The organism is Shimia fortis (genome assembly GCF_040225985.1).
Lineage (GTDB): Bacteria > Pseudomonadota > Alphaproteobacteria > Rhodobacterales > Rhodobacteraceae > Shimia.
Genome location: NZ_JBBPEU010000009.1, coordinates 1 through 54,277, shown reverse-complemented (window position 1 = coordinate 54,277; position 54,277 = coordinate 1). Strand labels below are relative to the sequence as shown.

The 54,277-nt window shown below is 60.6% G+C and carries 60 protein-coding genes, 1 tRNA gene and 1 pseudogene (1 of these 62 cut by a window edge); 42 read left to right on the top strand and 20 right to left on the bottom strand.

Going from position 1 to position 54,277, the window contains the following annotated elements:
* Together WNE31_RS13825 and hemF are read left to right on the top strand one after the other, a co-directional pair.
* Positions 1–677, top strand: partial view of an SDR family NAD(P)-dependent oxidoreductase gene (locus WNE31_RS13825; protein ID WP_349980442.1) — the 3' portion only. The gene continues 124 nt to the left of window position 1, outside the view; 677 of the gene's 801 nt are visible here — the last part of the coding sequence; its start codon lies beyond the left edge, outside the window; the stop codon is at positions 675–677.
* Between the two features lie 193 nt (positions 678–870).
* On the top strand, positions 871–1,764 hold the full coding sequence (hemF, locus tag WNE31_RS13820) for an oxygen-dependent coproporphyrinogen oxidase (protein ID WP_349980441.1): 894 nt from the start codon (positions 871–873) through the stop codon (positions 1,762–1,764).
* A gap of 69 nt (positions 1,765–1,833) precedes the next feature.
* On the opposite strand, the gene WNE31_RS13815 is transcribed toward hemF, so the two are convergent.
* Both WNE31_RS13815 and hemC read right to left on the bottom strand, forming a co-directional pair.
* Entirely contained in the window at positions 1,834–2,397 is a 564-nt protein-coding gene (locus WNE31_RS13815) for a hypothetical protein (RefSeq protein ID WP_349980439.1), read from the bottom strand.
* A 165-nt stretch (positions 2,398–2,562) separates the two neighbouring features.
* Positions 2,563–3,522, bottom strand: a complete 960-nt coding sequence (gene hemC, locus WNE31_RS13810; RefSeq protein WP_349980437.1) for a hydroxymethylbilane synthase — start codon at positions 3,520–3,522, stop codon at positions 2,563–2,565.
* Between the two features lie 199 nt (positions 3,523–3,721).
* Here hemC and hemE point away from each other — a divergent pair, with 199 nt between their 5' ends.
* The 19 genes from hemE (at position 3,722) to WNE31_RS13715 (ending at position 14,497) form a co-directional block, all read left to right on the top strand.
* The gene (gene hemE / locus WNE31_RS13805) at positions 3,722–4,756 is read left to right on the top strand and encodes a uroporphyrinogen decarboxylase (RefSeq protein WP_349980435.1); all 1,035 of its coding nucleotides are present in this window, start codon (positions 3,722–3,724) and stop codon (positions 4,754–4,756) included.
* Between the two features lie 289 nt (positions 4,757–5,045).
* A complete protein-coding gene (rpmC, locus tag WNE31_RS13800) occupies positions 5,046–5,243 on the top strand; it encodes a 50S ribosomal protein L29 (protein ID WP_349980433.1) in 198 nt (65 codons plus the stop codon).
* A gap of 14 nt (positions 5,244–5,257) precedes the next feature.
* Positions 5,258–5,488: a 30S ribosomal protein S17 gene (rpsQ, locus tag WNE31_RS13795; RefSeq protein WP_349980431.1), complete on the top strand. Its 231-nt coding sequence runs from the start codon at positions 5,258–5,260 to the stop codon at positions 5,486–5,488.
* A gap of 98 nt (positions 5,489–5,586) precedes the next feature.
* On the top strand, positions 5,587–5,955 hold the full coding sequence (rplN, locus tag WNE31_RS13790; protein WP_005621870.1) for a 50S ribosomal protein L14: 369 nt from the start codon (positions 5,587–5,589) through the stop codon (positions 5,953–5,955).
* A gap of 1 nt (position 5,956) precedes the next feature.
* Positions 5,957–6,268: a 50S ribosomal protein L24 gene (gene rplX / locus WNE31_RS13785; RefSeq protein WP_349980427.1), complete on the top strand. Its 312-nt coding sequence runs from the start codon at positions 5,957–5,959 to the stop codon at positions 6,266–6,268.
* Complete coding sequence (gene rplE, locus WNE31_RS13780) at positions 6,261–6,821, top strand: 50S ribosomal protein L5 (protein ID WP_349980425.1); 561 nt, start codon at positions 6,261–6,263, stop codon at positions 6,819–6,821. Before rplX ends, rplE begins: the two co-directional genes overlap by 8 nt.
* A gap of 17 nt (positions 6,822–6,838) precedes the next feature.
* Positions 6,839–7,144, top strand: coding sequence for a 30S ribosomal protein S14 (gene rpsN / locus WNE31_RS13775; protein WP_058289476.1), 306 nt, complete (start codon positions 6,839–6,841; stop codon positions 7,142–7,144).
* Between the two features lie 12 nt (positions 7,145–7,156).
* Positions 7,157–7,546, top strand: coding sequence for a 30S ribosomal protein S8 (gene rpsH / locus WNE31_RS13770; RefSeq protein ID WP_349980422.1), 390 nt, complete (start codon positions 7,157–7,159; stop codon positions 7,544–7,546).
* A gap of 10 nt (positions 7,547–7,556) precedes the next feature.
* Positions 7,557–8,090, top strand: a complete 534-nt coding sequence (gene rplF / locus WNE31_RS13765; RefSeq protein ID WP_349980420.1) for a 50S ribosomal protein L6 — start codon at positions 7,557–7,559, stop codon at positions 8,088–8,090.
* 11 nt (positions 8,091–8,101) lie between these two features.
* Positions 8,102–8,464 (top strand): 50S ribosomal protein L18, encoded by a 363-nt coding sequence (rplR, locus tag WNE31_RS13760; RefSeq protein ID WP_349980419.1) that lies wholly within the window; start codon positions 8,102–8,104, stop codon positions 8,462–8,464.
* A gap of 175 nt (positions 8,465–8,639) precedes the next feature.
* Positions 8,640–9,206, top strand: coding sequence for a 30S ribosomal protein S5 (gene rpsE / locus WNE31_RS13755; protein ID WP_349980417.1), 567 nt, complete (start codon positions 8,640–8,642; stop codon positions 9,204–9,206).
* Between the two features lie 12 nt (positions 9,207–9,218).
* Entirely contained in the window at positions 9,219–9,407 is a 189-nt protein-coding gene (gene rpmD / locus WNE31_RS13750; RefSeq protein WP_349980416.1) for a 50S ribosomal protein L30, read from the top strand.
* Between the two features lie 799 nt (positions 9,408–10,206).
* The gene (locus WNE31_RS13745) at positions 10,207–10,356 is read left to right on the top strand and encodes a hypothetical protein (protein WP_349980415.1); all 150 of its coding nucleotides are present in this window, start codon (positions 10,207–10,209) and stop codon (positions 10,354–10,356) included.
* A gap of 244 nt (positions 10,357–10,600) precedes the next feature.
* Entirely contained in the window at positions 10,601–10,816 is a 216-nt protein-coding gene (locus WNE31_RS13740; protein WP_349980413.1) for a DUF1127 domain-containing protein, read from the top strand.
* Positions 10,817–11,038: 222 nt separating this feature from the next.
* Positions 11,039–11,500: a 50S ribosomal protein L15 gene (gene rplO / locus WNE31_RS13735; protein WP_349980412.1), complete on the top strand. Its 462-nt coding sequence runs from the start codon at positions 11,039–11,041 to the stop codon at positions 11,498–11,500.
* Between the two features lie 118 nt (positions 11,501–11,618).
* Positions 11,619–12,983: a preprotein translocase subunit SecY gene (gene secY, locus WNE31_RS13730; RefSeq protein WP_349980410.1), complete on the top strand. Its 1,365-nt coding sequence runs from the start codon at positions 11,619–11,621 to the stop codon at positions 12,981–12,983.
* Complete coding sequence (locus WNE31_RS13725; RefSeq protein ID WP_349980409.1) at positions 12,980–13,555, top strand: adenylate kinase; 576 nt, start codon at positions 12,980–12,982, stop codon at positions 13,553–13,555. Before secY ends, WNE31_RS13725 begins: the two co-directional genes overlap by 4 nt.
* Positions 13,556–13,565: 10 nt before the next feature.
* Positions 13,566–13,934 (top strand): hypothetical protein, encoded by a 369-nt coding sequence (locus WNE31_RS13720; protein ID WP_349980408.1) that lies wholly within the window; start codon positions 13,566–13,568, stop codon positions 13,932–13,934.
* Between the two features lie 191 nt (positions 13,935–14,125).
* A complete protein-coding gene (locus tag WNE31_RS13715; protein WP_349980407.1) occupies positions 14,126–14,497 on the top strand; it encodes a hypothetical protein in 372 nt (123 codons plus the stop codon).
* A gap of 69 nt (positions 14,498–14,566) precedes the next feature.
* On the opposite strand, the gene WNE31_RS13710 is transcribed toward WNE31_RS13715, so the two are convergent.
* Positions 14,567–16,213 carry a BCCT family transporter gene (locus WNE31_RS13710; RefSeq protein ID WP_349980405.1) on the bottom strand — a complete coding sequence of 549 codons (1,647 nt, stop codon included), beginning with the start codon at positions 16,211–16,213 and terminating at the stop codon, positions 14,567–14,569.
* Between the two features lie 54 nt (positions 16,214–16,267).
* Positions 16,268–16,681: a universal stress protein gene (locus tag WNE31_RS13705; protein ID WP_349980404.1), complete on the bottom strand. Its 414-nt coding sequence runs from the start codon at positions 16,679–16,681 to the stop codon at positions 16,268–16,270.
* Positions 16,682–17,212: 531 nt separating this feature from the next.
* Between WNE31_RS13705 and rpsM the strand changes: the two genes are divergently transcribed.
* The 14 genes from rpsM to WNE31_RS13635 all read left to right on the top strand — a co-directional run bounded on the left by rpsM (position 17,213) and on the right by WNE31_RS13635 (position 30,089).
* Positions 17,213–17,581, top strand: a complete 369-nt coding sequence (gene rpsM, locus WNE31_RS13700) for a 30S ribosomal protein S13 (protein WP_349980403.1) — start codon at positions 17,213–17,215, stop codon at positions 17,579–17,581.
* Positions 17,582–17,596: 15 nt separating this feature from the next.
* Positions 17,597–17,989, top strand: coding sequence for a 30S ribosomal protein S11 (rpsK, locus tag WNE31_RS13695; RefSeq protein ID WP_349980401.1), 393 nt, complete (start codon positions 17,597–17,599; stop codon positions 17,987–17,989).
* A gap of 116 nt (positions 17,990–18,105) precedes the next feature.
* Positions 18,106–19,122, top strand: coding sequence for a DNA-directed RNA polymerase subunit alpha (locus tag WNE31_RS13690; protein ID WP_349980400.1), 1,017 nt, complete (start codon positions 18,106–18,108; stop codon positions 19,120–19,122).
* Between the two features lie 134 nt (positions 19,123–19,256).
* Positions 19,257–19,682, top strand: a complete 426-nt coding sequence (gene rplQ / locus WNE31_RS13685; RefSeq protein WP_349980398.1) for a 50S ribosomal protein L17 — start codon at positions 19,257–19,259, stop codon at positions 19,680–19,682.
* Positions 19,683–19,831: 149 nt separating this feature from the next.
* Positions 19,832–21,214: a trypsin-like peptidase domain-containing protein gene (locus WNE31_RS13680; RefSeq protein WP_349980396.1), complete on the top strand. Its 1,383-nt coding sequence runs from the start codon at positions 19,832–19,834 to the stop codon at positions 21,212–21,214.
* 2 nt (positions 21,215–21,216) lie between these two features.
* Entirely contained in the window at positions 21,217–22,527 is a 1,311-nt protein-coding gene (locus WNE31_RS13675; RefSeq protein WP_349980395.1) for a replication-associated recombination protein A, read from the top strand.
* Between the two features lie 124 nt (positions 22,528–22,651).
* A complete protein-coding gene (gene crcB, locus WNE31_RS13670; RefSeq protein ID WP_349980393.1) occupies positions 22,652–23,029 on the top strand; it encodes a fluoride efflux transporter CrcB in 378 nt (125 codons plus the stop codon).
* The gene (locus WNE31_RS13665) at positions 23,026–24,069 is read left to right on the top strand and encodes an RluA family pseudouridine synthase (protein WP_349980391.1); all 1,044 of its coding nucleotides are present in this window, start codon (positions 23,026–23,028) and stop codon (positions 24,067–24,069) included. Before crcB ends, WNE31_RS13665 begins: the two co-directional genes overlap by 4 nt.
* Positions 24,066–24,746, top strand: a complete 681-nt coding sequence (locus WNE31_RS13660) for an HAD-IA family hydrolase (RefSeq protein WP_349980389.1) — start codon at positions 24,066–24,068, stop codon at positions 24,744–24,746. Before WNE31_RS13665 ends, WNE31_RS13660 begins: the two co-directional genes overlap by 4 nt.
* Positions 24,743–25,453, top strand: coding sequence for an ATP12 family chaperone protein (locus tag WNE31_RS13655; protein ID WP_349980387.1), 711 nt, complete (start codon positions 24,743–24,745; stop codon positions 25,451–25,453). Before WNE31_RS13660 ends, WNE31_RS13655 begins: the two co-directional genes overlap by 4 nt.
* A gap of 201 nt (positions 25,454–25,654) precedes the next feature.
* On the top strand, positions 25,655–26,671 hold the full coding sequence (locus tag WNE31_RS13650) for an amino acid ABC transporter substrate-binding protein (protein WP_349980385.1): 1,017 nt from the start codon (positions 25,655–25,657) through the stop codon (positions 26,669–26,671).
* A gap of 123 nt (positions 26,672–26,794) precedes the next feature.
* Positions 26,795–28,009, top strand: a complete 1,215-nt coding sequence (locus WNE31_RS13645; RefSeq protein ID WP_349980383.1) for an amino acid ABC transporter permease — start codon at positions 26,795–26,797, stop codon at positions 28,007–28,009.
* A 3-nt stretch (positions 28,010–28,012) separates the two neighbouring features.
* On the top strand, positions 28,013–29,311 hold the full coding sequence (locus WNE31_RS13640; RefSeq protein ID WP_349980381.1) for an amino acid ABC transporter permease: 1,299 nt from the start codon (positions 28,013–28,015) through the stop codon (positions 29,309–29,311).
* 13 nt (positions 29,312–29,324) lie between these two features.
* The gene (locus WNE31_RS13635) at positions 29,325–30,089 is read left to right on the top strand and encodes an amino acid ABC transporter ATP-binding protein (protein ID WP_349980379.1); all 765 of its coding nucleotides are present in this window, start codon (positions 29,325–29,327) and stop codon (positions 30,087–30,089) included.
* 64 nt (positions 30,090–30,153) lie between these two features.
* Here WNE31_RS13635 and WNE31_RS13630 read toward each other — a convergent pair whose 3' ends face one another.
* The 4 genes from WNE31_RS13630 to argB all read right to left on the bottom strand — a co-directional run bounded on the left by WNE31_RS13630 (position 30,154) and on the right by argB (position 33,106).
* The gene (locus WNE31_RS13630) at positions 30,154–30,645 is read right to left on the bottom strand and encodes a SixA phosphatase family protein (RefSeq protein ID WP_349980378.1); all 492 of its coding nucleotides are present in this window, start codon (positions 30,643–30,645) and stop codon (positions 30,154–30,156) included.
* The gene (locus WNE31_RS13625) at positions 30,635–31,294 is read right to left on the bottom strand and encodes a ferredoxin (protein WP_349980377.1); all 660 of its coding nucleotides are present in this window, start codon (positions 31,292–31,294) and stop codon (positions 30,635–30,637) included. Before WNE31_RS13625 ends, WNE31_RS13630 begins: the two co-directional genes overlap by 11 nt.
* Positions 31,291–32,085 (bottom strand): sterol desaturase family protein, encoded by a 795-nt coding sequence (locus WNE31_RS13620; RefSeq protein ID WP_349980376.1) that lies wholly within the window; start codon positions 32,083–32,085, stop codon positions 31,291–31,293. The genes WNE31_RS13625 and WNE31_RS13620 overlap by 4 nt, the downstream gene beginning before the upstream one ends.
* 154 nt (positions 32,086–32,239) lie before the next feature.
* Positions 32,240–33,106 (bottom strand): acetylglutamate kinase, encoded by an 867-nt coding sequence (gene argB / locus WNE31_RS13615; protein WP_349980375.1) that lies wholly within the window; start codon positions 33,104–33,106, stop codon positions 32,240–32,242.
* Between the two features lie 113 nt (positions 33,107–33,219).
* On the opposite strand from argB, the gene WNE31_RS13610 reads away from it, so the two are divergent.
* Positions 33,220–33,951 (top strand): SDR family NAD(P)-dependent oxidoreductase, encoded by a 732-nt coding sequence (locus WNE31_RS13610; RefSeq protein ID WP_349980374.1) that lies wholly within the window; start codon positions 33,220–33,222, stop codon positions 33,949–33,951.
* 24 nt (positions 33,952–33,975) lie between these two features.
* Here WNE31_RS13610 and yihA read toward each other — a convergent pair whose 3' ends face one another.
* The 5 genes from yihA to ttcA all read right to left on the bottom strand — a co-directional run bounded on the left by yihA (position 33,976) and on the right by ttcA (position 39,809).
* Positions 33,976–34,629, bottom strand: coding sequence for a ribosome biogenesis GTP-binding protein YihA/YsxC (yihA, locus tag WNE31_RS13605; RefSeq protein WP_349980373.1), 654 nt, complete (start codon positions 34,627–34,629; stop codon positions 33,976–33,978).
* Entirely contained in the window at positions 34,629–35,375 is a 747-nt protein-coding gene (locus WNE31_RS13600; protein ID WP_349980372.1) for an MOSC domain-containing protein, read from the bottom strand. Before WNE31_RS13600 ends, yihA begins: the two co-directional genes overlap by 1 nt.
* Complete coding sequence (yidC, locus tag WNE31_RS13595; protein ID WP_349980371.1) at positions 35,375–37,186, bottom strand: membrane protein insertase YidC; 1,812 nt, start codon at positions 37,184–37,186, stop codon at positions 35,375–35,377. The genes WNE31_RS13600 and yidC overlap by 1 nt, the downstream gene beginning before the upstream one ends.
* Before the next feature lie 151 nt (positions 37,187–37,337).
* Entirely contained in the window at positions 37,338–38,876 is a 1,539-nt protein-coding gene (locus tag WNE31_RS13590; protein WP_349980370.1) for a putative bifunctional diguanylate cyclase/phosphodiesterase, read from the bottom strand.
* Between the two features lie 63 nt (positions 38,877–38,939).
* A complete protein-coding gene (gene ttcA, locus WNE31_RS13585) occupies positions 38,940–39,809 on the bottom strand; it encodes a tRNA 2-thiocytidine(32) synthetase TtcA (protein WP_349980369.1) in 870 nt (289 codons plus the stop codon).
* Positions 39,810–39,926: 117 nt separating this feature from the next.
* Between ttcA and WNE31_RS13580 the strand changes: the two genes are divergently transcribed.
* Positions 39,927–40,454: a DUF3833 domain-containing protein gene (locus WNE31_RS13580; RefSeq protein ID WP_349980368.1), complete on the top strand. Its 528-nt coding sequence runs from the start codon at positions 39,927–39,929 to the stop codon at positions 40,452–40,454.
* Between the two features lie 57 nt (positions 40,455–40,511).
* Here WNE31_RS13580 and WNE31_RS13575 read toward each other — a convergent pair whose 3' ends face one another.
* The 6 genes from WNE31_RS13575 to rpmH all read right to left on the bottom strand — a co-directional run bounded on the left by WNE31_RS13575 (position 40,512) and on the right by rpmH (position 43,387).
* On the bottom strand, positions 40,512–41,018 hold the full coding sequence (locus WNE31_RS13575; protein ID WP_349980367.1) for a hypothetical protein: 507 nt from the start codon (positions 41,016–41,018) through the stop codon (positions 40,512–40,514).
* A gap of 53 nt (positions 41,019–41,071) precedes the next feature.
* Positions 41,072–41,374 (bottom strand): membrane protein insertion efficiency factor YidD, encoded by a 303-nt coding sequence (yidD, locus tag WNE31_RS13570; RefSeq protein ID WP_349980599.1) that lies wholly within the window; start codon positions 41,372–41,374, stop codon positions 41,072–41,074.
* Between the two features lie 86 nt (positions 41,375–41,460).
* Positions 41,461–42,120, bottom strand: a complete 660-nt coding sequence (locus WNE31_RS13565) for a hypothetical protein (RefSeq protein ID WP_349980366.1) — start codon at positions 42,118–42,120, stop codon at positions 41,461–41,463.
* Positions 42,121–42,321: 201 nt separating this feature from the next.
* Complete coding sequence (locus tag WNE31_RS13560) at positions 42,322–42,729, bottom strand: GFA family protein (protein WP_349980365.1); 408 nt, start codon at positions 42,727–42,729, stop codon at positions 42,322–42,324.
* A gap of 74 nt (positions 42,730–42,803) precedes the next feature.
* Positions 42,804–43,226, bottom strand: a complete 423-nt coding sequence (rnpA, locus tag WNE31_RS13555; RefSeq protein ID WP_349980364.1) for a ribonuclease P protein component — start codon at positions 43,224–43,226, stop codon at positions 42,804–42,806.
* Between the two features lie 26 nt (positions 43,227–43,252).
* The gene (gene rpmH, locus WNE31_RS13550) at positions 43,253–43,387 is read right to left on the bottom strand and encodes a 50S ribosomal protein L34 (protein WP_005980833.1); all 135 of its coding nucleotides are present in this window, start codon (positions 43,385–43,387) and stop codon (positions 43,253–43,255) included.
* Positions 43,388–43,675: 288 nt separating this feature from the next.
* Between rpmH and WNE31_RS13545 the strand changes: the two genes are divergently transcribed.
* The 4 genes from WNE31_RS13545 to WNE31_RS13530 all read left to right on the top strand — a co-directional run bounded on the left by WNE31_RS13545 (position 43,676) and on the right by WNE31_RS13530 (position 47,401).
* A complete protein-coding gene (locus tag WNE31_RS13545; RefSeq protein WP_349980363.1) occupies positions 43,676–44,407 on the top strand; it encodes a TVP38/TMEM64 family protein in 732 nt (243 codons plus the stop codon).
* Complete coding sequence (locus tag WNE31_RS13540) at positions 44,407–45,825, top strand: dihydrolipoyl dehydrogenase family protein (RefSeq protein ID WP_349980362.1); 1,419 nt, start codon at positions 44,407–44,409, stop codon at positions 45,823–45,825. The genes WNE31_RS13545 and WNE31_RS13540 overlap by 1 nt, the downstream gene beginning before the upstream one ends.
* Positions 45,826–45,842: 17 nt before the next feature.
* Positions 45,843–47,225 carry a sensor histidine kinase gene (locus WNE31_RS13535; protein WP_349980361.1) on the top strand — a complete coding sequence of 461 codons (1,383 nt, stop codon included), beginning with the start codon at positions 45,843–45,845 and terminating at the stop codon, positions 47,223–47,225.
* 99 nt (positions 47,226–47,324) lie between these two features.
* Positions 47,325–47,401: transfer RNA gene (locus WNE31_RS13530), tRNA-Arg, on the top strand.
* An 893-nt stretch (positions 47,402–48,294) separates the two neighbouring features.
* Here WNE31_RS13530 and WNE31_RS13525 read toward each other — a convergent pair.
* Positions 48,295–49,553: pseudogene (locus WNE31_RS13525) on the bottom strand (IS3 family transposase).
* A 510-nt stretch (positions 49,554–50,063) separates the two neighbouring features.
* Here WNE31_RS13525 and WNE31_RS13520 point away from each other — a divergent pair.
* The coding region (locus WNE31_RS13520; RefSeq protein ID WP_349980360.1) for a peptidoglycan DD-metalloendopeptidase family protein at positions 50,064–54,277 on the top strand (4,214 nt) is incomplete at its 3' end.

The following is a 54,277-nucleotide window of genomic DNA, read 5'->3' as shown; positions in this document are numbered from 1 at the left end:
ACCGTCTCGCCGACGAGTTGGGCGCGCAGGGGGAAGACGGCAATATCCGCTATTTCGCGGGCGACCTGCGCGAAAAGCTGACCATCCAGAACCTGCTGTCGGCCACAATCGACGCCTTTGACACGGTGGATATCCTTGTCAATGCCTGCCGGCAGATCGTGCCCACCGATCCGCTGGATTCGGATGATGACTCGGTCGAACTGCTGTTGCAGCAGAACATGCTGACCGCGCTGCGCCTGTCACAATGCGTGGCCAAGCGCATGATCAAACAGGCCGCGGATCGCAGCGAGGGACCGGTCGGGTCGATCGTGAACCTGTCCTCGATCGCCGCCAACCGCGCCCATCCCGAGTTGATGGCCTATTCCGTCTCGAACGCCGCGATGGAACAGATGACCCGCAGCATGGCCGTGGCGCTGGCGCCGCACCGGATCCGGGTCAATGCCGTGGCCTTCGGCTCGGTCATGTCGGCCAGCCTTCAGGAAACGCTGAAAGAGCATCGCGATTTCCGCAATGACATCGAACACCACACGCCGCTGGGCCGGATTGCCTCGGCAACCGAACTGGGCGACGCGGTGCAGTACCTTGCCTCGGAAGCGTCGAGCTTTGTGACCGGACAGGTCATCACCGTGGATGGCGGGCGCACCCTGTTGGATGCGGTCGAAGCGCCCGCGCATTAGGGCGGCGGGCTTCTCCAACCCGGTAGATCGTTGGGGGCCAGCCCCCAAACCCGATTTAAGATTGGGGGCCAGCCCCCAAACCCCCGAGGTATTTCACCCAAGAAAAAGACAGGTGCGGCTGCGGCCATAGCGCGCTGGCGCATCGGACCTGCGCCTGCTAGCAAAACGGGAACAGGTATCAGGGAGGCGATCCATGAGCGATCAGATGGAGAATGAGAAGGCGCGGGCATCCGCATGGTTCCGTGAGTTGCGCGATCAGATCGTGGCCGCGTTCGAGGGGCTCGAGGACAGCCACGCCACCGGACCCTTTGCCGACCAGGCGCCGGGCCGGTTCGAAGTGACCGAAACTAAGCGGGCCAGCGCCGACGGGTCGGACGCGGGGGGCGGGCTCATGTCGGTGATGCGCGGCGGGCGCGTGTTCGAGAAGATCGGCGTGAATGTCTCGACCGTGTACGGCGAATTGGGCGAGCGTGCGCAGGCGGCGATGGCGGCGCGCAAGGGGCTGCCCGGCATGAAGGACGATCCGCGCTTCTGGGCCAGTGGCATCAGCCTTGTCGCCCATATGCAAAACCCCCATTGCCCGGCGGTGCATATGAACACACGCATGTTCTGGACCCCGCATGGCTGGTGGTTCGGGGGCGGGTCGGATCTGAACCCCTGCCTGGAATATGACGAGGACACCGCGCATTTCCACGACGTGCAGAAGGCGCATTGTGACCGGCACGATCCCGGGCATTATCCCCGATTCAAGGCCTGGGCGGACGAGTATTTCTATGTGCCCCACCGCAACCGCGCCCGTGGCGTCGGCGGTATTTTCCTTGATGATTACAACACCGGCGACTGGGAGGCGGATTTCGCCTTCATCCAGGATGTCGGGCGCGCCTTCCTGCCGGCCTTTGTGCCGCTGACCGAAAAACGGCGGGTGCAGGATTTCGGCACGGCCGAGAAGGATGCGCAGCTCGTGCATCGCGGGCTATATGCGGAATACAACCTTGTCTATGACCGTGGCACCAAGTTCGGGCTGGAAACCGGCCATGATGCCAACGCGGTGTTGATGAGTCTGCCGCCATTGGCCAAGTGGGTCTGACACAGGGCTGACACGGCAAAACGGCGGGGGATTGTCCCGCCGTTTGTCATTTGGAAAGGGTGCGCGCCGTTACGACTGTGCGATGCGGATGTTGCGGCAGAGTTGGCGGTGCATCATCTCGATCTCGGCATAGGGGCCGCGCAGGGCGGTGATCTCGTCGCTGGTGCCCGCCAGTTTCACCCGCAGCCGCGAAGGGGTGCCCGGGGTCTCGGCCTTTTTCACGTACAGACTCTTGATGTGGCGCAGCGGGATGCGACGGCTTGACCGCAGGTTGCCGCGCCGGTCCAGTTTGGAGATGCACAGGTCCTGGCGCATCGGATCGAACATGACCTCGCTGCGGTGGCCACGCATGGCAAAGGAATAAACCGCCAGACCAATACAGGAAAAGGCAACCGAAAGCAGGGCTTTGGTCACGGTGGGGTTTCCGGCAAAGCTCGCGTTGGGGACAAGGTGCTGGATAAAGGCACCAAGAATGATCACGATCCCGACAAACCGCACGATGGCCTCGTTTCGGGTTGTGTGGCGGAAATGACCGTCCACCTCGCGGGCGGCAAAACCGTTTTCACCGGCGGTTGCGGCCAGTGTCTGGTATCCGGCGACATCCATCACGTTTCGTCCAACAGGTGCGTTCATGGCTGAGTTCCCCTTTCTGAAGAGCCTGCGCAAAACCCATTAGCACCGCAAAAGGTGGCAGAAATGGGGTGCCGGATGGGCTCATTTTGGGGAAAGAAGGGTTAATTGCCGCTTAATGTACCGATCCCCGCCGCGATTGTTTCACGGCGGGAAACGTAATTCGCGTCAGCCGCGCCAGTCGAAAAAGCCGGGGCCAGCCTTGGCCAGAAGGCTTTCTGCCATCTCTCGGCCCAGCTCTGCGCCCCTGGCAATCGGGGCGGTGCGGTCTTCGCTCAGGGATTCCGACCCGTCTGGCCGCAGGACTTCGCCCCGCAGGCGCAGCATATCGCCGTCCAGCTCGGCCAGCGCCGCAATCGGCGTTTCGCACGACCCGTCCAGCGCAGCCAGAAAGGCGCGTTCCGCCGCCAGCCGCTGACCGGTGGGGGTGTCATGGATCGCGGCCAGCAACCCGGCTGTGTTGTCGTCATCGGCGCGCCGTTCGATGCCGATCGCGCCTTGCGCCACGGCGGGCAGCATCTCTTCAGGGGCAATGGCCGAGGCAGCCACCTCTTTCATGCCCAGACGGCTCAGGCCCGCCATGGCCAGAAACGTGCAATCGGCCACGCCGTCGCCCAGCTTTTTCAGGCGGGTCTGCACGTTGCCACGGAATTCCACGACCGTCAGGTCGGGGCGATAGTTCAGAAGTTGCGCGCGCCGGCGCAGTGACGAGGTGCCCACCACCGCACCCGCAGGCAAGTCTGCCAGCGATTTCGCGTGGGGCGACACAAAGGCATCGCGCGTGTCCTCGCGCGGCAGGTAGGTGTCCAGCAACAGCCCCTCGGGCTGGTCCACCGGCATGTCCTTCATCGAATGCACCGCGATGTCGATCCTGCCCGACAGCAGGTCTTCCTCGATCTCCTTGGTGAACAGCCCCTTGCCGCCCAGATCCTTGAGCGGCTTGTCCTTGGCAATCAGGGCTGCATCGTCGCCGGTGGTCTTGATGATGACGATCTCGAACGCGTCTTCCGGCAGATCGAACGCAGCCATCAGGCGGCGGCGGGTCTCATATGCCTGGGCCAGAGCCAGCGGCGATCCACGGGTGCCGATCTTGAGGGGCGAAGCGGGGGAGGGCAGGGTCAAAGTCATAACGGTTCTCTAATCGCGACAGGGTGTCCTGACAAGCCATCGCCGCTTGACATCGCGACGCGGGTGCCGGACCAAGCAGGGCAAGCGGCCTCGCGAGGTGGGGCCAGTTGAATTCCGGCGCGACAAGGTCCGATTTGTCCCGGTCTGGCATTGACCCATGTCAACGCTGGGCAAAATGGCCAGAGCTATGAGGTGCGACATGACTGAGAAGAAGAAAATCCTGCGGGCACTGGCCGGCGAAACCCTTGAAACGCCCCCGATCTGGATGATGCGCCAGGCGGGTCGCTACCTGCCCGAGTATAAAGCCACCCGCGCCGAGGCCGGAGATTTCCTGTCGCTGTGCTATAACAGCGAACTCGCCGCCGAAGTGACCCTGCAACCGATCCGCCGCTATGGCTTTGACGCCGCGATCCTGTTTGCCGACATCCTGCTGCTGCCGCAGGCGCTGGGCGCCGATCTGTGGTTTGTCACCGGTGAAGGCCCGCGTCTGTCGACGATCGAAACTCAGGCCGACTTCGAGAAACTGACCGGTGTCGAAGGCATCCACGAGACGCTGAACCCGATTTACGAGACCGTCCGCATCCTGCGCCGCGAACTGCCCTCGGAAACCACGCTGATCGGTTTTGCGGGCGCTCCGTGGACTGTCGCCACCTATATGATCGCCGGTCGCGGCACGCCCGACCAAGGCCCCGCGCACAAGCTCAAAGATGAAAACCCCGCGCTGTTCGATCAGGTGATTGATCTGATCACCGAAGGTACTATTGATTATCTCTCGAAACAGATCGAAGCCGGTGCCGAGGTCGTGAAACTGTTCGACAGTTGGGCTGGTTCGCTGAAAGGCGCCGATTTCGACAAATACGCGCTGGAGCCCGCGAAAAAGATCATCGCCGCGCTCAAGGCCAAACACCCCGACACACCCATCATTGCCTTCCCCCGTGGGGCTGGTGAACGTTACGAAGGCTTTGCCAACGCCACCGGCGCCGATTGCGTCGCGCTGGACGATGGTGTCACGCCGGAATGGGCCGCCGCGCACGTCCAGAAAGACGGCTGTGTTCAGGGCAACCTCAAATCCTCGCATATGGTCACCGGCGGCGAGGAACTGGTCACGGAAACCCGCAGGATCGTCGAGGCCTTCGGCAAAGGCCCCCACATCTTCAACCTCGGCCACGGCATCACCCCCGACGCCGACCCCGAGAACGTCCAGTTGATGATCGACACGGTACGGGGAAAGTAAGCCCCGTTCAGAACTCAGAACAAAGTCAGCCCCCTCCCATGGGGAGGGTCGGGGCTGGCCGGCCTTGCCGGCTATTTTGTGACGATTATGGCTGTACCCCATTGGTCATGAATTAAAGGGCTGACAGCCCCAAACTTTCCCTTGCCATCCCCCCATACCAACCGTATAAGCCGCCATCTCGCGGATTCCCGTTCAGGGGATTCGTGTGTTTGTCATTTGTCCATCAGGCAAAAAGGTAACCCCTCACATAACCCAGGGGGCCTTCTGATGTATGAGAAAGGAAAAGGCGATGAACGCCAACGAACTGCGTGATAAGACGCCGGACCAGCTGCGTGAAGAGCTGGCCAATCTTAAGAAAGAATCGTTCAACCTGCGTTTCCAACAGGCCACCGGCCAGCTGGAAAACCCGGCTCGCATCCGTCAGGCACGTCGTGCCGCCGCGCGTGTGAAGACCATCCTGAACGAAAAAGCCAAAGCAGCCGAGTAAGAGGAGCCGAATAGATGCCCAAACGTATCCTGCAAGGCACCGTGACCTCGGACGCCAACGCCCAAACCATCACCGTGTCGGTCGAACGTCGCTTTACCCACCCGGTTCTGAAGAAGACCATTCGTAAGTCCAAGAAATACCGGGCTCACGATGAGAACAACACCTACAAGGTAGGTGATTCTGTTCGTATCATCGAATGCGCACCGCGTTCGAAAACGAAACGCTGGGAAGTTCTGGAAGCCTAAGAGTCTCGCAAGAGACTCCTGGCGACTAAACTTGACAGTTAGTCGAAACCCTGGGGACCACAGCACGCATCGCTGCCCCATAGGTCGGGAGAAACCACATGATCCAGATGCAAACAAACCTGGATGTTGCTGACAACAGCGGCGCGCGCCGTGTGCAGTGCATCAAGGTTCTGGGTGGCTCCAAGCGTAAATACGCATCCGTAGGCGACATCATCGTTGTCTCGGTCAAGGAAGCCATTCCGCGTGGTCGCGTTAAAAAGGGTGACGTCCGCAAGGCCGTCGTCGTACGCACCGCTAAAGAAGTCCGTCGTGAAGATGGCACCGCGATCCGTTTCGATCGCAACGCAGCCGTTATCCTGAACAACAACAACGAGCCGGTCGGTACCCGTATCTTTGGCCCGGTTGTTCGTGAGCTGCGCGCCAAGAACTTCATGAAAATCATCTCGCTCGCCCCGGAGGTGCTGTAAGATGGCTGCTAAACTGAAAAAAGGCGACAAGGTCGTCGTTCTGGCTGGCAAGGACAAAGGCAAAGAGGGCACCATTTCCTCTGTTGACCCCAAAGCCGGCAAAGCCGTCGTGGAAGGTGTGAACATCGCCATCCGCCACACCCGCCAGTCGCAAACCTCGCAAGGTGGCCGCATCCCTCAGGCGATGCCGATCCAGCTTTCGAACCTGGCACTGCTTGACGCAAACGGCAAACCGACCCGCGTTGGCTTCCGCATGGAAGGCGACAAGAAGGTCCGCTTCGCCAAAACCACTGGGGACGTGATCGATGCTTGATGATGCAAACTACACCCCGCGTCTGAAGACCCTCTACAAGGACACCATCCGTGGCGCCCTGAAAGAGGAATTCGGCTACAAGAACGACATGCAGATCCCGCGTCTGGAAAAAATCGTTCTGAACATCGGCTGTGGCCGTGCCGCCGTCAAAGACAGCAAGAAAGCCAAGTCCGCTCAGGCCGACCTGACCCTGATCGCGGGTCAGAAAGCCATGACCACCACGGCGAAAAACTCGATCGCAGGCTTCCGCGTACGCGAAGGCATGCCGATGGGCGCCAAGGTGACCCTGCGCGGTGACCGCATGTACGAATTCCTGGATCGTCTGATCACCATCGCGATGCCCCGCATCCGCGACTTCCGTGGTGTGAAGCCGTCTTTTGATGGCCGCGGCAACTTTGCCACCGGCCTGAAGGAACACATCGTATTCCCCGAAATCGACTTCGACAAAGTTGACGAGAACTGGGGCATGGACATCGTAATCACCACCACCGCCGACACCGACGCGGAAGCAAAGAGCCTGTTGAAAGCCTTCAACATGCCCTTCAACGCGTAAGAGCGGGAGAGGATATCATGGCTAAAAAATCTATGATCGAACGCGAGAAAAAGCGCGAGCGTCTGGTGGCGAAATACGCAGCCAAGCGCGCCGAGCTGAAAGAAATCGCGAATGACGAAAGCCGCCCGATGGAAGAGCGTTTCAAAGCGCGTCTGAAACTGGCGAAACTGCCGCGCAACTCGTCGGCAACCCGTCTGCACAATCGCTGCCAGCTGACCGGCCGTCCGCACGCTTACTATCGTAAGCTGAAGATCAGCCGTATCGCTCTGCGGGAACTGGGCTCGAATGGCCAGATCCCCGGCATGGTTAAATCGAGCTGGTAAGGAGAGAACGATATGAACGATCCTATCGGTGATATGCTGACCCGTATCCGCAACGGCCAGATGCGTGGCAAGTCGACCGTCTCGACCCCCGCTTCGAAACTGCGCGGCTGGGTTCTGGATGTGCTGGCTGACGAAGGCTACATCCGCGGCTACGAAAAGTCTGAAGAGAACGGCCACCCGGCGTTCGAAATCAGCCTGAAATACTACGAAGGCACTCCTGTCATTCGCGAAGTGAAGCGGGTTTCGAAACCTGGCCGTCGCGTTTACATGAGCGTCAATGACATTCCCACCGTCCGTCAGGGCCTCGGCGTGTCGATTGTCTCCACCTCGAAAGGTGTGATGTCGGATGCAAGCGCACGTGCCAACAATGTTGGCGGCGAAGTGCTCTGCACGGTCTTCTAAGGAGAACGCAATGTCTCGTATTGGTAAAAAACCGGTCGAGCTGCCCAGCGGCGTAACGGCCTCTGTCTCCGGCCAGACCATCGAAATCAAAGGTCCGAAAGACACCCAGTCCTTCACCGCAACTGACGATGTCACGCTTGCAGTCGAAGACAACACTGTGACCGTGACTCCGCGTGGCAAGTCCAAGCGCGCACGTCAGCAGTGGGGCATGTCGCGCACCATCGTTGCCAACATGGTGACCGGTGTGACTTCGGGCTTCAAAAAAGAACTCGAGATCAACGGCGTTGGGTATCGTGCGCAGATGCAGGGCAATGTCCTGAAACTGTCGCTCGGCCTGTCGCACGACGTGAACTTCGAAGTGCCGGCCGGCGTGACCGTGACCGCACCGAAGCCCACCGAGATCATCATCGAGGGCACCGACGCACAACTCGTCGGCCAGGTTGCGGCCAACATCCGCGAATGGCGCAAGCCCGAGCCCTATAAGGGCAAAGGCATCAAGTACAAAGACGAGTACATCTTCCGCAAGGAAGGCAAGAAGAAGTAAGGACCAGCAAAATGGCAAACAGCAAACGGGAACTGTTCCTCAAGCGCCGCCTGCGCGTCCGGAACAAACTTCGCAAGATCAATGGCGACCGCAAGATGCGTCTTTCGGTACACCGTTCGAACAAGAACATCAGCGCTCAGCTGATCGACGATCGCAACGGCGTGACGGTGGCTTCGGCTTCGTCGCTGGAAAAAGATCTTGGTGTGGTTGGCAAAAACAACATCGACGCAGCCACCAAAGTGGGTGCAGCGATCGCGGAACGTGCCACCAAAGCAGGCGTGACCGAAGCATACTTCGATCGCGGCGGCTTCCTCTTCCACGGCAAAGTGAAGGCTCTGGCCGACGCTGCGCGTGAAGGCGGCCTGAAAGTCTAAGGATGCGTGCAGCCCGAAAAGTGGGAACCGGTTTTCGGACGAAGCTGCGCGATCAATAGAAAAGAGGGGGACGTCCGCGTCCCCCCGATGATCCGGGTCGGGCGGTCCTGTGCCGCCCTTCACTTGGATTGGATTTAACGGCGCCTGTCGCGCCAGAAATACAAAGGAATGCCGAATGGCAGAACGTGAAAACCGCCGCGGCCGTGGCCGTCGCGAAGAAGAAGCACCGGAATTTGCCGACCGCCTGGTCGCGATCAACCGCGTCTCGAAAACCGTAAAAGGTGGTAAGCGCTTCGGCTTTGCCGCTCTGGTTGTCGTAGGTGACCAAAAAGGCCGCGTTGGCTTTGGTAAAGGTAAAGCGAAAGAGGTCCCCGAGGCCATCCGCAAAGCCACCGAGCAAGCCAAGCGTCAAATGATCCGCGTCCCCCTGAAAGAGGGCCGCACCCTGCACCACGACATCGAAGGCCGTCACGGCGCCGGCAAAGTGGTCATGCGCACCGCACCGGAAGGTACCGGGATCATCGCAGGTGGTCCGATGCGTGCCGTTTTCGAAATGCTGGGCGTCAAAGACGTTGTTTCGAAATCGATCGGTTCGCAGAACCCCTACAACATGATCCGCGCCACCATCGACGGTCTGCAGAAAGAAAGCAGCCCCCGTCAGGTTGCGGCACGTCGTGGCAAGAAAGTTGCCGACATCCTGAAAAAGGATGACGCACCGGCAGCCGAAGCCGCAGAAGCGTAAGGAGAGCGATCCATGGCTAAAACCATCGTTGTCAAACAGGTCGGTTCGCCGATCCGTCGCCCCGCAGAACAGCGCGCCACGCTGATCGGTCTGGGCCTCAACAAGATGCACAAGACCCGTGAACTGGAAGACACCCCGTCTGTTCGCGGCATGGTCAACAAGATCCCGCATCTGGTCGAGATCATCGAAGAGCGCGACTAAGCGTTTGGGTTCGGTGGGTTGCAAACCCACCCTACGGCAATAATAAAGAACGCCCCGCTGGAAACAGTGGGGCGTTTTTCTGTGTTCTTCCCAGAAGAATCGCTGCACCGTACCCGAGTTTAACCTCTGAGTTGCGACTCGCATTTGCAATTGTTAACATTCCGTTACTTCACAGCCAAATAACTGGAGTGGATTTATGTTCAAAATTCTTGCAAGTGCATTTTTGATTGTCTCAATTACCTCACCATACGCTCAAGCCAAAGCCATGATGTATAAAACGGGCGTGCAAACAGTTGATGTTGTTATGCATGGAGGAGGGTGCCGCAAAGACTCGCCTCCGGGGCAGTGCTGTTATGCAGGCTCGAAACCTTACCACTGCCATTAATTTTATAAGGTGTCTCACCGATCCCGGCTCAACACTTACCCTTGGGCCGGGGGCAAACCTCAGTGTTTCATAACCGACCGCCCCCGTTACCCCGCCTTAACCACATCCTCCTACCTTCTTTCCCGTCGCGACCGGTGCGGGCATATCCCGCGCCACCCAAGGAACAGGTGTCGGCGGAGAAACCCCGCCGATCATGCCGAGCCTCACCGGTGAAGCTATTCCGCATGTGGGCCCATCCCATGCCGCATGTCCGCATTGGCAGCGCTGCCACATTATCCCGCATATCCCCCTGACGGCCTCTGGCCCGTCGGGTCACAGCCATGCATGCCGCACAACGCGGCCATGCGTTTTCTTCGCTGGTGCAGCATGACCTGCCCGCCTATTGAGCGCGGCGAGGAAACATCATGACGCGGAATGACAGACATGGCCTTCGTGACCGACAAAACGACCGCAGCTCCGGTGCTGCTCAAACCGTTCATGGCGCTCAGCGCGGCGATCTCTGCCTTGTTGCAGGCCGAACCCGTGCCGCATTGGACGGACTATCTCAACGACCGCGACGCCTGAGCGCGGCCCCCATTTGATTTTGACGAAGCCCTGCACCTCGTGCGGGGCTTTTTGCTGTTGGGCCCTGGCACCGACCCGCAAGCCTGCTGTTCTCAGGCTGCTTAAAAGCCATGCCTTGCCGGCATAACAGAGATGCAAAAATGGGCAGTTGTTGAATGGGGCCGACATCCCTATCTCCCCGTCATCCCAATACAACGCGCAATTCGGCCGGAAAGGACATCGGCCCAGTCACAGGACACATGACATGTATTATGTAGCAACCAAAGACCACGCCGGTTTCGATATCGTCGGCCGTATCCTGCATTTCATCGAAGACGTGAAAGCCGCCTATGTGCAGCACCGCGACTGTGCCCGCACCTACCGAGAGCTGTCCCGCCTGACCCATGACGAGCTGGACGATATCGGCATCTGCCGCGCCGACATCCCCGAGATTGCGGCCCGAGGCGGTCTGAACCGCTGATCCGCTCCCGCCAGACCCGGCAAGAGAAAAGCCCTGCACAGCTGCGGGGCTTTTTCCTTTTGGGGCCCTCTGCCGGCACGGGCCTATCCCCGCTTGCATCGCAGCGCGCCCTCGTCTATACGCCCCCGGTGGCCTTTTCAGGTGCACAGAATCAACAATCAAGAAACGCCGCGTTTGGCCCGTTCACGCTTCATGGGTCAGTTCCGGCAAAGGAGAAGCGACATGAAACTTCATGAACTGCGCGACAACGAAGGCGCAACCAAGAAACGCACACGTGTAGGCCGTGGTCCGGGTTCGGGCAAAGGTAAAACCGGTGGCCGTGGTATCAAAGGTCAGAAATCGCGTTCGGGTGTTGCGATCAACGGGTATGAAGGCGGCCAGATGCCCCTCTACCAACGTCTGCCCAAGCGTGGCTTCAACAAGCCCAACGCCAAGAAATTTGCCGTTGTGAATCTGGGCCTGATCCAGAAATTCATCGACGAGAAAAAGCTCGACGCCTCGGCCGCGATCACCGAAGACGCGCTGGTTGCGTCCGGTCTGGTCCGCCGCAAGCTCGACGGCATCCGCGTTCTGGCCAAAGGCGACATCACTGCCAAGGTTGACCTCGACGTGACCGGCGCCTCGAAATCGGCTGTTGAAGCAGTCGAAAAAGCAGGCGGCTCGCTGAAAGTCAAATCCGCCTGAGGCGGCATTTAACAGGTTGTGAGCGGCGCGCGAGCCGCTTACATATCCCCTAGTTTTCCAAACGCCGCCAAACCGGAAAACGGTTCTGGCGGCGTTGTCATTCAACAGAGAGATCCAGATGGTATCTGCAGCAGAGCAAATGGCGGCCAACACAAGCTGGGCCGCGCTTGGTAAAGCCACCGATCTTCGCAACCGAATCCTGTTCACGCTGGGTCTTTTGATCGTCTACCGCATCGGCACTTTCATTCCGGTGCCGGGGATCGACGGCATCGCCTTGCGCGAATTCATGGAAGAGGCGGCGCAGGGTATCGGCGGCATCCTGACCATGTTCACCGGTGGTGCACTGGGGCGCATGGGCATCTTTGCTCTGGGCATCATGCCCTACATCTCGGCCTCGATCATCGTCCAGCTGCTCACTTCGATGGTGCCGGCGCTGGAACAGCTCAAGAAAGAGGGCGAACAGGGCCGCAAGAAGATCAACCAGTACACCCGTTACGGCACCGTCGCCCTGGCCACGCTGCAGGCTTATGGTCTGGCCGTGTCACTTGAGGCGGGCGAACTGGTCACCGATCCGGGCATGTTCTTCCGCATTTCCTGCATGATCACCCTTGTCGGGGGCACCATGTTCCTGATGTGGCTTGGTGAACAGATTACCGCTCGCGGCATCGGCAACGGGATCTCGCTGATCATCTTCGTTGGCATCATCGCCGAAGTCCCCGCCGCCCTGGCCCAGTTCTTTGCCTCGGGCCGTTCGGGCGCCGTCAGCCCTGCCGTGATCATCGGTGTGATCGTCATGGTGGTCGCCACCATTGCCTTCGTGGTGTTCATGGAACGCGCGCTGCGCAAGGTGCACATCCAGTACCCGCGTCGCCAGGTTGGCATGAAGGTCTATGATGGCGGCTCGTCGCACCTGCCGGTCAAGGTCAACCCCGCCGGTGTGATCCCCGCGATCTTTGCGTCGTCGCTCTTGTTGCTGCCGACCACGATTTCGACCTTCTCGGGTCAGCAGACCGGCCCGATCATGTCGACCTTGCTGGCCTATTTTGGCCCCGGTCAGCCGCTGTACCTTCTGTTCTTCACGGCAATGATCGTGTTCTTCGCGTACTTCTATACCTTCAACGTGTCGTTCAAACCGGACGAGGTGGCAGACAACCTGAAGAACCAGAACGGCTTTGTGCCCGGCATTCGCCCCGGCAAGAAAACCGCCGAGTATCTGGAATATGTCGTGAACCGCATTCTGGTGCTGGGCGCGGCCTATCTTGCGGCAGTTTGTCTCCTTCCGGAAATTCTGCGTGGCCAGTTCGCGATCCCCTTCTATTTTGGCGGCACTTCGGTTCTGATTGTTGTGTCGGTGACGATGGACACCATCCAACAGGTTCAGAGCCATCTGCTGGCCCACCAATACGAAGGGCTGATCGAAAAGTCGCAGCTCTCTGGCAAAGGCCGGGGCAAGCGCAAGCGTAAAGGACCGATCCGCAAATGAACCTGATTCTTCTTGGACCTCCCGGCGCGGGCAAAGGCACGCAGGCACAATTCCTTGTGGAAGAGCGGGACATGATCCAGCTCTCCACCGGCGACATGCTGCGCGAAGCCAAGGCCAGCGGCTCTGAGATGGGCAAGATCGTGGCCGAAGTGATGGACTCGGGCGGTCTCGTGACCGACGAGATCGTGATCGGCCTGATCCGTGAAAAGCTGGAAGGCGACAAGAAGGGCGGTTTCATCTTTGACGGCTTCCCGCGCACATTGGCCCAGGCCGACGCGCTGGCCGAGCTGCTGGCGGAAAAAGGCGAAAAGCTGGACGCCGTGATCGAGATGCAGGTTGATGACGAAACGCTGGTGAAACGGATCGTTAACCGCGCAGCCGAAGCCGTCGCCGCAGGCGGCACCGCGCGCGCCGACGACAACGAGGAAAGCGTGCGCATCCGACTGATGGAATACTACAAGAAAACTGCACCGCTGATCGGCTATTACCACGCCAAGGGCAACCTGTCGTCGATCGACGGTCTGGGCACCATGGACGAGGTCAAGGGCGCGATTGCCGGGATCCTCGGGTGAGAGCCCTTCCTTGAAGAAGCGAAAAAACTCTTTCCGAACCCTCTGCGAGATGGGTTCGGATACTAGCCTCCAAGAGCGGATCGAGAACATCGCTCTCCTAATGCTAAGGGCAAAAGGTAAGTATCGGGATCGTTTAATCGACATTTCGCTAGAACTGACCTGCCTCAGAGCGGAGGACTTCACAGAAGAGTTGGCTCCAATGTTTATAGAATTCGCTGATTTGGTCGAAAAGAACAGAAGCGGAATTTCTGTTGGGTTCGGTCATTTCAACGATCCTACAATCAAGGATCGCGAACGCTTGGCAGAGCTGTCCCTCGATTTGTTGAAAGGCTGTGCGGTGGCTGAAGCTATGTTTGACACTGCAGAGGCCAATAGGTAGCGAACGATTACTCATCCACCCTCCAACAAGTTTAGGGGCGACACAGGCGCGTTTACACGATCGCGTCTCGAAAGCTAGATCACCTGATCAACTGCCTAAAGGTGGCAAGGGACTTCGTTCTAGGTAACACCCGCTTCGGCATCCGACCAAACACTGCTAGACTGGCCCTCTGATTTTCGGAGGGCCTTTTCATGTTCAGATCCCTTGCCGTTGTGGCACTCTTCCTTGGCGGTCCCGTCCATGCGCAGGAGTTCATGGACGATCCGTCCAAATGCGCGCTTTTGAAAGCTGACGACAGGATCGGGGCCGTGGCGGACGGCGCGATGATCCTTCACGCGACGGGGATGGATTCGATCGAATATTATTGCGAGTTTTCCCCCGCGATTGCCTTTGACTGGAGTGGTGACGCCGAGACCCAGACACGTCTTGGGTTCTGCGAAGAGCCGGGGCCGTTTGTTTTCCCGACCCTGTTTGCATTCCGGATGTATGGGTCGGAACCGGGCAGGGTGTACGTCCATGCCGACCAGACCGGAGAGGGGCGCGCCTTTACCCTGTGCGACTGAGAAAGAGGTCCGGTCACATAAAAAGGGCCCCGCCTGATAGGGGCCCTTTCCTGGGTTTCGTGGTCGGCGTCACTGTTGTTTGCGTTCGGCCAGAAGACCCTTCCAGATCGCCCAGCACATCACCAGCAACACGACTGTGAAGGGCAGGCCGGTCGAGATCACCATGGATTGCAGCGACTGAAGCCCCCCTGCCGAGAGCAGCAGCACGATGGCCACCGCGCCCTCGAAGATGCACCAGAACACGCGCTGTGGCACCGGTGCGTCTACCTTGCCGCCAGCCGTGATCGTGTCGATCACGAGCGAGCCCGAGTCGGACGAGGTGACAAAGAACACCACCACCAGAGCGATGCCGATGAACGATGTGATCCCCGCCAGTGGCAGCGCGTCCAGCATTTTGAACAGCTTGAGTTCCAGCGGCGCATCCTGTGCGGCGGTGTAGCCGTCGGTCAGAACTTGATGGATCGCGGTGCCGCCAAAGACCGACATCCACAACACGCAGACCATTGACGGGATCAGCAACACGCAGATCACGAATTCCCGCACCGTACGGCCGCGGCTGACGCGGGCGATGAACATGCCCACGAAGGGCGACCAGCTGATCCACCACGCCCAGTAGAACGCGGTCCAGCCCTGCGAAAAGTTCACGTCCTCGCGGCCCACCGGATTCGACAGGGCGGGCAGATATTGCAGATACGCACCAAGGTAATCGACAAAGCCCGTAAGGATCGCGAGGGTCGGCCCCATAAACAGCACGAACAGCAGCAGCAGCGCCGCAAGTCCCATGTTGATCTCGGATAGAACCTTGACGCCGCCATCCAGACCGCGCACCACCGACACCAGTGCCACGGCGGTGATCACGGTGATCAGGACAACCTCGGTTGTTGATCCCAGCGGGATGCCGAACAATTCGTTCAGGCCCGCATTTGCCTGTGTCGCGCCAAAGCCAAGAGATGTGGCCAGACCGAACAGCGTCGCGAACACGGCGAGCACGTCGATCACGTGGCCCCACCAGCCCCAGACTCGGTCCCCGAGGATCGGGTAAAAGGCGCTGCGGATGGTCAGCGGCAGGCCCTTGTTATAGCTGAACAGCGCCAGCGCCAGCGCCACTACCGCATAGATCGCCCACGGGTGCAGACCCCAGTGAAAGATGGTGGCCGCAAAGGCGAGCCGCACCGACTCGGCCTCGTCTCCGGCGGCGCCATTCAGGGGGGCCCAATCGGTCCGCACCCCGTTTTCGCCAACGGTCGTGCCGCCGAAAGAGGTCGAGAAATGGCTCATCGGTTCGGACACGCCATAGAACATCAGGCCAATGCCCATGCCCGCCGCGAACAGCATCGCGAACCAGCCGAGATAAGAATAGTCAGGCGTGGCCGCGTCGCCGCCGAGGCGCACCTTGCCCACGGGCAGCACGATCAGTAGCAGGCAGAACAGGACGAACAGGTTTGCCGCGCCGAGGAAAAACCAGTCAAACCCCTTGGTGACGGCGCTGAACATCCAGCTGAACGCGGCACCGGCCTGTTCGGGCAGGGCCAGCGTGTAAAAGACAAATGCAATGATCGACAGTCCGGAAATCAGGAAAACCGGGTTGTGAATATCAAGCCCGAACGGGCCGACCTGGGTTTCAATATTGTCCTGACCAATTTCGTAATCGGTCTCGATGATCTCTGAGACACCTTCCGGCTCGGGTATCCCCTGGTCGTTGTTTGTTTCGGCCATGGTTGGCCTCCTCACTGTGTTTGGTGTTTCTGTGCGGTTCGGCAGGGGCGTCGTTCAGCGCACCACCATGACCGAGACCTTGGCGTGGCCGGCAATGGTGCCGCCGTTCGAAGGCCAGATGTAATCGGTGAGATTGGGCACATGGCTGGCCATCACGACAAGGTCGGCACCGATCTCGCCCACCGTTTTCAGAAGTGCCGGATCAAGGTCGACCGTGGGGTCGTGGCTGGTGATGGCGTGGGACCGGACGTCGATTCCGTGCGCGGTGCGCTGGGTCTCGGCGAAGGTCGCCAGCTTGGTCGCGAACTCGGCCGGGTTATGGGCGACCGCCCCGGGTGCTGCGGCGGTCACTGCGACATAGGTCACACGTGCGCCATAGAGTTTGGCGAGGTCCGCAGCACAGGTCAGCGCCTTGTCCAGTCGCCCGGTATGGGCGAGGTCGACCGGCACCATGATGTGGGTGTACACGTCTTGCTCCTTTCGTTGCATTCAGGGGAGGCAACCGGCGCAGGCGATCCTTTCAGGGCCTTAGCTGTTGTCCCCTGTGTTTCGCTGACCCCGAACAGGAAGCCGCCCGGGGTTCTTGCAGCTTAGCCCGAAAATCGCCCAAAAAACAGGCGGGGCCGTCGGGTTGTCTTTGTAAACCGACATCGGGCATCGGAACCGGCCTTGCCCTGCGGGGGGTGCTTGTGCGAGCCCAGCGGGCGTTCAGGCAAGGGGGAGGCGACCGGCGCAAGGCCCCGCAAAACCCCGATCGTTACCTGATCGTACGATGGTGTAATCCATTGATTGGGGGGCTTTGGGCAGCTGGGGCTTGACCATCCGGAAAAATGCCCATAAACCGCACCATCTCTGAAAGAGAATCATATTTGCAGACGGGGTCGCGCCCTGGACGCAAGATCACCTGATCAGCTGAGGCCCGGCCGCAAAATGCGTCGGGCTTACGTTGTGAAAAAAGGTTCCGGAACTACGGAACCGCAACGAAAAGGAAAGTGACACGTGGCACGTATCGCCGGCGTAAACATCCCGACCCACAAGCGGGTCCCGATCGCCCTCACATACATCACTGGCATTGGTAACACCTCTGCTGCTGCAATCTGCGAAGCCGTTGGCATCGACGCAACCCGTCGTGTGAACGAGCTGTCGGACGCCGAAGTTCTGGCCGTCCGCGAACACATCGACGCAAACTACACCGTAGAAGGTGACCTGCGCCGTGAAGTTCAGATGAACATCAAACGCCTGATGGACCTTGGCTGCTATCGCGGTCTGCGCCATCGCCGCAACCTGCCTGTTCGTGGTCAGCGTACGCACACCAACGCGCGCACCCGCAAAGGCCCGGCGAAACCGATCGCCGGCAAGAAGAAATAAGGGAGGTCTGCACCAATGGCACGTGATACCCGTCGCGGAGGCAAGAAAAAGGTCTCCAAGAATATCGCATCGGGCGTAGCCCATGTGAATTCGTCGTTCAACAACACCAAGATCCTGATCTCGGACGTACAAGGCAACGCCATCTCGTGGTCGTCGGCCGGTACCATGGGTTTCAAAGGCTCGCGTAAATCGACCCCGTACGCCGCTCAGATGGCTGCGGAAGATGCGGGCAAGAAGGCTCAGGAACACGGTGTCAAGACGCTCGAAGTCGAAGTTCAGGGCCCCGGTTCGGGTCGTGAATCGGCTCTGCGCGCTCTGGCGGCCATCGGCTTCAACATCACTTCGATCCGTGATGTGACCCCGATCGCCCACAACGGCTGCCGCCCGCCGAAGCGCCGTCGCGTCTAAGCAACGTTTTTTATCTCTGGGGCCGCGTGATTTTCACGGCCCCAGTTCGCCGTTTTGAAACCTCGGGAGTCTGATCCTTTTTTGGACATGGAGGACAGACAGGAATGGAGGGACGCATGATCCACAAAAATTGGGCAGAACTGATCAAGCCGACCCAGCTTGACGTGAAGCCGGGCAATGACCCGACTCGTCAGGCGACGGTTGTCGCTGAACCGCTGGAGCGTGGCTTTGGTCTGACTCTGGGCAACGCGCTGCGCCGCGTTCTGATGTCGTCGCTGCAAGGCGCGGCCATCACCAGCGTACAGATCGACAACGTTCTGCACGAGTTCTCGAGCGTGGCCGGTGTACGTGAAGACGTCACCGACGTGATCCTGAACCTCAAAGGCGTTTCGCTGCGCATGGAAGTCGAAGGGCCCAAGCGTCTTTCGATCCAGGCCAAAGGCCCGGGCGAAGTCACCGCCGGTGACATCGTGGACAGCGCAGGTATCGAAATCCTGAACAAGGACCACGTGATCTGTCACCTCGACGATGGCGCCGACCTGTTCATGGAACTGACCGTCAACACCGGCAAAGGGTACGTGTCTGCGGATAAGAACAAGCCCGAAGATGCACCCATCGGCCTGATCCCGATCGACGCGATCTATTCGCCGGTCAAGAAGGTGTCCTATGACGTGCAGCCGACCCGTGAAGGTCAGGTTCTGGACTATGACAAGCTGACCATGAAGGTGGAAACCGACGGGTCGATCAGCCCTGATGATGCTGTGGCCTTCGCCGCGCGCATCCTGCAGGACCAGCTGTCGATCTTCGTGAACTTCGAAGAGCCCGAGTCGGCCGGCCGTCAGGAAGAAGACGATGGTCTCGAGTTCAACCCGCTTCTGCTGAAGAAAGTGGACGAGCTGGAACTGTCGGTGCGGTCTGCAAACTGCCTCAAGAACGACAACATCGTTTACATCGGCGATCTGATCCAGAAAACCGAAGCCGAGATGCTGCGCACCCCGAACTTCGGCCGCAAGTCGCTGAACGAGATCAAGGAAGTTCTCTCGGGCATGGGTCTGCACCTTGGCATGGACGTCGAGGACTGGCCGCCGGACAACATCGAAGATCTGGCCAAAAAGTTCGAAGACTCGTTCTAAGAATAGCAGGAGGGCCTCGGCCCTCCTCGCAATGCCCGGACCTGCCGGGGAATATATGGGCACTTCCGCCCCAAGGTGAGGGACTGACACGCATCGGTCTCCGGACAAAGCAAAACGCAAGAAGGAATTGAAAAATGCGTCACGCACGTGGTTACCGCCGCCTGAACCGTACTCATGAGCACCGCAAGGCCCTGTTCGCAAACATGGCAGGATCGCTGATCGAGCATGAGCAAATCAAAACCACCCTGCCGAAAGCCAAAGAACTTCGCCCGATCGTTGAAAAACTGATCACCCTGGCGAAAAAAGGCGACCTGCACTCGCGCCGCAACGCCGCGTCGCGTCTGAAGGAAGAGCAGTACGTCGCGAAACTGTTCGACGTGCTGGGCCCGCGCTATGCGGACCGTCAGGGCGGATATGTGCGCATCATGAAGGCGGGCTTCCGCTATGGCGACATGGCGCCGATGGCGATCATCGAATTCGTTGATCGTGACGTCGACGCCAAAGGCGCGGCCGACAAGGCCCGCGTTGCAGCCGAAGAAGCGGCAGCTGACGAAGAATAAGATCCCTCGGGGTTTTCCCGATATCTGGCCCCGCCTGTTCGTCAGGCGGGGTTTTTTTGTGCGCGCTGTCAGCGGGAGGCGACCTTGCAATCCCCCGCCGCGCCCCGCATATCCTTGGGCAGAGAGCCGCGCTTAATCACGAGGATGCCATGTACCGAGCCATTCTGACCGCTGCTGCCATTGGTCTTGCCACGCTGGCCCATGCCGAGACAAAGGTGCCGCAATCGCAGGCCGAAATCAGTCTGGGGTTTGCGCCGCTGGTGAAAACCGCCGCCCCCGCCGTTGTGAACATCTATGCCAAGCGGGTTGTAAATGTGCGCGAGAGCCCGTTCATGGGGGATCCGTTTTTCCAGAACCTTTTTCGCGACTTTGCCGAACCCCGCCCGCGGGTCGAGAACTCGCTCGGGTCGGGGGTGATCCTGTCCGAAGACGGCATCGTCGTGTCGAACTATCACGTGGTCGGCCAGTCAACGGATATTCGCGTCCACCTGAATGACCGGCGCGAATACGCGGCCGAGGTGCTGCTGGCCGATCAGGAAGCCGACCTTGCCATTCTCAAGCTGAAAGACGCCGAGGACATGCCGTTCCTGACCCTGCGCGACAGCGACACGGTCGAGGTGGGCGAGCTGGTGCTGGCGATCGGCAACCCGTTCGGGGTGGGCCAGACCGTGAGCAGCGGGATCGTGTCGGGGCTTGCGCGGTCGGGCACGGCCACGGGCAACGCGCGGGGCTATTTCCTGCAAACCGATGCGCCGATCAACCCGGGCAATTCGGGCGGGGCGCTGATTGACATCAACGGCGCGCTGATCGGGGTCAATACCTCGATCCTGACACGCTCGGGCGGCTCGAACGGGATCGGCTTTGCAATCCCGTCCTCGCTGGTGGGGCAGTTTGTCGAACAGGCCCGCGAAGGGCGCAGCGCCTTTGCCCGGCCATGGGCGGGGATGTTTGGCCAGCCAGTCGACGCAGACATGGCCGAGGGGCTGGGGCTGGACCGTCCGGGCGGTATCGTCGTGTCGGAGCTGCATGAAGAAAGCCCGTTCCGCGCGGCCGGATTTGCGCCGGGGGACGTGATCCTTGAGGTGGATGGCGAGCCGGTCAACACGCCGGCAGAGATGATTTTCCGCATGTCGGTTGCGGGCATCGGGCAAGAGGCCGAGGTTCTGGCGCTGCGGGACGGGGATACGGGGGTGACGCCCGTGGCCATGATGGCGGCCCCGGAAAAGCCCGCGCGCAACACCACGACGACGGGGCGACGCTCGGCGGTGCCCGAGATGGTGATTTCGAACATCAATCCGGCGGTGCTGGGGCAATATGGCCTGCCGCTGAGCCTGACCGGCGTGGTCATCGAGAACCCCGGCCCCGTGGGCGCGCGCATGGGATTGCGGCCGGGGGATGTGCTGCGCGGGATTGACGGGGCCGAGATCGCCACGGTGAAGGACGCGGAACGTGCGCTGACCAGGGCCAACCGCAAGATCACGGTGGAAATCCAGCGCGGTACCCAGCGCATCGTGTCGCGGTTCCGGCTCTGACCATGGCGGACCTGTTTGACAGTTCGAACCCCACGCCCGATGGCAGCGCCCCGCGCCCGCTGGCCGACCGGTTGCGTCCAAAGACACTGGGCGACGTGATCGGGCAAGAGCAGGTTCTGGGGCCCGAGGCACCGCTGGGGGTGATGCTGGCCTCGGGGTCGCTGTCATCGCTGATTTTCTGGGGGCCGCCGGGCGTGGGTAAGACCACGATCGCGCGCCTTCTGGCCGATGAAACCAACCTGCATTTCGTGCAGATCAGCGCGATTTTCACCGGCGTGCCCGAACTGCGCAAGGTGTTTGAGGCGGCGAGGATCCGCCGCCAGAACGGGCAGGGCACGCTGTTGTTCGTGGACGAGATTCACCGGTTCAACAAGGCCCAGCAGGATGGGTTCCTGCCGCATATGGAGGATGGCACGATCCTGTTGGTGGGGGCCACGACCGAGAATCCGTCGTTCGAGTTGAACGCCGCCGTGCTGAGCCGGTCGCAGGTACTGGTGCTGGAGCGGCTGTCGCTGGGCGATCTTGAGCGGCTGGCGCAGCGGGCCGAGCGCGAGTTGGGGCGCGGCCTGCCGCTGGAAGGTCCTGCGCGTGAGGCGTTGCTGGAAATGGCAGATGGCGACGGGCGGGCCTTGCTGAACCTCGTGGAACAGGTCGCGGCGTGGCAGGTGCGTGGCAAGCTGGATCGCGACGCGCTTGCCAAACGGTTGATGAAACGCGCGGCCAAGTATGACAAGTCGGGCGACGAGCATTACAACCTGATTTCCGCCCTGCACAAATCGGTGCGCGGCTCGGACCCTGATGCGGCGCTGTACTGGTTCGCGCGGATGCTGGAAGGGGGCGAGGACCCGCGGTTCCTGGCCCGGCGGATCACGCGGATGGCGGTCGAGGATATCGGGCTGGCTGACCCGCAGGCGCAGGCGGTGTGTCTGCAAAGCTGGGAAACCTACGAACGGCTGGGCAGCCCCGAGGGCGAGTTGGCGCTGGCACAGGCGCTGGTGTATCTCGCGCTGGCGCCAAAATCGAACGGGGTTTATGTGGGCTATAAGGCGGCAGTGAAGGCGGCTAGGAAGACCGGCTCGGAACCGCCGCCGAAACATATCCTGAACGCGCCGACGCGGCTGATGGAGGATCAGGGCTACGGCAAGGGCTATCAGTATGACCATGACGCCGAGGACGGGTTTTCGGGCCAGAACTATTTCCCCGACGGGATGAAACGGCCCGTGCTCTATGCGCCGGTTGAGCGCGGGTTCGAGCGCGAGTTGAAAAGGCGCGTGGACTATTTTGCCAACCTGCGCGCCAAGCGGGGCGGGTAAGGCCGGAAAAGGGGCGCTGCCCCTCTTGGCCGCAGGCGGCCAATTCACCCCGGAGTATTTTCGCCAAGGTGAAGAATGGGCTGCTTTGCTTGACAAAAGCGGGGTGGCAGGTGATGGACGCGGGATGTTGACAAACCTGACATATGTGGCGCTTGGCGGCGCGGCGGGTGCGAGCCTGCGCTATCTGATGGGGCTGGGTATCCTGCGCCTTGTCGGGCACGGGTTTCCGGTAGCTGTCCTGTCGGCGAATATCCTCGGGTCGTTCCTGATGGGGGTGTTCGTGGTGGTGGCGGCGCATCGGGGGCTGACCCATCTGTCGCCGCTGGTGATGACCGGGTTCCTGGGCGGGTTCACGACCTTTTCGAGTTTTTCGCTCGAGGCGGTGAACCTGTTTGAAAAGGGGCAGGTCGGGGCGGCGGCGGGTTATGTCACGCTTTCGGTGGCGGGCTCGGTTGGGGCGCTTTTGTTGGGGATATGGGTGACGCGGGGGATTTTCGCATGAGCGGCGTACAGACAATCACGGTGGCGGCAGGGGACGCCGATCAGCGGCTGGACCGGTGGTTGCGGCGGATGTTCCCGCATGTGAACCAGATCCGGATCGAGAAGATGTGTCGCAAGGGCGAACTGCGCGTGGATGGCGGGCGGGTGAAACCGGCGACCCGTCTGGAAGCGGGCCAGAGCGTGCGTATTCCGCCGCTGCCCGAACCGGGGCAGGAACCCCGGCGCGAGGTTGCGCGCGTGTCCAAGGCGGATGCGCAGATGATCCGTGACTGCGTGATTTACAAGGACGATGACGTGATCGCCATCAACAAGCCGCCGGGGCTGGCGACGCAAGGTGGCAGCAAGCAGACCCGCCACGTGGACGGATTGTCCGAGGCGCTGAAATTCGATTACGACGAGAAGCCGCGCCTTGTGCACCGGCTGGACAAGGACACGTCGGGCGTCCTGCTTCTGGCGCGGACGCGGCAGGCGGCGCAGGCGCTGACGGCGGCGTTGCGGCACAAGGATACGCGCAAGATTTACTGGGCTGTGGTGGCCGGTGTGCCGGTGCCCTATCTGGGCGAGATCAAGTACGGGCTGGTCAAGGCGCCGGGCCACGGGCGGCGCGGAGAGGGCGAAAAGATGGTCTGCGTGCATCCGCGCGAGGTGGAAAGCACCCCCGGGGCCAAGCGGGCGATCACGCAATATGCGACCCTCTACCGTGTGGCGAGCCGCGCGTCCTGGGTGGCGATGGAACCGATCACCGGGCGCACCCACCAGTTGCGTGCCCATATGGCCGAGATCGGCCATCCGATCGTGGGGGACGGCAAATATGGCGGATCGAGCCAGGAGAACCTCGGCGATGGCTGGGGTGCGAAACTGGGCGGGATCATCTCGAACAAGTTGCACCTGCATGCACGTACGATGCAGTTCGAGCATCCGACCAAGCGCAAGGTCATCACCGTGACCGCCGATCTGCCCGATCATATGGCCCATACATGGGAGACCTTTGGCTGGACGCCGGATATTGCGGCGGAGGACCCGTTCGAGGAACTCAGATGACGGCTTTGCGGCTGGTTGTATTTGATGTCGATGGCACGCTGGTGGACAGCCAGGGTGACATTCTTGCGTCGATGACCATGGCGTTTGAAGCCGTGGGCGCGCCGGTGCCCGACCATGCGGCGGTGCTGGGGATTGTGGGGCTTTCGCTGGATGTGGCGATGCCGCGGCTGGCGCCGGATCTGGACCGCGAAACCCACCATGCATTGGTGGACGCCTATAAGGCGTCGTACATGACCTTGCGGGCCAGGGTGGGGGCGGCGCAGTCTTCGCCGCTTTATCCCGGGGTGCGTGCCGTGCTGGAGCAACTGGCGGCGCGGGACGACCTTTTGCTGGGGGTGGCCACGGGCAAATCGCGGCGCGGGCTGGACAAGCTGTTGGAAGGGCACGGGATGGAACGGATGTTCGTCACCGAGCAGGTCGCCGATTTTCACCCGTCGAAACCGCACCCGTCGATGCTGTTGGCGGCGCTGGCCGAGACCGGTGTCGCCGCGCGGGATGCGGTGATGGTGGGCGACACGAGTTACGACATGGATATGGCGCGGGCGGCGGGCCTGTGCGGGGTCGGGGTGACATGGGGCTATCACCGCCCCGAGGCCCTGACATCGGCGAATCGGTTAGTAGATCGTTTCGAGGCGCTGCCGGGCGTATTGGACGAAATCTGGAGGGACGCGGCATGAGCGGATGGGCGAAAAAGGTTTTCTGGAAAGAGGTCAGCGTGAACGAGGCGGACGGTGGATTCACGGTCACGCTGGACGGGCGCGGGCTGAAGACGCCGGCGAAATCCGCGCTGGCCGTGCCGACCCGTGATATGGCCGAGGCCATCGCCGCCGAATGGCGCGCGCAGGACGGCGAGGTGAACCCGCTGTCGATGCCGGTGACGCGGTCGGCCAATGCCGCGATCGACAAGGTGGCGATCCAGCACGGCGAGGTGGCGGACATGCTGGCCGATTATGGCGGCACCGACCTGCTGTGTTACCGCGCGACAAACCCTGAAGAGCTGATTGCGCGGCAGGCGGCCGAGTGGGATCCGGTGTTGGACTGGGCTTCCGAGACGCTGGGCGCGCGGCTTTTGCCGGTGGCCGGCGTGATGCATGTTGCCCAGTCTGACACGGCGCTGCAAGGATTGCGCGACAAGGTACACGCCATGTCGAATTTCGAGCTGGCGGCGTTTCACGATCTCGTGAGCCTGAGCGGGTCGCTGGTTCTGGGCTTTGCCGCGACTCACCAGATGCGCCCGATCGAGGAGATCTGGATGCTCTCGCGGCTGGACGAAACGTGGCAGGAAGAGCTGTGGGGCGTCGATGAAGAGGCGGCAGAGCAGGCCGAAATCAAGAAACAGGCCTTTTTGCACGCGGACCGCTTTTTCAAAATGTCTCGAAAATAGCTTAAAAAGTCCAATACTTGCGCGCAGGGTGGGCGGCGTTGCGGAATGATAGATTTCCGTGATGCTGCTCTTGACGTTTTGCGATGAATCCGCCCAAACTGATCCACGCTGAGGGGGGAGCACCCTTACCAGTAACACTCGCGGTCCCTGTGACCGTAATAAATCCACCCGAAAAGGGTGGACCATCAGGAAGAGGTAAAAATGAAAAAATCCGTAATCTTTGGTGCACTGACTGTTGCCGGCCTGGCGGCTGGTGCGGCTGCTGCCGGTACGCTGGACGACGTCAAGGCGCGCGGCAAGCTGAACTGCGGTGTGACCACCGGCCTGGTCGGCTTTGCGGCTCCGGACGCGAACGGCAACTGGGAAGGCTTTGACGTCGGCGTCTGCCGCGCCGTGGCCGCTGCTGTTCTGGGTGATCCGACCGCTGTCGAGTTCGTGCCGACCACCGGCAAGACCCGCTTTACCGCGCTGGCGTCGGGTGAAATCGACATGCTGGCCCGCAACACCACCTGGACCTTCTCGCGCGATGTCGACCTGAAGTTCGAATTCACCGGCGTGAACTATTATGACGGTCAGGGCTTCATGGTTCCGGCAGAGCTGGGCGTGTCCTCGGCCAAGGAACTGGACGGCGCAACCGTTTGTATCCAGACCGGCACCACCACCGAGCTGAACCTCGCGGACTTCTTCCGCGCCAACAACATCAGCTACGAGCCGGTTCCGATCGAAACCAACGCAGAAGCACAACAGCAGTACCTTGCCGGTGCCTGTGACGTTTACACCACCGACGCTTCGGGCCTCGCGGCAACCCGCGCGACCTTTGAAGATCCGGGTGCACACGTTCTGCTGCCCGAGATCATCTCGAAAGAGCCGCTCGGCCCGCTTGTCCGCCACGGCGACAACAACTGGGGTGACGTGGTTCGCTGGACCCTGAACGCTCTGATCACCGCTGAAGAGCTGGGCGTGACCTCGGCCAATATCGGCGAAATGGCCGGTGGCACCAACAACCCCGAAGTGAACCGTCTTCTGGGCACCGAAGGCTCGCTTGGCGAAATGCTCGGCCTGTCGGCTGACTGGGCCAAGAACGCCGTCATGGCGGGTGGCAACTATGGTGAACTGTTCGAGAAGAACATCGGTGAAAACACTCCGATCGGTCTGGCCCGTGGCCTGAACGCTCAGTGGACCGATGGCGGCCTGATCTACTCGCCGCCCTTCCGCTAAGATCCAATAACGAAGGGCGCGGGGACCACCTCGCGCCCTTCGCGCTTTATACAGTTTCAGAACATCGGCCACCGGCAAAAAGCCACCTCAGATAACAAGGCCGAGTAACGGGGAACATCCCAGATGACCACACTGACCGACCCTCCCAAGGAGTCGTTCCAGCTTTCTATGCTGGTCTACGACACCCGGTACAGATCGCTCACGTTCCAGGCGTTGGCCGCCATCGCGCTGGCCCTGTCGATCTTTTACCTGGGCAGCAACCTGATCAACAACCTGCGTGCTGCCGGGCTTAATATTTCCTATGATTTCCTCGGCGCCCCCGCCGGGTATGACATCAACCAGACGCTGATCGAGTATGACAGCCAATCGAGCAACGCGCGCGCCGCGATGGTCGGGCTGATCAATACACTGATCGTGGCGTTCCTGGCCTGTATCACCGCCACCGTGTTCGGGGTGATCGCCGGGGTGCTGCGCCTGTCCAACAACTGGCTTATTGCCAAGTTGATGGCCGTCTATGTCGAGATCTTCCGCAACATTCCGGTGCTGATCTGGATCATCATCATCTTTACCATCATGACCGCCGTGATGCCGGGGCCGCGGGCGTTCCGCGGGGCTGAACCCGAAGCGTCAATGGTGCTGGACGCAATCGCCTTTACCAACCGTGGCGTTTATATTCCGGCACCCGTCTGGGGACCGGGGTCGATGGTGGTTGTGCTGACCTTTGTCGCCTCGGTGATCGGGATGGTGGCCTATCGTCGCTATGCGACCAAGCTGCTTTATGACACGGGCAAGCTGCTGCCCACCGGCTGGCCAAGCCTTGCCATCCTGATCCTGCCGACGCTGGTCATGTTCTTTATCATGGGCAAGCCGATCGGGCTGGATATCCCCGCGTTGAAAGGGTTCAACTTTCAGGGCGGCATCAAGGTCGGCGGTCCGCTGATCGCGCTATGGTTCGCACTGTCGATCTATACCGGTGCCTTCATCGCCGAGAACGTGCGCGCCGGTATTCAGGCCGTGAGCAAGGGCCAGACCGAGGCCGCCGCCGCGCTGGGCCTGCGTCCGCGCCGGATCATGAACCTTGTGGTGCTGCCGCAGGCACTGCGGGTCATCATTCCGCCGCTCATCTCGCAATACCTGAACATCACCAAGAACTCGTCGCTGGCGATTGCGGTGGGCTATGCCGACATCACCGCCACGCTGGGGGGTATCACGCTCAACCAGACGGGGCGCGCCATCGAATGCGTGCTGCTGTTGATGCTGTTCTACCTGACCATCTCGTTGTGCATCTCGGCGTTCATGAACGTCTACAACAACGCCATCAAGCTGAAGGAGCGCTGAGCCATGTCAGATCAACATGCCCATAGTGTCGCCTTCGTGCGCACCGAAACGATCCCCGAATCCCCGCCGCCCGGCGTTGCCTCGGGGCCGATCAAGTGGATGCGGGAAAACCTGTTTGCCACGCCGGCCAATGCCCTGCTGACAATTGTCGCGCTCTACATGATCTATCTGATCCTGTCGCCGACTCTGCCGTGGATCCTGAACGGGGTCTGGAACGCGAACAGCCTGTCTGAATGCCGGGAAATCCTGAACGGCACTTCGGGCGCCTGTTTCGCGGTGCTGGCTGAACGCTGGCCGCAGCTTCTGTTCGGGTTCAAATACCCTTCCGAGGAATACTGGCGTCCGGTTCTGGCGTTCTTCCTGTTGTTCGTCGCTGCGGCTCCGGTTCTGTTCTTTGACCTGCCGCGCAAGCTCTTGGCCTTTACTGCCGTTTATCCGTTCCTGGCCTTCTGGCTGATCTGGGGCGGGACGATCCTTGTGCCGCTGGTGGCGCTGGCGGGCTGTGGTGCCGGCTTTGCCGTCTACCAACGCCTTGTGGCGCGCAACTTTGCTGCGGGGTTCTTTGGTGGGATCGTCGCCGCGCTGATCGTGTTCAGCCTGGGCGGGGCCCTGATCCCGGAAGGCGCGTCCGAGAACGCGATGCTGCCAGCCGTGCCCAGCCGTGACCTTGGCGGGTTCATGCTCAACATGATGCTGGGTGTGACCTGTGTGTCGCTGTCGGTGCCGTTGGGGATCGCGCTGGCGCTGGGGCGTCAGTCGTCCATGCCGCTGATCAAGTGGATCTGTGTCGTCTTCATCGAGTTCATCCGCGGGGTGCCGCTCATCACGCTGCTGTTCGTGGCGTCGGTGATGCTGTCCTACTTCTTCCCGCCGGAATCGACGGTCGATCTGTTCCTGCGCGTGGTGATCATGATCACCATGTTCTCGGCGGCCTATATCGCCGAGGTGATCCGCGGTGGTCTGGCCGCTCTGCCCAAGGGACAGTACGAGGCCGCGGATTCGCTGGGGCTGGATTATGCGCAGGCCATGCGTCTGATCATCCTGCCGCAGGCGCTCAAGATTTCGATCCCGGGCATCGTCAACGTGGCAGTGGGCCTGTTCAAGGATACCACGCTGGTGTCGGTCATCTCGATGTTCGACCTCGTGGGCATGATCCGCGGACCGATCCTCGCCTCGACCGAATGGAACGGCGTCTACTGGGAACTGCTTGGCTTTGCCGCGCTTCTGTTCTTTGTCGTCTGCTACGGCATTTCACAATACTCGCAATGGCTGGAACGTCGCCTTGCGACCGATCACCGATAAGGAGAGCTGACCCATGTCCGAAGCTCAAATGAAGGTCTCTGACGAGATCGCAATCACCATCGAGAACATGAACAAGTGGTATGGCACCTTCCATGTTCTGCGTGACATCGACCTGACCGTTTACCAAGGCGAACGGATCGTGATCTGTGGCCCGTCCGGGTCGGGGAAATCGACGCTGATCCGCTGTATCAACGCGCTGGAAGAACACCAGCAGGGGTCGATCACGGTGGACGGCACGCTGTTGTCGTCGGACCTCAAGAATATCGACAAGATCCGGTCCGAGGTTGGCATGTGCTTTCAGCACTTCAACCTGTTCCCGCATCTGACCATTCTTGAGAACTGTACGCTGGCGCCGATCTGGGTGCGCAAGATCCCCAAGAAGGAAGCTGAAGAAACGGCGATGCACTTCCTTGAGAAGGTGAAGATCCCCGATCAGGCGAACAAGTATCCCGGCCAGTTGTCTGGCGGTCAGCAGCAGCGTGTGGCGATTGCCCGTTCGCTTTGCATGCGTCCGCGCATCATGCTGTTTGACGAACCCACCTCGGCGCTGGACCCCGAGATGATCAAAGAGGTGCTGGACACCATGATCGAGCTGGCGGAAGAGGGCATGACCATGCTCTGTGTCACGCACGAGATGGGCTTTGCCCGTCAGGTGGCGAACCGCGTGATCTTTATGGACCAGGGTCAGATCGTCGAACAGAACGAACCGGAAGAGTTCTTCAACAACCCCAAGAGCGACCGGACGCAGCTGTTCCTCAGCCAGATTCTGGGGCATTGATCGGAGGGGTGCAAACCCATTCCAAACACGGAAAGGCGGGCTTCGGGCCCGCCTTTTTCTTGGATCAGAGAAGGTCGCGCGGCACGGTGAATTTCTTGACCTTGCCACTGCCGAAGCGCACGGCATCCCATGTGTCGGCATCGAATTTGAACACGGTCGTGGCCCCTGTCGGATAGTCGAGGAACCGCGCATGGGCGGGCAGTTTCCTGGCCAGACGTTCGGCACATTCGCCGATGCCGGGGTTGTGGCCCAGCAGCAAGAGTTTTTGCCCCGAGGCCCCTTGGATATGGCGCAGGATCACATCCGCGCTGGCGTGGTACAACCCCTCTTTCAACACAGGTGCCACGTCGAACCCCATCAACTCATAGGTCTCGCGGGTGCGGGCGGCGGTCGAGCAAAGCACCTGATCCGGCACCATTTTTTCCTTGCGCAGCCAGTCTCCGAGCGCGATGGCCGAGGCGCGGCCGCGTTTGTTCAACGGGCGGTCATGGTCCGACTGGTCGAGATTTTTCCAGCTGGATTTGGCGTGGCGGACGAGAATGAGTTTAAAGGCCATTTTCGAGAAAGACTCGCATGTGATAGGAGGACTGCTCTTCCAGTCTGCCATATTCGGCCGAAACGGGACAGGCGCGTCTCGCCGCACAGCCCCGTGTGAGGCAGGCCTTTGGGTCGGTTTGCGCGATGACGTTGCGGCAGGCATCGACGTCATAGACCCCGGTCGCAAAGGCCTCGACGGGGCAGGCGGTCACACAGGGTTTGTCGGCGCAGGTCGCGCAAGGCGAGGGGGCCGGGGGCGGCAGGTCGATTTTCTGCGGCAGGGCGATGGCACCGCGAAAGGACACGAACAGGCCCGCCCGGTCATGCACAAGCAGGTTGATCGGCGAAGGATGGCAGCGCCCTGTGTTCAGCGCCCATTGGTAGAACGGCTGGTACGGGGGGCCGGTGAACGGGAAATAGGGCTGCCCGCCCAGAGCGGCAGCCAGCGCCGTGACCACCCGCGAGGACCATTGGTCAACGGGGTTGGGGACGTGTCCGGTGTATTCCGGCTGGGTTTTGAAATGGTTCCAGAAGCGCGGCTCGAGCGGCGACAAAAGGATCAGCGTGCCGAACCCCGCCAGTTCGGGATCCTCGGGGTCAGGGTGGAACGCGCCCAGAATGTCGAGATGCATCGCCCCGACCGCGCGCGAGAGCGTGGCATAATTCATTTGCGCGCAAAGGGGAGGCGCAGGCTCCAGCCCAGTTTGGACGGGCGGTCATCCTGCCATTGCAAGCCAATGGTCATGTCGTCATGTCCCCCTTCGGGTTGGGCGATATATGTTCCGAAGATACGGTCCCAGATCGACAGCGAAAAGCCGTAATTGCTGTCATGTTCGTGGCGGTGCACGGAATGATGGACGCGGTGCATGTCGGGCGTCACCAGCACCAGCCGCAGCACGCGGTCCACGCCCAGCGGCAGCTTGATATTGGCGTGGTTGAACATGGCTGTGCCGTTGAGGATGATCTCGAACAGGATGATGGCCAGCGCGGACGGCCCGAGCAGGTAAACCAGCCCGATCTTCAAGAGCATCGACAGGGCGATTTCCACAGGGTGAAAGCGGATCGCGGTGGTCACGTCGATGTCGCGGTCAGCATGGTGGACGCGATGCAGGCGCCACAGCACGGGCACCTTGTGGGTAATCAGGTGCTGCGCCCAGATCGCGAAGTCGAAAATCAGGATCGCGAGGATGGTTTCGGACACCACACCCAGATCAATCCGGTTGAACAGGCCCCAGCCATTGGCGCCTGCATCCACCGCCGCGCCCACCGCCAGAAGCGGCAGGCCGAACGCCATCAGGCGCAGGGTCAGGGTGTTCAGGATGGTAATGGCCCAGTTGGTGACCCAGCGCGTCTTGCGCGGCTGGGTGCGCACGCGGCGCGGCGCCAGCGTTTCCACCACTGCAAACAGCGCGAACAGTCCGGCAAAGACCGAGAGGCGGATCAGGGCTTCGTTTTCCATCAGGCAGGCTTCCCTTGGCTACGCTGGTACACAAGGGCAATGTATGCCTTTTGCTGAATATTGAAAGGGTTTCGCGCAAGGGCCGCGATGTCACCCCCCGTGTCCGGCGGGGGGCGTTGTGAGTAACTTAGGAAAGATGAAGCGGAGGACGGTGTCAGTCGTCGCCCCGGATCAGCGAGCCCGCACCATGTTCGGTGAAGAGTTCCAGAAGGCAGGCATTGGGTGCGCGCCCGTCAAGGATAACCACCGCCCGCACGCCGCCTTCGATGGCATTGAGCGCGGTTTCGGTTTTCGGGATCATGCCACCGGCAATCACGCCTTCCTCGGTCAGGTCGCGGATCTGCTGGGCCTTGAGCTCGGTGATGACGTCACCGGCGGCGTTCTTGACGCCCGCGACATCGGTCAGCAGCAGCAGGCGGTCGGCTTTGAGCGCGGCGGCAATAGCGCCTGCGGCGGTGTCGCCGTTCACGTTGAAGGTTTCGCCGTCGCGGCCCGCACCGAGCGGCGCAATCACGGGGATCGCGTCATTGGCGAACAGGTCATGCAGCAGCTTGGGGTTCATTTTCGACGGGGTGCCGACAAAGCCCAGATCGGGGTTGGTCTGGTCGCAGATCATCAGGTTGGCATCCTTGCCCGACAGGCCCACGGCCTTGCCGCCCTGCCGGTTGATCGCCTGCACGATGCGTTTGTTGACGAGACCGGACAGCACCATTTCAACCACTTCGACGGTGGCGGCATCGGTCACGCGTTTGCCGTTCACGAATTCGGACTGGATGTCGAGTTTGTCGAGCATCGCGTTGATCATCGGCCCGCCGCCATGCACCACGACGGGGTTCACGCCGACCTGCTGCATCAGTACCACGTCGCGGGCGAATTCATCCATCGCCTCGTCGCTGCCCATGGCGTGCCCGCCCAGTTTGATGACGACAATCGCATCCGTGTAGCGCTGCAGGTAAGGCAGGGCCTGTGACAGGGTGCGGGCGGTGGCGATCCAGTCGCGGTTCATATCTTGTTTCTTCATCTTGTGCTGTCCTCTTGGGCGATGTTGTTAGACTGTTGCACCCGCCCTGCCAAGAGGCATTGCCAACCGCGCACAGGCGCGTACCAATGCGGGGCAGAGAAAGGAGGCCGATGATGGCTGATTCCCGTAAAACCCTATTGATTACAGGAGCCAGCCGAGGAATCGGCCACGCCACTGTCCGCCGTTTCAACCGCGAAGGCTGGCGCGTGGTGACCGTGTCACGCACGCCCTGCGCGCCGGAATGTCCGTTTGCCAGCCCCGAGAACCACCTGATGCTGGACCTTTCGGATGCGGCCGATACCGTCAATGCCGTGGGCCAGTTGCAGGAGATGCTGGATGGGCGGCTGGATGCGCTGGTCAACAATGCGGGCGTGTCGCCCAAGGGGCCGGATGGCGCGCGGCTGAACACGCTGAACACAGACCTGATGACATGGGGGCAGGTGGTCCATGTGAATTTCTTTGCCTCGGTGGTTCTGGCGCGCGGGTTGAAGGATGAACTGGCGGCGGCCAAGGGATCGGTGGTGAACATCACCTCGATCGCGGGCAGCCGCGTGCACCCGTTTGCGGGCGCTGCCTATGCCACGTCCAAGGCGGCGCTGGCGGCGCTGACCCGCGAGATGGCGCATGATTTCGGGCCATTGGGGGTGCGGGTCAATGCCATCGCACCGGGCGAGGTGGAAACCTCGATCCTGTCACCGGGCACGGACAAGATCGTGGAAAAGCTGCCGATGCAGCGGCTGGGCCAGCCGGAAGAGGTCGCCGCCGCGATCTATTTCCTGTGCTCGGGCGAGAGTTCCTATATCTCGGGGGCCGAGATCGAGGTGAACGGGGCACAGCACGTCTGAGGCGCGCGCCCGCGCGGGCCGGGCCTAGTCCAGCCCGGCGATGATTGCGCGCAGCGTCGGGATGCCCTCGCCTTTTTCGCTGCTGGTCAGGACGATCTCGGGGAAGGCGGCGGGGTGTTTCGACAGCTTCTCGCGCACCTGCGCCATGACCTTTGCGCGGTCCTTTTCCTTGACCTTGTCGGTCTTGGTCATGACCACCTGAAAGGTGACTGCGGAACTGTCCAAGAGGGACATGATTTCCTCGTCCACGTCCTTGATCCCGTGGCGGGCATCAATCAGCACAAAGGCTCGGCGCAGGGTGGCGCGGCCCGAGAGATACTGTTTCAGCAGCTTCTGCCATTTCTCGATCACCGGCAGGGGCGCGTTGGCATAGCCATAGCCCGGCAGGTCAACAAGGTAATGGCTGTCGGCCAGCGTGAAAAAGTTGATTTCCTGCGTGCGCCCCGGCGTGTTCGAGGCCCGAGCAAGGCGGGTACGGCCCGTCAGGGCGTTGATCAGCGTGGACTTTCCGACGTTGGAGCGGCCTGCGAAACAAACCTCGATCCGGTCGGCGGGGGGCAGGCCGGACATGGCGACCACCCCTTTGAGGAAGTCGCTGTTATTGCCGGCGAACAGCTTGCGGCCGGTTTCGCGCGCGGCATCATCCGGTTCTTCAACGATGGGGAATGGCAATTGCATCAGAGCACCTCGATCCTGTCACCCACCTTGACGGTTCCGCCCTTGGTCACGACGCCGTAAACCCCGAATTCCTGATGGCCGAACACATCGTTCAGCGCCTCGAGCGTGTCGGCATCGCGCACGCCGGTTTCAGGGTTGGCCGTGGTGGCGAGGCAGCGGGTGATTTCCTCGCGGATTTCAAATTCGACGGCGCCAATCCGCAGGGTCTTGCCCGTCCATGTCTTCTCTTCCCACGGGGACAGCCCGTCGAGCAGGATGTTGCCGCGCCAGCGATCCATTGACAGGGGCATCTGCATGGCTGCGGACAGCGCGTCGTTCGAGGCCATGTTGAGGATGCTGACCGAAGGGTAATCGGTGTCGGTCATGCCGCGGTCAGGTACGCGCACGATGCGGGCGGACTGGGCCCGGTCGGCGGGCATCAAGGGGCGTACCCAGTCAAGAAAGCCACGCAGCTGTTTGTCGGGGTCAAAGGTGATCTCGCCCCGGCGTGGATGGGACAGGGTGACCGTGCCCAGCAATTCATCGACGCGCGCGGTGATCGCCATCAGGCCCGGCGCCTTGGCCCCGCGTGAAAAGTTCATGCAGGGCGCCCAGGAGGTTCCGTCGGTGCGCGCAGCCTCGTGCGCCACGGCCCAGCGGCGATCCCAGGGCATGGTTTGCCCCTCAGAAAAAGCAACACGGTCGAGAGATTCCCGACCGTGGCTTTTGATGGGGTGCCGCCAGAGCGCTGCGACGCGGGCGGGCATCAGTCGCCCGCCTTCTCTTTGCGCTTGAAGGACGACTTGATGTTGCCGAACACGTCCGGCTTGTAGCCGTGGCTGCGCATGATCGCGTATTGCTGGGTGAAGGTGATCACGTTGTTGGTGATCCAGTACAGCACCAGCCCCGAGGCAAAGCCGCCCAGCATGAACATGAACACCCATGGCATCCAGGCAAAGATCATCTGCTGGGTCGGGTCGGTGGGCGCGGGGTTCAGTTTCTGTTGCAGCCACATCGAGATTCCGAGCAAGAGCGGCAAGACACCGATGAAGATCAGCGCCATGATCGAGCCTGGTTCAGGTGCGCCGATGGGCAGAAGGCCGAACAGGTTCAGAATCGTGGTCGGGTCAGGCGCCGAAAGGTCGGCAAACGGGCCCAGCCACGGCGCGTGGCGCAGTTCCAGCGTGACAAAGATCACCTTGTAGAGCGAGAAGAAGATCGGGATCTGGATCAGGATCGGCAGGCAGCCCGAGGCGGGGTTCACCTTTTCGCGCTTGTAAAGCTCCATCATGGCCTGCTGCAGCTTCTGGCGGTCATCGCCAGCGGCCTCTTTCAGCTTTTCCATCTGCGGCTGAAGCTCTTTCATCTTGGCCATCGAGGCATAGGATTTATAGGCCAGCGGGAAGACCACGATCTTGATCAGGACGGTCAGGCCGATGATCGCCCAGCCCATGTTGCCGATCAACCCGTTGAGATAGTGCAGAACCGCAAAGATCGGCTTGGTCAGGAAGAAGAACCAGCCCCAGTCGATCGAATCGAGGAACCCCGCAACGCCGTCTTTTTCATAGGCGCGGATTGTGGCCCATTCCTTGGCGCCGGCGAACAGCTGGCTTTCGGTGGTGACGCTGGCGCCGGCGGCAACGGTCAGCGTCGGCATCACGGTTTCGGTCTGGTAGATGTCACGGCGATCATCGTATTTCACGACCGATTTGAACGGCGCGCCCTGTGCGGGGATCATGGTCGCCATCCAGTAATGGTCGGTGAAGCCGATCCAGCCGTTTTCGGACACCTGCGTGACCTCTGCCTTGGCGCCTTCGCGCTGGTCAAAGGCAAAGTCGGCGATGTCGTCATAGTCGATTTCGCTCAGCTCGCCATCGGCCATGCCGACCACGCCTTCGTGCAGGATGAAAAAGTTCTTCAGATCCTCGGGCTCGCCATGGCGGGCCAGAACGCCGTAGGGGGCCAGCGACACGGTGCCCGCACCGGTGTTTTCGACGCTCTGTGCGACCGAAAACATATAGTTCTCGTCGATCGAGATGGTGCGGCTGAAGATCAGGCCGTTGCCGTTGTCCCAGGTCAGTGTGACAGGGCTGTTCTCGGTCAGCTTGGCACCATCGGCGACGGACCAGACGGTGTTGGCGCCGGGCACGTCATCAAGGCCAAGGCCCGCACCGGGGGCCCAGCCATAGAGGGCGTAAAAGGCATTCGGTTCGCCGCGCGGCGACAGGAAGGTGACGGTGGGCGCGCCTTCGTCCAGCGTTTCGCGGTAATCCTTGAGGTGCAGGTCGTCGATGCGCCCACCCAGAAGAGAGATCGAGCCGTCGACGCGCGCGGTTTCGATGTCGATGCGCGGGGTGTCTTCGGTTGCGTCCACCGCAGCCGTGCCGGTGCCGGTGCTGGCCGCGCCCGTCGTGGTGGCGGTCGGGGCCGAGGCGACCGGCTGGGTCGTTTCGCCGGTCACGGCGACGGCGTTGGGATCTTCCACCGGTTCGGGCGGAGGAAACATCACAAACCATACCAAGATCACGACGAAACTGAGCACGGTCGCGAGGATGAGGTTCTTGTTCTGATCGTCCATTGCTGGTGGCCACCTGTCTTTGAAACGTTGGGGTGGTTCAACAGGTGCAGGGCCCAAAGGTCAAGCGGATTCGGGCCATTTGGGGCGGATGCGCTGGGGTCCGTTGCGAAAAATCCGGGTCGCGGAGCCGGCGATCGGGTGCACGCGCGGTTTAGCCTGCGCGGCGGCGCAGGTCCGGCGGCGCGGCGCGCGCGCGGTCATGCGCGGTGATCCAGGGCAGGGTTTCCTCGAACGGCATCGGGCGGGCGACGCCAAAGCCCTGCACATGGGTACAGCCCAGCTGCGCCAGCATGGCGTGTTCGGCGGGGGTTTCGACCCCTTCGGCCAACACATCAAGGTCAAGCTGTTCGGCCATGGTGACGATGGCCGCGACCAGCCGTTGTTGCTGGGGGTCGCTGTCGGCATGGACGACGAAGGACCGGTCGATCTTGAGCCGGTCGACAGACAGGCGACGGATCGAGGAAATCGAGGCATGGCCGGTGCCGAAATCATCCAGATCAATCCGGCACCCGAGCCGCGCCAACCCGTTCACATTGCGCACCACCATATCGTTCGGCGCCCCGGCCACCACGTTTTCCAGCACCTCGACCGAGAGTTGGTCCGGCGTCATGTCGTGGCGTTCAAGCGCGCCGGACACACGATCGACCAGGGTAGGATCAGCGAGATCCTCGGCGGTGAAATTCACGCCGACACTTTCAAGGGAATAACCGGCCTTGCGCCATGTCACGAACGCGTCCAGCGCGCTGGCCAGCATGCGGTTGGACAGCCGCCCAAGCTGCCCTCCCCGATCCATGGCCGGTAGAAAATCCGAGGGCGGCAAGGTGCCGCGGCGCGGGTGTTGCCAGCGGGCCAGCGCCTCGAACCCGGTGACCTGCCCCGTATCGGTAGACACCTGTGGCTGGAACCAGGCGACGATCTCGTCCCGGTCCAGCGCGGCCAGCGCCTCGGCCTCGGAGCGGTCGCGCCGCAATACGCGCTGTTTCATGTCGCTGGAAAAGGTGCGGATCGCGTTGCCGTCGCTGCGCAGCGCCTCTTCCAGAGCAAGGGTCGCGGCCCCGAGAAGCGGTCCGGCCTCGGTCGCGGGAGCGCGGGTTTGCAGGCAAAGGCCGATGCAGCAGACAGGATGCAACGAGACCGCCTGAAGCACCACGGGTTCCTCGATCGCAGTCTGCAGGCGGGTGGCCAGGGTCAGCGCAGCATCCAAATCAAAGCGGCGCACGGGGTCGAGATAGATCGCAAAACGGGCGTCCCCGATCCGCGCGACCATGTCGGTGTCGCGCAGCGCGGCGCGAATCCGGTCGGCGGTGACGCGCAGCGCCTGTTCCGCGGCGCCATCGCCGAACTTGGCCCGCATCCGCGAGACATTGCGCAGCTCGCAGGCAAAGATTCCCGTGGTCAGGCCGGTGTCGGGCAGGGTCGCAAGCGAGGCCGCCATGCCGTCGTGCAACCCGCGTTCGGTCAGGAACCCGGTCAGGGCATCCTGTCCCATCGCCTGTACCGGCGGCGCGGAAGGACGGCGCCCCTGCAGGAGCAAGGGCACCGGCAGGGCGACAGCCGCCACCAGCAGCCAGAATTCCCCGCCGATCCACCAGGCCACGAAAACCAACCCGGACAGGGCAATTGCCGCAAGCCCGCGCAAGGGCAGGGTCAGGCGGGGGTGGTTCAGGAAATGAGCCGGTCGGAAGGTCATGCGGCAGGCACCCAGACAAAAAACAAGTCCGGTCAGCCTAGCCCCCGATCTCTGACGTGTTCGTTAACGCAGTTTGGGAATTTCCGTCTCAATTTGTTCAAATTGAGCAGATCCGCGTATTAAACCAGCAAAATCAAACAGTTTCGGGTCGAGCATATGAGACGGGCGGATGTTCATCAGGGCGCGGAACATGACCTGCCGGCGGCCTGGGCTGTTCTTTTCCCACTGGTCGAGAATCTGTTTCACCTGCTGGCGCTGCAACCCGTCCTGCGACCCGCAGAGGTCACAGGGAATGATCGGATAGTTCATCGCACGCGCGAATTTCTCGCAGTCTTCCTCGGCCACATGGGCCAGCGGGCGATAGACGAACAGGTCGCCTTCCTCGTTCACCAGTTTCGGCGGCATGGTCGCCAAGCGCCCGCCGTGAAACAGGTTCATGAAAAAGGTTTCCAGAATGTCGTCGCGGTGATGGCCCAGCACCACGGCAGAACAACCTTCTTCGCGGGCGATGCGATAGAGATTGCCACGGCGCAGGCGCGAACAGAGCGCGCAATAGGTCCGCCCGGCAGGCACCTTTTCCTTCACGACGGAATAGGTGTCCTGATATTCGATGCGGTGCTCGACCCCCATCTTTTCAAGGAATTCCGGCAATACGGTCGCAGGAAAGTTGGGCTGCCCCTGATCGAGGTTGCAGGCCAGAAGATCGACCGGCAGCAGGCCGCGCCATTTCAACTCGTGCAGCACGGCGAGCAGGGTGTAGGAATCCTTGCCCCCCGACAGGCAGACAAGCCAGCGCGTGCCGCGTTCGATCATGCCATATTGTTCGATGGCCTCGCGCGTTTGGCGCACGATGCGTTTGCGCAGCTTCTTGAAACTGGCCGTAGAGGGCGCGCCGTGAAACAGCGGATGGATATCGTCGAGATCGTCAAGCATGGGCTGGCTTTAGGCGAAAGCGGCGCGCAGGACAAGCGCGCGATCAAACGGCGCGCGGAGTCATCCAAAACCCGCCGATCCCCGTATCAAGGGGACCATCATCAAAGGAAATCCCAAATGCGCCTGATCCTGTTCCTGACCCTGTCCGTCCTGTTGGCCGCCTGCGGTACGCCCAAGCTCGACCAGCCCAAGCTGAGCGGAAAAGAGTTGAACCTTGAAGAGTATTTCGCGGGGCGCACCGTGGCCTATGGCCAGTTTCAGGACATCACCGGGCGCGTGTCGCAGCGGTTCAAGGTCAATATTGACGGGCGCTGGGACGGGCAGACCCTCGTGCTGGATGAACGGTTTGTCTATGCGGACGGGGGCACAGACCGGCGGGTCTGGACCCTGACCAAAACGGGCGCCGAGACCTGGGAAGGGCGCGCCGACGGGGTGCAGGGCGTGGCCCGTGGCGAGGAAAGCGGGGATACGTTCAACTGGCGCTACACGATTGATCTGCCCAAACGCGATGGCACCGGCACGACGCGGGTCAGTTTTGATGACTGGATGTGGTTGCTTGAGGACGGACGGCTGCTCAACCGGGCCTATATGTCCAAGGCCGGGGTGCGGCTGGGCGAAGTGACGATCTTTTTTGAACGCCTCTGAACGGCAAGGACCGGCCCCGTGGGGGACCGGTCCAGCGGTTCTAAAATATGGGGGCGGTTATTCCATCATGGCCTTCTGGTTGCACTCGCGGCCCATCTCGATGGCCTTGAGTGTGCCTTTCAGATCGACGATGAAGCCGAATTCCTTTTCGGGGAACACGACCATTTCATATTGCTTGGCGAAATCCTCGACGAACTGCGGATCATCGGTCAGCACGTAGCCGCCGGAATAGCCCTTGGTGATATTGCCGCGCATGCCGGTGACTTCGCCAGTATAGAGGTTGTCACCCAATAGAATGGCAACGCCTTCCTTGTCGCCTTTCTTGATGTTGGTTTCAGCCTTGGTGAACACGCCGACATAGGCCACGCCGCGATCCTTGGTCAGACCCATCTGCACGACGTTTTCAAGGTCGTCCACGGCCTCGATCATGCAGGATTTCTTTTCATGGTCGATAAAGACGTTCCAGCCTTCGACGCTTCCGAAATGTTCGAATTTGCCCTCGGCGCTGGCGGTGGTAGCGAGGGTCGCAAGAAGGGCGGCGGCAGTCAGGGATTTCAAAGTCATGAGGGCACTCCTGTGGGTGAGCCAGTAAAGGGAATACCGGTGACGATAGCACCTCAGTCCCGTGGGTCCAGCCTGTTCGCGCACTGGCACCCTTTTGACGCCGATCCGCCAGAGGGCGCCCCGGACGGGCGGTCGGGGCCGGGCACGGGATCATAGCCGTCACCGCCCCACGGGTGGCAGCGTCCGATCCGTTTCGCCGCCAGCCAGCTGCCCTTGATTGCCCCGTGTTTTTCCAGCGCCTCCAGCGCATAGACCGAACAGGTGGGCTGATAGCGGCAGTTGAAGCCGACCCACGGGCTGAACACCAGCCGGTAAAACCGAACGGGCAGGGCAAAGATATGGGCAAGCGGGGTCATGGGGGGAATGTAGGGTGTCTGGGTGGCGGGGGAAAGATGCATCACCATTCTCAAAGCGTGGTTGTCTTTTTTGCACACCAAGTCTGTCAATCGGCCTCGTCTTTTGGCTTTAGTGGGCCAATGTTTTCCGCAAACCATTGCATTGCATAGACGCAGGATCCGTTAACTGTGCCTGAAACTCCTTCAGTGTTGTTGGGAAAGTAGCGCCTCGACGTGTAGTAAACACCGACAGCGCAATGCACGTTATTGCCTAGGATAGCCGCGGATTTAAGAAACTTGTTTGTGAACTGATCCTGCGTGCTTCGAGAAGCGACCCACCTTGTATGTTGGGGATCAAAGCTCGAATACTCAATTTGAAACAAGCGGCTTTCACCTGGCGGTATTTGACTGGGCGTTACAGAAAACCCTGCTTCAACAGCGTGAGTCCCTTCTCCGTGGGTAAGTTTAATCGTTAGGTCCAAGTCTCTGACGACAGTGGGAAGATTGCCCAAATTCGCAATAAAGAATGAAAACCCGCCTGCTTCAAAGCGGTCAACTTGAACCACAAGATCGGGTCGAGGGGGTTCTTTCTGCCTGCTGAAGTACAAAGCTGCAAATGATACCAGTAGCGCCAATAGCGAGATCGCAAGAGTGCTCAGGTTGAAAAACGCGTTTACGAAGTATGCGAGTTTGTTCTGGCTGGAGTTACAATGCCGACAAATTTTTGCAGTTTGTAGTATTTCTTCTCCGCATGCATGGCACTTCATTTCGTCGCAAATCCTGCGGTTTTTCCGGTTTCTTCAAATCTTATCGACAAAGATCGTATTCCGAGACCATCAAAAAATGCTGATGACCCAAGGAGCGGCAAAGAAAGGCGTTTCTCGGTCGCGGAAAATGAAAGGTGGCCCCCGTGGCATTCAGGTGCGGCAAGCGGGGCCACCCCAGTGACCCCGCCTGCCCGTGTAGGTTTATCCCGGCATCTTCTCAAACGCGGGGACTCCGTCTTCGAGGAGGGTCGCGTCCATCTTGCTGGAGACATAGACATTTGCCTTGGGGGCAAATTCGGCCTGTTCGTTGATGTTGCCCGCGCGCAGGCCCAGCATGCCGGGGCGGTTCGAGTTCTGCGTGAACATCGGCGTACCGCAGGTGTCGCAGAAATGTTTGGTCATGGTTGAACCGGCGTCGGATTGGTGCTGGAAGGTCTTGGTGGTGCCTGTGACCTCGACGTCGCCCTCTTTCATGAACATCAGCGTGGCATAGGCGCTGCCCGTGGCGTGGCGGCAATCGGTGCAGTGACAGTTTGCCATGACCGGCACCTCGCCATCCGCCTTGAAGGAAATTGCGCCGCAGAGGCATTGTCCGGTGAGTTTTGTCATTTGTGTTCCCTGTGTCCTGTTGAGTGTTGCACAACAAAGCCTAGGGGACTTGCCGCCATCGGCAAAGAGGGATGTCAGCCTTTTGTGCCGTGCAGTTTCTTCAATGCGTAGCGCAGGTCGCCCTGAAGCTGGTCAAAGGGGCGGGCTGCGGTGGCGTCTTTGCGGCCGATCAGCACGTAATCCCAGCCGGGCTTGCCATGGGTGGGCAGAATCAGGCGGGCCACTTCGCGCAAGCGGCGTTTGGCGCGGTTGCGGGCGACGGCATTGCCGACCTTCTTGGAACAGGTAAAGCCCACGCGGATCACGTGGGCGGGCACATCTTCGGTGTCGGTGCGGCGGCGGGCTTGCACCATCATCGCCTGTGTGCCCTGCCGGCGCGCGCGGGCGGCGCGCAGGAAATCGCTGCGGGTTTTCAGAACCTCAAGACAAACGGACACCGCCGGGGGCGTATCCCCTTGGGCGGCGATGCCATCCTCGGGGGCCTCCGGCGGTGTCATGTCCGTCAGAACGTGTGTCGGCGCGCTTATGCGCTCAGCGACTTGCGACCGCGTGCGCGGCGTGCGTTCAGGATCTTGCGGCCTGCTTTGGTGGCCATGCGCGCACGGAAGCCGTGGCGGCGTTTACGAACCAGGTTCGAGGGTTGGTAGGTGCGTTTCATCGCTCCGTCTCCGTATCTGAAGGGCGCCCAGCGACGGAATCGCGGGCCCATGTGCTATTCGAAGCCCGTCCTTTAGGCGGGTTTCCGGGATATGTCAAACACCAGTTCCCCGATTTGCAACAAATCCCCGGGGTTTTTGCCGATCCTTGGCGGGAATGTTTCAAAACACCCCGTGACATGGCGGCGTTATCACGGGAAACCGGCCCAAGATCAAGCGCGCGTGAGGCCCCTGTTGTTTTCCGCGTGTGTCGCGCATTTTGAGAGGAGATGACAAAAGACAGGCCCATCATGAGTGATACCTCACACCCGCGTCCCCGTTCGTTGGGGCGCCTGATTCCCTTTGCCGCCATCGTGACGGTGGCCGCGCTTGGCGCCGTGCTGCTGGGCGATGTGCTGAGTTTCGAGATGCTGCGGGACAACCGCGAATCGCTGATCGCGTATCGCGACGCGCACTATCTGGCGGCGGTGCTGGTGTTCATGGCGGCCTATGTGGGGATCGTGGCCTTTTCGCTGCCCGGTGCGGTGGCGGCGACGCTGACCGGCGGGTTCCTGTTTGGCACCTTTCCCGGCGTGTTGTTCAACGTGTCGGCGGCCACGATTGGCGCGACGGCGATTTTCCTCGCGGCACGCTGGGGGTTTGGTGAACGCATGGCGGCCCGTATGGAAGCGTCCGAGGGGCGGGTGAAACGTATCAAGGACGGGATCGACGAAAACCAATGGTCGATGTTGTTTCTGATCCGGCTGGTGCCTCTGGTGCCGTTTTTCGTGGCCAACCTCGTGCCCGCCGTTGTCGGAGTGCCGCTGCGCCGTTTCGTAATCTCGACCTTTGTCGGCATTATTCCCGGCGGGCTGGTCTATACCTCGGTCGGGGCCGGTCTGGGCGAGGTGTTCGATGCAGGCCAGACGCCCGATCTGGGGATCATCTTTGAGCCGCAGATCCTGTTGCCGATCCTTGGTCTTTGCGCGCTGGCGGCATTGCCCATCGCGATCAAGGCGCTTCGGGGCGGAAAGGACATCTGATGGAGCAGATCAAGACCGATCTTCTGGTCATCGGGGCCGGGTCCGGGGGGCTGTCGGTGGCGGCGGGGGCCGTGCAGATGGGGGCGGATGTGGTCCTGCTGGAAGGGCACCTGATGGGCGGGGACTGCCTGAATTTCGGCTGCGTGCCATCCAAGGCGTTGCTGGCCAGCGGCAAGGTCGCCCATGCACAGGCCCATGCAAGCGCCTTTGGCGTGGCTGACGTGGTGCCGCAGGTGGATTATGCCGCCGCCAAGGATCACGTCGCGGATGTGATTGCACAGATCGAACCCAACGACTCGGTCGAGCGGTTCGAAGGGCTGGGCGTGCGCGTGATCAAGGAATACGGCGCCTTTACGGGCCCGAACACGGTGCAGGCCGGGGCGCACAGCATCACCGCGCGTCGGATCGTGATTGCCACGGGATCAAGCCCGATGGTGCCGCCGATACCCGGTCTGGCGGATGTGCCATACCTGACCAATGAGACCCTGTTCGAATTGCGCGACAAGCCGGCGCATCTGTTGATCATCGGCGGCGGGCCGATCGGCCTTGAAATGGCACAGGCGCACCGGCGGCTGGGCTGTGAAGTCACGGTGATCGAGGGCGACAAAGCACTGGGACGGGATGATCCCGAGATGGCGGCCTTTGTTTTGCAGGCCCTGCGCGACGAAGGGGTGCAGATTGAGGAAAACGCGCTGGCCGAACGGATCAGCGGCACAGCAGGGGCCATCACGGTTGCCGCGAAGGACGGGCGCAGTTTTACCGGGTCGCATCTTCTGGTGGCGGTGGGGCGAAAGCCGAATATCGATACACTGAACCTGTCGGCGGCCGGCATCGACCACACGGGCCGGGGCATCACCGTGGATGACAGTCTCAGGACGTCGAACCGCAAGGTCTATGCTATTGGGGATGTGACGGGCGGTGCGCAGTTCACCCATGTGGCGGGCTATCACGCGGGGGTCATCATCCGCTCGGCCCTGTTCGGGATGCCCGCAAAACAACGTACCGACCATATTCCGCACGCCACCTATACCGACCCTGAACTGGCGCAGATCGGGCTGACCGAGTCTGCAGCGCGTGAAAAATATGGCGACCGGCTCGAGGTGGTGCGGTTCGACCTGCATCACAACGATCGCCTGATTGCCGAGCGCAAGGCCAAGGGGCTGATCAAGGTGATGGTGGTCAAGGGGCGTCCGGTGGGCGTGTCAATTGCGGGCCATCAGGCGGGCGAACATATCAATCTCTGGGCGCTGGTGCTGGCCAACAAGATGAAGATGGGACAGGTCGCCGCCATGGTCAGCCCCTATCCCACGGTGGGTGAGATTGGGAAACGCGCAGCGGGGGCCTATTTCTCACCGAGGTTGTTTGATAATACCAAGATCAAACGGGTGGTCCGGTTCGTGCAACGCTGGCTGCCCTGACACGAAACGGGGCGCGCATGATCAAGACCCTCTCGGGACGGTTCCTTGTTCTGACCATCATCTTCGTGATGCTGGCCGAGATCCTGATTTTCGTGCCGTCGGTGGCGCGGTTCCGCGAGGATTACCTGTTGTCACGCCTTGAACGTGCGCAGATCGCGTCGCTGGCACTGTTGGCCAATGACATGATCGACGCCGAGCTTGAGCAGGAACTGCTGCGCACGGCCGAGGTTTACAACGTGGTGCTGCGGCGTGACGAGATGCGCCAGTTGATGCTGGCCTCGCCCATGCCGCACCCGATCGAGGCGACTTATGATCTGCGCGATCCGGGTGCGATGACGCTGATCCGCGATGCGATGGCACGGCTGTTTGACCCGCAGGACCGCGTGATCCGCGTGATCGGGGCCCCTGTGAAAGAGGCGGGTCTCCTGATCGAGATCACCATGGGCACGGCGGCGCTGCGCATGGCGATGATCGACTATGGCATCAACATCCTGTGGCTTTCGGCGGTGATCTCGGTAATCACGGCGTTTTTCCTGTTTCTCGCGGTGCGTGGGTTCCTTGTGAAGCCGATCAAGGGGGTGGTGCGCTATATGCAATCCTATGCGGCGGCCCCCGAGGATGCGCGGCGCATCATCCAGCCCTCGGCGGGGGTGGTCGAACTGCGCGAGGCGGAAGAGGCGTTGCAGTCGTTGCAGATGGAACTGACTGCGTCTTTGAAACAGAAAGAGCGGCTGGCACAGCTGGGCGGCGCCGTGGCCAAGGTCAGCCACGACTTGCGCAATATCCTGACCTCGGCGCAGTTGTTCACCGACCGGATCGAGACCAGTGAAGACCCGCTGGTGCGACGTCTGGCGCCCAAGCTGGTGAATTCGATCACGCGGGCGGTGCATCTGTGTGAAAGCACGCTGGCCTTTGGCAAGGCCGAGGAGCCGGCGCCGAAACTGACCCATTTCCACCTGATCGAGATCGTCTCGGACGTGATCGACAGCGAACGCCTTGCCGTGGGCGAGTTTGACCTCAGCTTCGCCGAGGACGTGCCCGCGGGGTTGGCGGTGCGGGCCGATCCCGAACAGCTTTATCGCGTGATCGCCAACCTCGTGCGCAATGCGCGGCAGGCGATCATGGCGACGGGGCAGCCGGGCGAGATTTCCGTAGCCGCGCGGGAAGAGGACGATGCGTGGTATATCACCATCAGCGACACCGGCCCCGGCCTGCCGCCCAAGGCACGCGAGCATCTGTTCACGCCGTTCCAGGGCGGTGCCCGCAAGGGCGGCTCGGGGCTTGGGCTGGCGATTTCGTCGGAACTGATGCGCGGGCATGGCGGCACGCTACGGCTGGCGCATTCGGGCGACACGGGCACGATGTTCGAAATCTGCCTGCCCAAAGGGGTGATCGCTTGACCCGATCGCCGGTTTGAAGCGCGCGGAAAAATAACCGCAAGAAAATCCACTTTTGCTCTTGCGACTCTCTGACAGACACTCTAAATCCCCCCTCACCGCGCTCTGGTAGCTCAGCTGGATAGAGTACTTGACTACGAATCAAGGGGTCGGGGGTTCGAATCCTCCCCAGAGCGCCATTACTTTCTAGAAAATGCAATATTTTTTAATGGCGTAAGCTGTTTAGTCGAAATTGGTTCCCCCAATTGTTCCCCCAAAGAGTCTTGGGGAAATACTTGATCTCGTGTTTGTTTTCGCTGACGGGGGGGCAATATCCATCCGTCTTCATTTTCGTGCGGAGCTGATCCTTTTCTGTCATCGCTCGAAAATCTGATGCAAATTGCATTGTCGTTCACGAAAGGATTTTGAAGCGGAACGGAGGGGGGCAGCTTTTGTTGAGAACTGTTTATCTACTGTCAAAATTCGAACGCACAGCGAAACTCAAGACACGAAGCAAAAAACTGAAACTCAACCAAATGGGTGATATCTAAATCACCACATGCCCTTTTGGTTGCGTTCAAGCGTGCTTTTGAATTTGACGCATGTAGTTAACCATCCATTCGATGGCAAAAATGTAGTCAGAAGCTACCGTGCAAAATTCTGATTTGCTGCAAAGAGCCACCAGCCAGATTGGTTTGGTAAAGTTGTTTTAACGCGGGTTTGGATTTGTGGCCTTTCACGCATTTAACACCAAAGAAGCGAGACATTTTTGGACAGCACTTGTGTCCCCATGTCGTCCTATAGCACCCGCGTTTTTAACCGCTTATTGCCCATAGGGAACCTCGTTGAGAATTGGGCCATGAGAGACAGGTCAAGGCTTGTCAGTTCTGGCGGCTGGCGATTGTTTATCCAGCCCTCGCAGATGATGTCGTTGCGCATGATTGAAGTGGGGTCATCAACAGCGCCGATGGTACTCCGGATCGCGCGTGTGTCGCTGATTGAGGCTTGCCGCCCATTGACGGCCACAAAGGCGTGGTATTCGTCGGGGGTGATGCGGCTAACGATGGGGTTGGTCGGCATCCCTCTGATGGGTTCATCCAGCCGCACGGCGAAGTGATGGGTCCAGTTTTGGCGCAGCCCCAGCGGGCCGGGCGGCACGGTTGAGATTGGCGTAAACGGCCGGGGCCACCCCGCCAAGTGATGTGTGTGGTCGCTGCGTGTTGTAATCGATCCTCCAGTTTTCGATGATCTTTCGGGCTTCGGCGAGATTGCTGAAGTTATGCTCATAAAACAATCATCTCGTAGGCGGCCATTAAAACTCTCCACGAACGCGTTTTGCATTGGCTTGCAGGGCGCGATGTAATGCCAGCCAACTCCGGTATCTGGGCACCATCTCATCATAGCATGAGACGTCATTTCCGTTCCGTTGTCAGAAACGATCATATCGGGCCGGCCACGCCGACGGATCAGGTCGTCCAGTTCACGCGTCATCCTCGCGCCGGACTAAGAACAATCCACGACAGTTGCCAGCGCTTCACGCGTGCAGTCATCTACAATACATAACACACGGAACCGCTGCCAATCTTCGAAGGCGTTGGAGACAAAATCCTACGATTCCATTGACCGGCAGGCGATTTTGCAAGGCAAAATCTGCCGAGAGGGGGTGCTGATTGCCGCGATTCGGCACCAGAATGGGCCGCGGTGTGCCCAAAGCCCGCTTGCGTGACCGCCTACGGCGCACCGCCAGCCCTTTCTCGCGAAAGATCCTGAACAGCTGATTGTGGTTCATCTCAAAACCTTCCCTGGCCAGAAAAATCCCAAACGACGATGGCCGAACCGGCGTCATTCATTCGCCGGATCGCGCAACCTTTTGCGTAACGCATCATCACCCTGATCCCGTTTCTGAGACTGAATGACTGACCTATGCAAATCGGCCAATTCGCACGCCCGACGCTCGGACAAGCGGTGCTGTTCCATCACATCGCGCACGGCTCGTCGCTTCACATCAGGCGTAAGTAGTTTTTTGTCGCGAGATCCTTCAATGCGACGCTCGTCCATTGTCCTCAGATCAATGGCGGACAAGGCCTCGCTCCAGCATTGCATCTGCCAACATGTGCTTCAGCTTTCTGTTCTCATCTTCCAGAGCCGGCAGCTCCTTGGCGTCCGACACGTTCATGCCGCCAAACTTGGCGTCGACATTGTCACTCGAACCAATGGCGCTGTAATGATCGACTATTTGTAGAAGGGCGCATCACTGATGCCGCAGCGGCGACAAAGCTCCTGTGCTTTCACGCCCGCTTCGTATTCCCTGATCATTCCAATGATTTGTTCGTCTGAAAATTTACGTTTCATGGTCCATCCTTTCTTGGACGGATTTCTAACAACTCAATGGCCTGATTTCAGGCGACCGGGTCAACGCTTTTCATTGGCGCGACTTACGAACAATGGTCATCTTTCGTGTGCCCTAAGGCACTTCCTGATAACTCGCTATTTGATCAACAGGAGCGTTGGAAGGGTTCTCCTGACGGGCTTTCAACAAGCTTCCAGTGTCTTGTTGGAGGATTTGATATTTAGATAAGTTAGAGGCCGCTACTCAACTATCCCAGTAGTTGTGCTTTCCCTAGGGGCACGTTACGGTCATATTCAGAAATTGATGAATTGAAACCCGGTGTAACGGCTGCAAATGGCATTTTTTCGCGAATTGCGCCGATTGGTTTCAATAGATTTTGACGGAGGTATTTCGCGTGATCTTTCCACAAACAGTGGCGGGCCCGCTTTCAGGCGATGGCCGCCCAAGTCACCAAGGTAGCCCGTCATTTTTTCCGAATAATAGCAGCAACATCTTTATGAGCGAGATGTGTGATGCCTGACAATCCCATTCCCACCGATGGTGACCTCATTCGTCAGTTCAACGCTTACCTCGTTGTCATTCAGTCGCAGTTTCGCAGGCACAGTGATCGGCTTGCTGACAATACGACGGTGTCTGAAATTCTGGCGCTCGAGTCTGTCACCGAGATCGCTCAGGTGCAGCAGATCCACTATGCGCGCCAGCTTCTCATTGACCCCGCGATCACAAGTCTGGCGGATATTGCGCTGTCCGAGGACGGGTATATCCTGATGCCTGACAGCCAGAACGCGTTTCACCGAAGCGGCGATGGGCAGGAAGGCAACATCAAGTGGCTCAGCGCGGATGGCCATCAGGAATTCATAACGCGTGCCATCGCGGACGGATATGAACTCGTCGACGTCCCTGTCAATGTGGGCACGTTCAACTTCGCATCCACCAACGATTTTTTCTATACCGGCCTGGATACCGACTACAACGGGCTGCATTGGGAGTTGGATGTCGCGCCTTGGTTGCGGTTTGGCAACCTGCCCGATGACAGTTCGACAACGGGTGAGCGGGCGGCGCTGCTGCTGGGATCGGGGTTGCCGTATATCGGAGGCCGAATCACCGGATTTCTGGACGGGTTGAACGGCCACATTGATGCACGCCAGAACGGGAGTATCGAGGGCGAAACCCTGTCCGGGCGTACGGGTGTTTCCGACACCGAGAGGAACGACGCGCTTTATGGGTATGGCGGCGATGATACCCTGATCGGTGGCGGCGGGGCGGACCTGCTGGATGGGGGGCGCGGCACGGACACGGCAAGCTATCGCTGGTCGGGGCAAGGGGTAATCGTGGACCTTCGGCCAGGCGCGGCCTCAGTGGATATGGGGGCGAGCGGTCTGCTTACGTTGCAAAACGCCGGGCGGGCCTTTCTTGGCGAAGGATCCGAGAACGGAATTCCGGATATCCTGAACGGTATCGAGAATGTCGAGGGGTCGGATTTCCACGATATTCTGATTGGCAACGCCGAGGCCAACGAGCTTTCGGGTTTTGCCGGCGATGATACCCTGTTCGGAGGCGTCGGGAACGACCTGCTGAATGGGGGCTATGACGAAGACGTCGTGCGCTACATGCATGAGTCCAGCCGCTATGTCATCAGCCGCTCGGGCAATATCGTGACGGTTGATGGCAGCACGGTCGGGGATGGCACGGACACCTTGCAGGATGTGGAAATCCTGCGGTTTTCGGACCGGGATGTGTGGACGGCCACTCTCGGCAACGCAGCGCCGGTTTCGGGCTATGCCAGCAGCTTTCGTGCCCCGGTGGGGAATGGCACGGTCACGCCAGCCCATGATGGCGACGGCTATTACGTGGCGCAGGGGTTTGATGCGTTCAATGCCGATTTCAATGGCCATCACCTCGGGGTCGACTGGAATGGCGAAGGGGGCGGACATTCCGACCTGGGCGACCCGATTTATGCCATTGCCAACGCCACCGTGGTCAGGATTGTGCCGGATCAGTCGGCGGCGACAACCGGATACGGGAATTACGTCATCCTGCGCCATGACTTTGCCGAGCCGACCCTGATCAACGGGCAATCGGTCACGCATGTGCATTCGCTGTATGCCCATCTGGACACGGTTGAGGCGCTGACGTTAGGGCAGGAAATCAGCATTGGCCAGCAGATCGGCACGATGGGAACAACCGGCAACTCGCAGTATGCGCATCTGCACTTCGAGATCACGCTGGGGGACACCCTGCCGACCTCGGGGGGCGGCTATAGCCAGACCGGGGCTGGTGCGGCTTGGGTGGATCCGGTTGCTTTCATCGACAATTTTGTACCCACCGCCCCCACGGGCGCGCCTGATGGGTTGACCGATTCGCAAGCCATTCTTGCCGGCACCTTTCTTGCAAGGGCGGTCTATGGCGGGTCGACCATTCGGGAAGGCTATCGGGGTTCTGAGTATTTCGCTGTAGACCTTGGAAGCGACCGGACCGAGGATCCATTCCGCTATGATGACGACTATACGGGCTATCTCGGCAACCTTTCTTCCAATCCCTGGACGGTGCTGACCACTGAGAACGGGCTTGATCCCGTCTTTTTCCGGTATGCCGGTGAAGCGCTTGGCGATTTCACCGCGGGCGGGCTCTATCAAGGCTATTCCGATCAGAATTCATGGTTCAACGCGTCGAACCATTCTGAGGCGCTGTTGGCCCGTACCAATATTGACGGGACCGAGACCCTTGTTCTCGCCTTCCGCGGGACGGATGGCAGCGACGGCTTGTGGGAAGGACAAACCTTTGTCTGGGGGGCGACGCTGAATTACTACGAGGCCCTGATGCCGCTGATCCGGGCTGCTTTGGCCTATGCATCGGACGAAAACAACGGGATAGACAGCGTTGTGGTTGCCGGGCACAGCCTTGGCGGCACCATGGCCGATCTGTTCAGTGCCATGGGGTCCGGCAACACTTATGGCGAAGGGCTGGGATACCTCGGGGCCGAAGACTTCCAGGACGCGCTCGCTGCACAAGGAACGACCCTTGATGTGGTGTCCTTCGCGTCGGCCGGCCTGGATACCGGGGTTGATGACAGCACGCATTTCGCGGCGCATGTGGCGCTCGGGCCCTCGAATGCCCCCTTTACCCGCAATATCCAGCTGATCCAGAATACCGATTGGTACCATGCGCTTTCCCACTCGCAAGACCGGGTTTATTTTGCCGAAAACGATGCTCTGGACGGTTTGTTCAATAACCTAAGTCCCAACGGGGCCATCGACGGAAACACCAACGTCGCGCTGGACTACCTGTTTCATTTGCCGAATATCGAAAACAACGATGCCGAGTACTATCGACTGGTACACGACCGGAATGTTCTGGATCTGTCGTTTGAACTCAGGGATGAATGGCACGCCCCGACCTATCTGCACGGTTTTGGCGCGGAACATAACAGTGAACTCTACTGGGCCAATGTCGAAGCCTTCTTTCAGGATCCCCTGTTCACCTCTTATGGCGGGCAGTCCATTGTGTTCGGGATCAGCGACTATGGCGCTAGCACGCGGGACTATGATGGCACGCATCTGCCGCTTTTCGGTGCCTATACCGGAGGGTATGGGGCGGACAACGATGTCGGCGACCGGGCGCTTCAGGCGCTGAACGGAGATGCATCCTATGTGCTGGGCCTGTCCGGCAACGACCAACTGCTCGGCGGCGCGGAAGGCGACCTGCTTTCGGGGGGGGCAGGGGCAGACGATCTTTATGGTCATGGCGGGCTGGATATGCTGGATGGTGGCATCGGCAACGATGACCTGTTTGGCGGGGCGGGCAATGACACCCTTGCGGGCGGTGCCGGTTCGGACCGGTTGGTCGGAGGCGCTGGGAGCGATCACCTGACCGGCGGTGCAGGGCGCGACATTTATGTGTTCCAGACTGAGGACTACCCGCCGCAGGCCAGCATCAGCCCGGATCGCATTACCGACTATAACCGGGGCAATACGGGCGTGTTCTCGACGACCGAAGGCGATTTGATCGACCTGTCTGGCATGCGGTTCGACACGGCCAACGGGTTTGGTACCGCTGCAACTGTCCGCCTGCAATCGGCCGGTGCCAGCGCCGACCTGCCGCAGGGGGCCTTGCTGGAGGTCAATACCGGCGACAATGTCTGGCGCGCCCTTGCGCATCTGGACAATGTGCTCGCCGGGCAATCCGTCGAGATTGCCCTGACCGAAGATCAGGCCCAGTCACTGATCGGCACGAGTTTCCGCATCGATGACCCCGGATACGGCACGGCCTGGACGATTTCACCCGAGTCGCAATCTGTCTCCGAGGTGCATGGGCGTACGCTGAGTTTCACAATTACCCGCAGCGCGGCCGACTATGACCAGACTGTATTTGTCTCGACGGTCCAGACCTTCGGCAGCACGAATGAACGCGACTATATCGGCCTTCTGGACGAACGGGTGGACTTCGCCGCCGGTGAACACAGCCAGGACGTAGAGGTGCGCATCCTCGGCAACGCGACCCCGGAATTTACGGAAACCTTCGGCCTGATCGCCCAGTTCGAAGCAGACCCCGACCCCGACCGCTATCTTGCCCTTGCAACCTTCTCGATCCTCGACAATGACACCTTCCCGATCCAGCTGGAGGTCACGGACGGCGACGATGTGGTTGTAGCGGGGTTCCAGCTGGACACCTTGCATGGGGGCGATGGCACGGACCAGCTGACGCTGGATTATTCGGGCGTGTCTGC

What these genes read in the sequence shown, in the direction of transcription:
- WNE31_RS13690 (WP_349980400.1), top strand. Translation starts at nt 18,106, where the DNA reads ATGATCCACAAAAATTGGGCAGAACTGATCAAGCCGACCCAGCTTGAC.
- yihA (WP_349980373.1), bottom strand. Translation starts at nt 34,629, where the DNA reads ATGCAATTGCCATTCCCCATCGTTGAAGAACCGGATGATGCCGCGCGC.
- ttcA (WP_349980369.1), bottom strand. Translation starts at nt 39,809, where the DNA reads ATGCTTGACGATCTCGACGATATCCATCCGCTGTTTCACGGCGCGCCC.
- rplX (WP_349980427.1), top strand. Translation starts at nt 5,957, where the DNA reads ATGGCTGCTAAACTGAAAAAAGGCGACAAGGTCGTCGTTCTGGCTGGC.
- rpsH (WP_349980422.1), top strand. Translation starts at nt 7,157, where the DNA reads ATGAACGATCCTATCGGTGATATGCTGACCCGTATCCGCAACGGCCAG.
- crcB (WP_349980393.1), top strand. Translation starts at nt 22,652, where the DNA reads ATGTTGACAAACCTGACATATGTGGCGCTTGGCGGCGCGGCGGGTGCG.
- WNE31_RS13740 (WP_349980413.1), top strand. Translation starts at nt 10,601, where the DNA reads ATGTATTATGTAGCAACCAAAGACCACGCCGGTTTCGATATCGTCGGC.
- WNE31_RS13650 (WP_349980385.1), top strand. Translation starts at nt 25,655, where the DNA reads ATGAAAAAATCCGTAATCTTTGGTGCACTGACTGTTGCCGGCCTGGCG.
- WNE31_RS13675 (WP_349980395.1), top strand. Translation starts at nt 21,217, where the DNA reads ATGGCGGACCTGTTTGACAGTTCGAACCCCACGCCCGATGGCAGCGCC.
- WNE31_RS13600 (WP_349980372.1), bottom strand. Translation starts at nt 35,375, where the DNA reads ATGCCCGCCCGCGTCGCAGCGCTCTGGCGGCACCCCATCAAAAGCCAC.
- rpsN (WP_058289476.1), top strand. Translation starts at nt 6,839, where the DNA reads ATGGCTAAAAAATCTATGATCGAACGCGAGAAAAAGCGCGAGCGTCTG.
- rplF (WP_349980420.1), top strand. Translation starts at nt 7,557, where the DNA reads ATGTCTCGTATTGGTAAAAAACCGGTCGAGCTGCCCAGCGGCGTAACG.
- rplO (WP_349980412.1), top strand. Translation starts at nt 11,039, where the DNA reads ATGAAACTTCATGAACTGCGCGACAACGAAGGCGCAACCAAGAAACGC.
- rpsQ (WP_349980431.1), top strand. Translation starts at nt 5,258, where the DNA reads ATGCCCAAACGTATCCTGCAAGGCACCGTGACCTCGGACGCCAACGCC.
- secY (WP_349980410.1), top strand. Translation starts at nt 11,619, where the DNA reads ATGGTATCTGCAGCAGAGCAAATGGCGGCCAACACAAGCTGGGCCGCG.
- yidD (WP_349980599.1), bottom strand. Translation starts at nt 41,374, where the DNA reads ATGACCCCGCTTGCCCATATCTTTGCCCTGCCCGTTCGGTTTTACCGG.
- WNE31_RS13635 (WP_349980379.1), top strand. Translation starts at nt 29,325, where the DNA reads ATGTCCGAAGCTCAAATGAAGGTCTCTGACGAGATCGCAATCACCATC.
- WNE31_RS13565 (WP_349980366.1), bottom strand. Translation starts at nt 42,120, where the DNA reads ATGAAGTGCCATGCATGCGGAGAAGAAATACTACAAACTGCAAAAATT.
- WNE31_RS13580 (WP_349980368.1), top strand. Translation starts at nt 39,927, where the DNA reads ATGCGCCTGATCCTGTTCCTGACCCTGTCCGTCCTGTTGGCCGCCTGC.
- WNE31_RS13725 (WP_349980409.1), top strand. Translation starts at nt 12,980, where the DNA reads ATGAACCTGATTCTTCTTGGACCTCCCGGCGCGGGCAAAGGCACGCAG.
- rpsK (WP_349980401.1), top strand. Translation starts at nt 17,597, where the DNA reads ATGGCACGTGATACCCGTCGCGGAGGCAAGAAAAAGGTCTCCAAGAAT.
- WNE31_RS13540 (WP_349980362.1), top strand. Translation starts at nt 44,407, where the DNA reads ATGGAGCAGATCAAGACCGATCTTCTGGTCATCGGGGCCGGGTCCGGG.
- WNE31_RS13610 (WP_349980374.1), top strand. Translation starts at nt 33,220, where the DNA reads ATGGCTGATTCCCGTAAAACCCTATTGATTACAGGAGCCAGCCGAGGA.
- WNE31_RS13715 (WP_349980407.1), top strand. Translation starts at nt 14,126, where the DNA reads ATGTTCAGATCCCTTGCCGTTGTGGCACTCTTCCTTGGCGGTCCCGTC.
- WNE31_RS13645 (WP_349980383.1), top strand. Translation starts at nt 26,795, where the DNA reads ATGACCACACTGACCGACCCTCCCAAGGAGTCGTTCCAGCTTTCTATG.
- WNE31_RS13710 (WP_349980405.1), bottom strand. Translation starts at nt 16,213, where the DNA reads ATGGCCGAAACAAACAACGACCAGGGGATACCCGAGCCGGAAGGTGTC.
- rplN (WP_005621870.1), top strand. Translation starts at nt 5,587, where the DNA reads ATGATCCAGATGCAAACAAACCTGGATGTTGCTGACAACAGCGGCGCG.
- rpmC (WP_349980433.1), top strand. Translation starts at nt 5,046, where the DNA reads ATGAACGCCAACGAACTGCGTGATAAGACGCCGGACCAGCTGCGTGAA.
- hemE (WP_349980435.1), top strand. Translation starts at nt 3,722, where the DNA reads ATGACTGAGAAGAAGAAAATCCTGCGGGCACTGGCCGGCGAAACCCTT.
- rplE (WP_349980425.1), top strand. Translation starts at nt 6,261, where the DNA reads ATGCTTGATGATGCAAACTACACCCCGCGTCTGAAGACCCTCTACAAG.
- WNE31_RS13655 (WP_349980387.1), top strand. Translation starts at nt 24,743, where the DNA reads ATGAGCGGATGGGCGAAAAAGGTTTTCTGGAAAGAGGTCAGCGTGAAC.
- WNE31_RS13680 (WP_349980396.1), top strand. Translation starts at nt 19,832, where the DNA reads ATGTACCGAGCCATTCTGACCGCTGCTGCCATTGGTCTTGCCACGCTG.
- WNE31_RS13660 (WP_349980389.1), top strand. Translation starts at nt 24,066, where the DNA reads ATGACGGCTTTGCGGCTGGTTGTATTTGATGTCGATGGCACGCTGGTG.
- rplQ (WP_349980398.1), top strand. Translation starts at nt 19,257, where the DNA reads ATGCGTCACGCACGTGGTTACCGCCGCCTGAACCGTACTCATGAGCAC.
- rplR (WP_349980419.1), top strand. Translation starts at nt 8,102, where the DNA reads ATGGCAAACAGCAAACGGGAACTGTTCCTCAAGCGCCGCCTGCGCGTC.
- WNE31_RS13665 (WP_349980391.1), top strand. Translation starts at nt 23,026, where the DNA reads ATGAGCGGCGTACAGACAATCACGGTGGCGGCAGGGGACGCCGATCAG.
- rnpA (WP_349980364.1), bottom strand. Translation starts at nt 43,226, where the DNA reads ATGACACCGCCGGAGGCCCCCGAGGATGGCATCGCCGCCCAAGGGGAT.
- WNE31_RS13625 (WP_349980377.1), bottom strand. Translation starts at nt 31,294, where the DNA reads ATGAATTATGCCACGCTCTCGCGCGCGGTCGGGGCGATGCATCTCGAC.
- argB (WP_349980375.1), bottom strand. Translation starts at nt 33,106, where the DNA reads ATGAAGAAACAAGATATGAACCGCGACTGGATCGCCACCGCCCGCACC.
- rpmH (WP_005980833.1), bottom strand. Translation starts at nt 43,387, where the DNA reads ATGAAACGCACCTACCAACCCTCGAACCTGGTTCGTAAACGCCGCCAC.
- hemC (WP_349980437.1), bottom strand. Translation starts at nt 3,522, where the DNA reads ATGACTTTGACCCTGCCCTCCCCCGCTTCGCCCCTCAAGATCGGCACC.
- WNE31_RS13590 (WP_349980370.1), bottom strand. Translation starts at nt 38,876, where the DNA reads ATGACCTTCCGACCGGCTCATTTCCTGAACCACCCCCGCCTGACCCTG.
- rpmD (WP_349980416.1), top strand. Translation starts at nt 9,219, where the DNA reads ATGGCTAAAACCATCGTTGTCAAACAGGTCGGTTCGCCGATCCGTCGC.
- rpsE (WP_349980417.1), top strand. Translation starts at nt 8,640, where the DNA reads ATGGCAGAACGTGAAAACCGCCGCGGCCGTGGCCGTCGCGAAGAAGAA.
- WNE31_RS13640 (WP_349980381.1), top strand. Translation starts at nt 28,013, where the DNA reads ATGTCAGATCAACATGCCCATAGTGTCGCCTTCGTGCGCACCGAAACG.
- WNE31_RS13745 (WP_349980415.1), top strand. Translation starts at nt 10,207, where the DNA reads ATGACAGACATGGCCTTCGTGACCGACAAAACGACCGCAGCTCCGGTG.
- yidC (WP_349980371.1), bottom strand. Translation starts at nt 37,186, where the DNA reads ATGGACGATCAGAACAAGAACCTCATCCTCGCGACCGTGCTCAGTTTC.
- hemF (WP_349980441.1), top strand. Translation starts at nt 871, where the DNA reads ATGAGCGATCAGATGGAGAATGAGAAGGCGCGGGCATCCGCATGGTTC.
- WNE31_RS13545 (WP_349980363.1), top strand. Translation starts at nt 43,676, where the DNA reads ATGAGTGATACCTCACACCCGCGTCCCCGTTCGTTGGGGCGCCTGATT.
- WNE31_RS13535 (WP_349980361.1), top strand. Translation starts at nt 45,843, where the DNA reads ATGATCAAGACCCTCTCGGGACGGTTCCTTGTTCTGACCATCATCTTC.
- WNE31_RS13620 (WP_349980376.1), bottom strand. Translation starts at nt 32,085, where the DNA reads ATGGAAAACGAAGCCCTGATCCGCCTCTCGGTCTTTGCCGGACTGTTC.
- WNE31_RS13630 (WP_349980378.1), bottom strand. Translation starts at nt 30,645, where the DNA reads ATGGCCTTTAAACTCATTCTCGTCCGCCACGCCAAATCCAGCTGGAAA.
- WNE31_RS13815 (WP_349980439.1), bottom strand. Translation starts at nt 2,397, where the DNA reads ATGAACGCACCTGTTGGACGAAACGTGATGGATGTCGCCGGATACCAG.
- WNE31_RS13560 (WP_349980365.1), bottom strand. Translation starts at nt 42,729, where the DNA reads ATGACAAAACTCACCGGACAATGCCTCTGCGGCGCAATTTCCTTCAAG.
- WNE31_RS13575 (WP_349980367.1), bottom strand. Translation starts at nt 41,018, where the DNA reads ATGACTTTGAAATCCCTGACTGCCGCCGCCCTTCTTGCGACCCTCGCT.